Origin of the sequence: Bacillus sp. IBL03825 (assembly GCF_024712505.1) — a bacterium.
Lineage (GTDB): Bacteria > Bacillota > Bacilli > Bacillales > Bacillaceae_G > Bacillus_A > Bacillus_A wiedmannii.
Genome location: NZ_JAMXKE010000001.1, coordinates 550001 through 607671, shown reverse-complemented (window position 1 = coordinate 607671; position 57671 = coordinate 550001). Strand labels below are relative to the sequence as shown.

46 protein-coding genes, 16 tRNA genes, 2 rRNA genes and 1 pseudogene (2 of these 65 running past the window's edge) are annotated in these 57671 nt (G+C 36.5%); 4 read left to right on the top strand and 61 right to left on the bottom strand.

What is annotated here, in order from left to right; translation table 11 throughout:
• The 13 genes from NHG49_RS03230 to NHG49_RS03170 all read right to left on the bottom strand — a co-directional run.
• Positions 1-76, bottom strand: partial view of a transporter gene (locus tag NHG49_RS03230; RefSeq protein WP_078183464.1) — the 5' end (the start) only. Its footprint begins 746 nt before the window's first position; 76 of the gene's 822 nt are visible here — the first part of the coding sequence; the start codon lies at positions 74-76; its stop codon lies off the left edge, out of view.
• A gap of 206 nt (positions 77-282) precedes the next feature.
• Positions 283-1533 carry a sensor histidine kinase gene (locus tag NHG49_RS03225; RefSeq protein ID WP_078183463.1) on the bottom strand — a complete coding sequence of 417 codons (1251 nt, stop codon included), beginning with the start codon at positions 1531-1533 and terminating at the stop codon, positions 283-285.
• Entirely contained in the window at positions 1530-2201 is a 672-nt protein-coding gene (locus tag NHG49_RS03220; protein ID WP_001238626.1) for a response regulator transcription factor, read from the bottom strand. Before NHG49_RS03220 ends, NHG49_RS03225 begins: the two co-directional genes overlap by 4 nt.
• 150 nt (positions 2202-2351) lie before the next feature.
• A complete protein-coding gene (locus NHG49_RS03215) occupies positions 2352-3056 on the bottom strand; it encodes a metallophosphoesterase family protein (RefSeq protein ID WP_078183462.1) in 705 nt (234 codons plus the stop codon).
• 416 nt (positions 3057-3472) lie between these two features.
• The gene (locus NHG49_RS03210; protein WP_064477143.1) at positions 3473-4849 is read right to left on the bottom strand and encodes an ABC transporter substrate-binding protein; all 1377 of its coding nucleotides are present in this window, start codon (positions 4847-4849) and stop codon (positions 3473-3475) included.
• A gap of 21 nt (positions 4850-4870) precedes the next feature.
• A complete protein-coding gene (locus NHG49_RS03205) occupies positions 4871-5692 on the bottom strand; it encodes a carbohydrate ABC transporter permease (RefSeq protein WP_064477144.1) in 822 nt (273 codons plus the stop codon).
• The gene (locus NHG49_RS03200) at positions 5689-6621 is read right to left on the bottom strand and encodes a carbohydrate ABC transporter permease (protein WP_064477145.1); all 933 of its coding nucleotides are present in this window, start codon (positions 6619-6621) and stop codon (positions 5689-5691) included. Before NHG49_RS03200 ends, NHG49_RS03205 begins: the two co-directional genes overlap by 4 nt.
• Positions 6621-7718, bottom strand: coding sequence for an ABC transporter ATP-binding protein (locus NHG49_RS03195; RefSeq protein WP_064477146.1), 1098 nt, complete (start codon positions 7716-7718; stop codon positions 6621-6623). Before NHG49_RS03195 ends, NHG49_RS03200 begins: the two co-directional genes overlap by 1 nt.
• Positions 7715-8281 carry a glycerol-3-phosphate responsive antiterminator gene (locus tag NHG49_RS03190; RefSeq protein WP_258125550.1) on the bottom strand — a complete coding sequence of 189 codons (567 nt, stop codon included), beginning with the start codon at positions 8279-8281 and terminating at the stop codon, positions 7715-7717. Before NHG49_RS03190 ends, NHG49_RS03195 begins: the two co-directional genes overlap by 4 nt.
• 307 nt (positions 8282-8588) lie before the next feature.
• Entirely contained in the window at positions 8589-9269 is a 681-nt protein-coding gene (locus NHG49_RS03185; protein WP_064477148.1) for a GNAT family N-acetyltransferase, read from the bottom strand.
• A 163-nt stretch (positions 9270-9432) separates the two neighbouring features.
• Positions 9433-10305 carry an ankyrin repeat domain-containing protein gene (locus NHG49_RS03180; RefSeq protein ID WP_000287346.1) on the bottom strand — a complete coding sequence of 291 codons (873 nt, stop codon included), beginning with the start codon at positions 10303-10305 and terminating at the stop codon, positions 9433-9435.
• 291 nt (positions 10306-10596) lie between these two features.
• Positions 10597-11100: a nitrous oxide reductase accessory protein NosL gene (locus NHG49_RS03175; RefSeq protein WP_064477149.1), complete on the bottom strand. Its 504-nt coding sequence runs from the start codon at positions 11098-11100 to the stop codon at positions 10597-10599.
• Positions 11101-11231: 131 nt separating this feature from the next.
• A complete protein-coding gene (locus NHG49_RS03170; protein WP_064477150.1) occupies positions 11232-11486 on the bottom strand; it encodes a hypothetical protein in 255 nt (84 codons plus the stop codon).
• Between the two features lie 253 nt (positions 11487-11739).
• On the opposite strand from NHG49_RS03170, the gene NHG49_RS03165 reads away from it, so the two are divergent.
• On the top strand, positions 11740-13044 hold the full coding sequence (locus tag NHG49_RS03165; protein ID WP_064477151.1) for a CitMHS family transporter: 1305 nt from the start codon (positions 11740-11742) through the stop codon (positions 13042-13044).
• Between the two features lie 47 nt (positions 13045-13091).
• On the opposite strand, the gene NHG49_RS03160 is transcribed toward NHG49_RS03165, so the two are convergent.
• From NHG49_RS03160 to NHG49_RS03075, 19 genes and pseudogenes are all read right to left on the bottom strand, one after another.
• Positions 13092-13784, bottom strand: coding sequence for a response regulator (locus NHG49_RS03160; protein WP_048562839.1), 693 nt, complete (start codon positions 13782-13784; stop codon positions 13092-13094).
• Complete coding sequence (locus tag NHG49_RS03155; RefSeq protein ID WP_078183459.1) at positions 13784-15394, bottom strand: ATP-binding protein; 1611 nt, start codon at positions 15392-15394, stop codon at positions 13784-13786. The genes NHG49_RS03160 and NHG49_RS03155 overlap by 1 nt, the downstream gene beginning before the upstream one ends.
• Before the next feature lie 153 nt (positions 15395-15547).
• Complete coding sequence (locus NHG49_RS31640; RefSeq protein WP_392388213.1) at positions 15548-16408, bottom strand: methyl-accepting chemotaxis protein; 861 nt, start codon at positions 16406-16408, stop codon at positions 15548-15550.
• A gap of 81 nt (positions 16409-16489) precedes the next feature.
• A pseudogene (locus NHG49_RS31635) lies at positions 16490-17464 on the bottom strand (HAMP domain-containing protein); the annotation flags it as partial.
• A 307-nt stretch (positions 17465-17771) separates the two neighbouring features.
• Positions 17772-19346, bottom strand: a complete 1575-nt coding sequence (locus NHG49_RS03145) for a flotillin lipid rafts scaffold protein FloT (RefSeq protein ID WP_064477154.1) — start codon at positions 19344-19346, stop codon at positions 17772-17774.
• 12 nt (positions 19347-19358) lie between these two features.
• Positions 19359-19907, bottom strand: coding sequence for an NfeD family protein (locus NHG49_RS03140; protein WP_001173143.1), 549 nt, complete (start codon positions 19905-19907; stop codon positions 19359-19361).
• 246 nt (positions 19908-20153) lie between these two features.
• Positions 20154-23051 carry a collagenase ColA gene (gene colA / locus NHG49_RS03135; protein WP_078183458.1) on the bottom strand — a complete coding sequence of 966 codons (2898 nt, stop codon included), beginning with the start codon at positions 23049-23051 and terminating at the stop codon, positions 20154-20156.
• A 304-nt stretch (positions 23052-23355) separates the two neighbouring features.
• The gene (locus NHG49_RS03130) at positions 23356-26238 is read right to left on the bottom strand and encodes a leucine-rich repeat domain-containing protein (RefSeq protein WP_258125549.1); all 2883 of its coding nucleotides are present in this window, start codon (positions 26236-26238) and stop codon (positions 23356-23358) included.
• Between the two features lie 129 nt (positions 26239-26367).
• Positions 26368-27543 (bottom strand): sporulation protein YhbH, encoded by a 1176-nt coding sequence (yhbH, locus tag NHG49_RS03125; protein WP_064477157.1) that lies wholly within the window; start codon positions 27541-27543, stop codon positions 26368-26370.
• A gap of 446 nt (positions 27544-27989) precedes the next feature.
• Positions 27990-29885 carry a PrkA family serine protein kinase gene (locus NHG49_RS03120; protein ID WP_000353275.1) on the bottom strand — a complete coding sequence of 632 codons (1896 nt, stop codon included), beginning with the start codon at positions 29883-29885 and terminating at the stop codon, positions 27990-27992.
• A gap of 392 nt (positions 29886-30277) precedes the next feature.
• Positions 30278-32347, bottom strand: coding sequence for a sensor domain-containing protein (locus NHG49_RS03115; RefSeq protein WP_098103511.1), 2070 nt, complete (start codon positions 32345-32347; stop codon positions 30278-30280).
• Positions 32348-32474: 127 nt separating this feature from the next.
• Positions 32475-32963 carry a tRNA (uridine(34)/cytosine(34)/5-carboxymethylaminomethyluridine(34)-2'-O)-methyltransferase TrmL gene (trmL, locus tag NHG49_RS03110; RefSeq protein WP_000538149.1) on the bottom strand — a complete coding sequence of 163 codons (489 nt, stop codon included), beginning with the start codon at positions 32961-32963 and terminating at the stop codon, positions 32475-32477.
• Positions 32964-33021: 58 nt separating this feature from the next.
• Positions 33022-33909, bottom strand: a complete 888-nt coding sequence (locus tag NHG49_RS03105) for an amidase domain-containing protein (protein ID WP_064477159.1) — start codon at positions 33907-33909, stop codon at positions 33022-33024.
• A 44-nt stretch (positions 33910-33953) separates the two neighbouring features.
• Positions 33954-35096, bottom strand: coding sequence for a tRNA epoxyqueuosine(34) reductase QueG (gene queG, locus NHG49_RS03100; RefSeq protein WP_064477160.1), 1143 nt, complete (start codon positions 35094-35096; stop codon positions 33954-33956).
• A 199-nt stretch (positions 35097-35295) separates the two neighbouring features.
• A tRNA-Gly gene (locus NHG49_RS03095) sits at positions 35296-35369 on the bottom strand.
• 114 nt (positions 35370-35483) lie between these two features.
• The gene (locus tag NHG49_RS03090; RefSeq protein ID WP_064477161.1) at positions 35484-36134 is read right to left on the bottom strand and encodes a DsbA family protein; all 651 of its coding nucleotides are present in this window, start codon (positions 36132-36134) and stop codon (positions 35484-35486) included.
• Positions 36135-36322: 188 nt separating this feature from the next.
• Positions 36323-37099 carry a transglycosylase domain-containing protein gene (locus NHG49_RS03085; RefSeq protein ID WP_000664702.1) on the bottom strand — a complete coding sequence of 259 codons (777 nt, stop codon included), beginning with the start codon at positions 37097-37099 and terminating at the stop codon, positions 36323-36325.
• A gap of 427 nt (positions 37100-37526) precedes the next feature.
• The gene (locus tag NHG49_RS03080; protein ID WP_258125548.1) at positions 37527-37988 is read right to left on the bottom strand and encodes an NUDIX hydrolase; all 462 of its coding nucleotides are present in this window, start codon (positions 37986-37988) and stop codon (positions 37527-37529) included.
• A 146-nt stretch (positions 37989-38134) separates the two neighbouring features.
• A complete protein-coding gene (locus tag NHG49_RS03075; RefSeq protein WP_000532975.1) occupies positions 38135-38854 on the bottom strand; it encodes a YebC/PmpR family DNA-binding transcriptional regulator in 720 nt (239 codons plus the stop codon).
• A gap of 348 nt (positions 38855-39202) precedes the next feature.
• Here NHG49_RS03075 and NHG49_RS03070 point away from each other — a divergent pair, with 348 nt between their 5' ends.
• Positions 39203-39523 carry a DUF3884 family protein gene (locus NHG49_RS03070; RefSeq protein ID WP_064477163.1) on the top strand — a complete coding sequence of 107 codons (321 nt, stop codon included), beginning with the start codon at positions 39203-39205 and terminating at the stop codon, positions 39521-39523.
• Positions 39524-40158: 635 nt separating this feature from the next.
• Here the strand turns inward: NHG49_RS03070 and NHG49_RS03065 are convergent.
• The 7 genes from NHG49_RS03065 to NHG49_RS03035 form a co-directional block, all read right to left on the bottom strand.
• The gene (locus NHG49_RS03065; protein WP_258125547.1) at positions 40159-43497 is read right to left on the bottom strand and encodes a phage tail tape measure protein; all 3339 of its coding nucleotides are present in this window, start codon (positions 43495-43497) and stop codon (positions 40159-40161) included.
• 90 nt (positions 43498-43587) lie between these two features.
• Positions 43588-43794, bottom strand: a complete 207-nt coding sequence (locus NHG49_RS03060; protein ID WP_258125546.1) for a hypothetical protein — start codon at positions 43792-43794, stop codon at positions 43588-43590.
• Between the two features lie 81 nt (positions 43795-43875).
• The gene (locus tag NHG49_RS03055; protein ID WP_258125545.1) at positions 43876-44673 is read right to left on the bottom strand and encodes a hypothetical protein; all 798 of its coding nucleotides are present in this window, start codon (positions 44671-44673) and stop codon (positions 43876-43878) included.
• Positions 44674-44705: 32 nt separating this feature from the next.
• Positions 44706-44957, bottom strand: coding sequence for a hypothetical protein (locus NHG49_RS03050; RefSeq protein ID WP_258125544.1), 252 nt, complete (start codon positions 44955-44957; stop codon positions 44706-44708).
• Positions 44954-45505, bottom strand: coding sequence for a hypothetical protein (locus NHG49_RS03045; RefSeq protein ID WP_258125543.1), 552 nt, complete (start codon positions 45503-45505; stop codon positions 44954-44956). Before NHG49_RS03045 ends, NHG49_RS03050 begins: the two co-directional genes overlap by 4 nt.
• Positions 45505-45768 (bottom strand): helix-turn-helix domain-containing protein, encoded by a 264-nt coding sequence (locus NHG49_RS03040; protein WP_098977560.1) that lies wholly within the window; start codon positions 45766-45768, stop codon positions 45505-45507. The genes NHG49_RS03045 and NHG49_RS03040 overlap by 1 nt, the downstream gene beginning before the upstream one ends.
• An 866-nt stretch (positions 45769-46634) precedes the next feature.
• Positions 46635-46994 carry a helix-turn-helix domain-containing protein gene (locus NHG49_RS03035; RefSeq protein ID WP_258125541.1) on the bottom strand — a complete coding sequence of 120 codons (360 nt, stop codon included), beginning with the start codon at positions 46992-46994 and terminating at the stop codon, positions 46635-46637.
• Positions 46995-48664: 1670 nt separating this feature from the next.
• Here NHG49_RS03035 and NHG49_RS03030 point away from each other — a divergent pair.
• Positions 48665-49240, top strand: coding sequence for a recombinase family protein (locus tag NHG49_RS03030; RefSeq protein WP_258125540.1), 576 nt, complete (start codon positions 48665-48667; stop codon positions 49238-49240).
• A gap of 1056 nt (positions 49241-50296) precedes the next feature.
• Positions 50297-51370 carry an SEC-C domain-containing protein gene (locus NHG49_RS03025; protein WP_000779389.1) on the top strand — a complete coding sequence of 358 codons (1074 nt, stop codon included), beginning with the start codon at positions 50297-50299 and terminating at the stop codon, positions 51368-51370.
• A gap of 168 nt (positions 51371-51538) precedes the next feature.
• Here NHG49_RS03025 and NHG49_RS03020 read toward each other — a convergent pair whose 3' ends face one another.
• From NHG49_RS03020 to NHG49_RS02915, 22 genes are all read right to left on the bottom strand, one after another.
• Positions 51539-51757: a hypothetical protein gene (locus NHG49_RS03020; protein ID WP_258125539.1), complete on the bottom strand. Its 219-nt coding sequence runs from the start codon at positions 51755-51757 to the stop codon at positions 51539-51541.
• A 120-nt stretch (positions 51758-51877) separates the two neighbouring features.
• A complete protein-coding gene (locus NHG49_RS03015; protein ID WP_258125538.1) occupies positions 51878-52039 on the bottom strand; it encodes a hypothetical protein in 162 nt (53 codons plus the stop codon).
• Between the two features lie 42 nt (positions 52040-52081).
• Positions 52082-52270, bottom strand: a complete 189-nt coding sequence (locus NHG49_RS03010) for a hypothetical protein (RefSeq protein WP_258125537.1) — start codon at positions 52268-52270, stop codon at positions 52082-52084.
• Positions 52267-52953 (bottom strand): hypothetical protein, encoded by a 687-nt coding sequence (locus NHG49_RS03005; RefSeq protein ID WP_000445882.1) that lies wholly within the window; start codon positions 52951-52953, stop codon positions 52267-52269. Before NHG49_RS03005 ends, NHG49_RS03010 begins: the two co-directional genes overlap by 4 nt.
• A 699-nt stretch (positions 52954-53652) precedes the next feature.
• Positions 53653-54645 carry a tyrosine-type recombinase/integrase gene (locus tag NHG49_RS03000; protein WP_242325905.1) on the bottom strand — a complete coding sequence of 331 codons (993 nt, stop codon included), beginning with the start codon at positions 54643-54645 and terminating at the stop codon, positions 53653-53655.
• Between the two features lie 209 nt (positions 54646-54854).
• Positions 54855-54936: transfer RNA gene (locus NHG49_RS02995), tRNA-Leu, on the bottom strand.
• Positions 54937-54945: 9 nt separating this feature from the next.
• A tRNA-Cys gene (locus tag NHG49_RS02990) sits at positions 54946-55016 on the bottom strand.
• A 14-nt stretch (positions 55017-55030) separates the two neighbouring features.
• Positions 55031-55105: transfer RNA gene (locus NHG49_RS02985), tRNA-Gly, on the bottom strand.
• Between the two features lie 5 nt (positions 55106-55110).
• Positions 55111-55185 (bottom strand) — tRNA-Gln (locus NHG49_RS02980).
• Between the two features lie 63 nt (positions 55186-55248).
• Positions 55249-55324, bottom strand: a tRNA-His gene (locus tag NHG49_RS02975).
• Between the two features lie 19 nt (positions 55325-55343).
• Positions 55344-55417, bottom strand: a tRNA-Trp gene (locus tag NHG49_RS02970).
• Positions 55418-55424: 7 nt separating this feature from the next.
• Positions 55425-55508 (bottom strand) — tRNA-Tyr (locus NHG49_RS02965).
• Between the two features lie 10 nt (positions 55509-55518).
• Positions 55519-55594: transfer RNA gene (locus tag NHG49_RS02960), tRNA-Thr, on the bottom strand.
• 18 nt (positions 55595-55612) lie between these two features.
• Positions 55613-55688: transfer RNA gene (locus tag NHG49_RS02955), tRNA-Phe, on the bottom strand.
• Between the two features lie 9 nt (positions 55689-55697).
• Positions 55698-55773 (bottom strand) — tRNA-Asp (locus NHG49_RS02950).
• Between the two features lie 3 nt (positions 55774-55776).
• Positions 55777-55853 (bottom strand) — tRNA-Met (locus NHG49_RS02945).
• A gap of 24 nt (positions 55854-55877) precedes the next feature.
• Positions 55878-55953: transfer RNA gene (locus NHG49_RS02940), tRNA-Val, on the bottom strand.
• A 5-nt stretch (positions 55954-55958) separates the two neighbouring features.
• A tRNA-Glu gene (locus tag NHG49_RS02935) sits at positions 55959-56033 on the bottom strand.
• Between the two features lie 17 nt (positions 56034-56050).
• Positions 56051-56142 (bottom strand) — tRNA-Ser (locus NHG49_RS02930).
• A gap of 2 nt (positions 56143-56144) precedes the next feature.
• Positions 56145-56219: transfer RNA gene (locus tag NHG49_RS02925), tRNA-Asn, on the bottom strand.
• An 8-nt stretch (positions 56220-56227) separates the two neighbouring features.
• Positions 56228-56343, bottom strand: a 5S ribosomal RNA gene (gene rrf / locus NHG49_RS02920).
• 100 nt (positions 56344-56443) lie between these two features.
• Positions 56444-57671: ribosomal RNA gene (locus tag NHG49_RS02915) — 23S ribosomal RNA — on the bottom strand; it runs 1694 nt beyond the window's last position.

Below are 57671 nucleotides of genomic sequence, written 5' to 3'. Positions count from 1 at the left end.
CAGAAGGAGAGGCACCCCCTAATATGCTTAAGCTCATTACTCCAATAGTGAATACCGTCATCATTTTCTTTTTCAAAATTAATTCCTCCCTCTTACACTTTCTTTTCCATCATTCCCTATACATAATCGAAATAACATTATGATCGATATAATCTGCTCAAATACCTTTTTATAATCGCTTCTTCATAGGGCTAACTTTCTGTATATCATACATGTTATAAATAGTTTCTTAACTTTCCCTTAAAAAAAGACGACCTTGTAAAAACAAGATCGTCTTCTCACTTATATTCTTTGGTTTTTAGGGAAATTCACTTCAAAACAAGTACCCTCTCCCCATTTGCTCTCTACTAATATTTTCCCATAATGCTTTTCTACAATCCAATTTGCGATTGAAAGGCCTAATCCCGCTCCTTCTGACGCACTTCTCGCTTTATCACCTTGATAAAAACGATCAAATAATTTTGGGATGTCCTCATCTTTAACCCCTATCCCGTCATCTTTCACCCGTATACGAATTGAGCTGCTCGTTTGCGTACAATCGATTTGAATATGCCCGCCCCCATTTGTATACTTCATCGCATTATCTAACAATATGACCATCATTTGATGAATTCTCTCTCTATCACCCATAAATGATATGTCATGTTCTACTTTTAATATCATCTCTTTTTCTTGATATGAAGCAATTTCCTTATATGGATCTACTATTTCTTCTAACAATTTATCCATTTCAAATGTTTTCTTATCCATCTCAATTTGATTAGAATCCGAACGTGCTAACAATAATAAATTAGTTACAAGCTTAGATAACCGTCTACACTCCTTTGAAATCGTAGAAATATCCATCGCTTTTTCTTCTATTGTCGCAGATGGTGACTGAAATAACACATCCGTTTTTGATTGAATAACTGCAAGTGGTGTCCTTAATTCATGTGATGCATCCGAAACGAATTGCTGCTGTTTTTCCCATGAATTTTGAATGGGTATGAGTGCCCTGCCAGCTAAGAAAAAGCCAATTCCTATTGCACATAAACTTCCTACGCTACAACCTATAACAAGAATTAAAAATAAAGTATTTAGCATCTCTTCTTCAGCTGTTGTATCGCGTACAATTTGAACTATTTTCCCATCTTCTTTAAACGCAAAGGTTCTAAAATATCGTCCTTGCACTTCAATATCTTGCAAATCCCCTAACTTCTTTGGGAAAAACTGATCCAAATTCCCTTCAAAGCTAGAACGAAATTTATGGTTATCTCCCTCTATCTCTACTACTTTCCCATTCCAAGTTATTTTAGTTATCCGGGGATCTCCAATTTTAATGTTCTCCATACGTTTTCTTGGTAATATTTTAGCATCAAATTTTTTTCCAAACTGAGCCTTCATTTTTATAGATTGATCCACTTCATTATAAATACGATTATATGTGTATGAATAAATGATACTGCCTAATACACCTATCAAGATAATAAATACTAATGAATTCAATATAGTCAATCGAATGCGTGTTTTCTGAAACATGCTTCCCTTTTTCATTGTTCTTTTAATATATATCCAATACCTCGAACAGTTTGAATATCTTTCTGATAACCGAATGGCTCTAATTTTTTACGTAAATGATGTACATACACTTCTACAATTGCTACTGTCGTATCTGAATCAAATCCCCAAACACGATCAAAAATTTGTTCACGCATTAAAATCTTTCCGCTATTTTGAACAAGGTACTCTAGAAGCTCATATTGTTTTAATGTTAACTTCATGCTTTGTCCATCTACTTGAACGTCTTTATCTTTTCCGAACAGTTCAATCCCTTTATAACGAATAGTCTGCTTTGTTGTTAAACTACCGCTTCGTCGTAATAAAGCACGAATTCTCGCTTTTAACTCTGGAGCCTGAAATGGCTTAACGATATAGTCATCCCCACCAAAGTCCAAGCCTTTCACGCGATCTTCTAAAGAATCTCTCGCTGTCAAAAATAGGACTGGTGTTTCAATCTTTTCATCACGTATTTTTTGAATTACTTCAAAACCGTCCATTTCTGGCATCATCACATCAAGCAAAATGGCGTCATATATATTTTGTAATGCTAGAAATAATCCATCTTCTCCATTCAATGCTGTATCTACTTCAAATTCATCGCGTAATATTTGGACAATAGACTCTAATAAAGAAGCATTATCTTCTACTACGAGTAAGCGCATATTCTCACCTTCCACCATATCGTTCAATCCTATTTATAATTATATTTTAACGTTTTTCTCAATATAAAATTTGAAAGATTTATTATAAAAATTCTTCCTTAAATTTTTCTTAATAAAAAATTGAAAGAAATAAGATTCCCCTTATCTCTTTCAACTTTTTACTACGTACACCTTTTTACTCGGCAATTCTAAACAATTTAACTGGCCACCATATACAGCACCGCCATCAATCCCTATAATACGATTACTCCCAAAATACACGCCACAATTCTCACTACCATGAAACGTTTTTGTTTCCGTATGACCAAATACAACAACCTTTTCACCACTATACCCACTATGAAACTCATTACGTATCCACATTAACGTATATGGTTCACATTCCGAAACTCGCTTCAATGGCTCAACACCGGCATGTACAAATATATACTCTTCTGTTTCAATGTAATGATCTAATTCTTGAATAAATTTTACATGTTCCTCTAAAACATGCGATTGTAAAATTGGTTTTTGGAAGGCTTCTTCATTAACTACAATATCTTCATCTACAAAGCCATAGCTGTATAAAGTCTTATCTCCACCATTCCTTTTTACCCAATGGTTCCATGAACGTTCTTCATCAGTCGTTAACGCTTTAATCATCATATCTTCATGATTACCCTTTAGAACGAGGGCTCCCTCTTCTTTTAACGCTTTTACCTTTTCAATTACAGCACGCGCATTGGGACCACGATCTACATAATCCCCTAATAAAATCAATTGATCCTGTCTTGCATCATATTGAGCTTCTTCTAATAACTGTTCGAACTTTTCTATTTCTCCATGAATATCACTAATAACAAGAATTCTTTTCATATTATCCCCCTTCTTTCTAAACCACTCTCTTTCTAATTATAGTTCAAAACAACAGAAATTTCTGAATCCATATTCAAAATCACATTTATTACAAATAAAACGATTGTCCTTACAACAATGTAAGTCTCTTGTCATCCAATTCGATAGTTGCAAGTGCTATATTTCCTTATACTAAAAGTAAGAAATGAAACAAAAAACAAGGAGAGATGAGACATGAAAAAAGTGATGGAAGTTGTAGTAGCGGTGGCAGAGGTTTTCGTAAATGGCAAACAAGTTGCAATGGAGTTAAACAAATAATGAAAAGGACAAGATTCATTCTAGACCCTTTACTCATATAAAAGAGATAAGACTTCTTCATTTTTTTGATCCCTTATCTCCTTGAAAAAGCCGTATCCTTTTTCGGATACGGCTTTTTCTTATTTTTGACTCGTACGAGCTGAAATACTAATTGCTCTATCAGTTGCTTTGGCAGCTTCATCTAACGCTTCTTTACTATTCTTTCCGTCATACATTGCTTCTAATGCTTTTACAACTGCATCTCGTGATTCTGGGAATACACTAATTAAAGCCCCTTGAGTTGCTGGAGATTGCTTCGTCGCTTGTAATTGTTCCACTGTTACTTTTAGCTGTGGATATTTTTCATATTGCTCTTTTACTAATGGTTCATTGTATGCATCTGGATTAATAGAGAAATAGCCTGTTGCAGTATGCCATTTTGCTTGTACGTCTGGCTTCGTTAAATATTTCATAAAGTCCCAAGCACCTTGTTGTGTTTCTTCTGAAACCATATTCGTCATCCATAATGATGCTCCGCCAATAACAACACCATTTTGTTTCGAATCCTCTGGATATGGAATATATGACACGCCTACATTAAACTTAGATGCATCAATTAAGTCGCGAACACCAGCTGAAGAATCTAAATACATAGCAACTTGTCCAGACTGGAACGCGGCACGAATATCATCCCAACTTGCTCCATATTTTCCAAGTGCGCCAGCTTTATTTAAATCATCTAACATTCCAAATACTTTCTGTCCTTCTTTATCGTTAAATACCGCCTTCTTTGCAGCATCTTTGCGACCGTTTTCGTTATCTACATATAAAGCACCTTGTGTCGCTAACAATTCTTCAAAGAACCAACCATAATTCAGCATGGAGAATCCATATTGTTTTACATTTCCGCCTTCTTTAATCGTTAACTTTTTCGCTGCTTCTTGTAATTCCGCATACGTTTTCGGAGCTTTTTCTGGATCTAAGCCCGCCTTTGCGAAAGCATCTTTATTATAAATTAGTACTGGTGTAGATGAATTAAATGGCATAGAATACATTTTGCCATCAACTGAATAATAATTTGTAATTGCTTTTTCCAACTTTGAGGTGTCGTACTTATCTTTTTTTATCCAACTATCAATTGGCGTAATCTTTTTGCTATCAATCATATATTTTGTTGTAATTTCACTCGACTGAACAAGAGCTGGCGCTTCTTTCGTAGCAGACATCGTTCTAAATTTCGTTAAAGACTCTTCATATGTCCCTTGGAACTCTGCCTTTATCTCGTATTTATTCTGTGACTTATTATAGTCTGCAACAAGCCCATCTAGTACGCCTTGTGTTTTTCCACCCATCGCATGCCAAAAACGAATTACAGTCTTATCACCATTTTTTTCAACTGGTGCTACTTTTGCCTGCGCTTCAGATTTCCCCTCCGTTTTACTACTTGAACAAGCGGCACTAGATAATGCCATTGTTGCTGCCATTAATAGAGCAGCACCTTTTTTAACTAAACTCATTTTAATCTCACCTTCTCTTGGTTATTTAATTGCACCTTTTGTTAATCCTTGTTGTAATTGCTTTTGCCCTACAAATAGTAAAATCAGTGTTGGAATGACAATAACCGTAACACCGGCCATTACGCTTCCCCAATCAGTTGCAACTTCTTGAGACTGAAGCTGCTTTACACCAATTTGAACTGTTCTTACTTTTTCATCAGTGGTCACTAAAAGTGGCCATAAGTACATATTCCATGTTGTTAAAAAACTATATACTCCAAGCGTAATAAAACTCGTTTTACAATACGGAATTACGACGCTAAATAAAAACCTTACATTTCCAATCCCTTCAATAAAGGCTGCTTCTTTCAGTTCATTCGGAAGCGTCATAAAATGTTGACGTAACAAGAAAATACCGAAAGCTGTTGCAAAAAACGGCACTGTCATCCCAGCAAAGCTATTGATCCAACCGAAGTTTTGAATCGTTAAAAAGTTCGGTACCATCGTTGCTTCCCACGGAATAAGCATCGTTGAAATAAACAGGAAGAAAATAAGGTTTCTTCCTTTAAACTGTAGAAAGACAAAAGCATAAGCCGCTAAGCTTGATACGATAAGTTGTCCAATCATAACGACTGTCGATACAACTAAACTGTTATACAAGTATGTCAAAAGCGGTACTTTTTGAAAAATATTAATAAAATTATCAAAAGTAAATTGGGTCGGAAATAGCCTTCTCATTTGAATATCATCTGGTGTCATAAAGCTTATTAAAAACGCATACAGTACAGGAAAAAACACCATTACTGCACTAATAATGAGCAGCATATATAATAGGAAATTTTGTTTCCACTGTTTAACGATCATTTATAATGCACCTTTCTCTCAGCAAACTTAAATTGAAGTAATGTAGTAATGAAAATGAAAACAAATAATATCATCGCTTGTGCACTTGCTGTTCCAAATTGATGATTCACAAACGCCTCTTTATAAATCGAGTACACAATTAAATTTGTTGCATCATTTGGTCCACCGTGCGTTAAAATATCAATTTGTCCAAAGCTTTGGAACGCACTAATTAACGTTACTGTCACGATAAAGAATAAAGTTGGTGATAGCATCGGTAATGTAACACGGCGAAGCTTATATAAATAGCTAGCGCCATCTATAGATGCACTCTCATATAAAGACGTATCAATATTTTGTAAACCACCTAATATAACTAAAAATGCAAATCCTGTATTCACCCAAACCGTTGTAACCGATACAGAGAACAATGCCCAATCTGGACTCGTTAACCATGCGATTGCAGGTAGATTCATAGAGGCTAATATATTATTAAATAACCCGACACTTGGATGAAATAAAAATAGCCAAATCACCGCACTAGCAGCTACTGATATTCCCATAGTGGAAGAAAATAACACACGGAATAACCCAATACCTCTTACTTTTCCATTTGCAATCAATGCAAGAAATAAAGCGAATATAATACTCGTAGGCACTGTATATACAACAAATAATAAAGTTGACTTTATGCTTTTGTAGAAAGCAGGATCAGAAAATAAGTATTGATAATTTTCTAAGCCAACGAAAAGATTAGCTTCTCCGTGTATATCTGTTAAATAAAAGCTATAGTAAATCGTCCTAAATAATGGATAAAAAAGAAAAATCGAAAATAGTAAAATAGATGGCGCCAAAAATAATAATCCTATTCTTAAATCTTTCGTTTTACTCCATAAACTCTTCTTTTTTGACACTTTTGCTTGTGCTGGTAACTTGCCTACCTCAATCATTATTTCGCCACCACTTTCAACTCTTCTTCAGCTACCACTTTTAATCGTTCATTCGTATTTTGGTGAAAGAAGCATAACTTATCTTGCGAGAATAATAATTTTACTTTGTCACCTTTGTTCAGGAGTAGCTGTCCAATGACTTTTGCACTCCAAGTTATTCCATTTACCGCGAAATTTAATATAGATTCGTTCCCTAATACTTCTACAGATTGTAACGTGAATTCTTGCCCTTCCTCAGACAGTTCAATATGTTCAGGACGCATGCCTATTCGAATTGTTCCTTCTGGTAATTGCTTTAACAGTCCATTAGATAATGGAATTTGCAATTCCCCTATATGTAATACACCTTTTTCTTTGTCCATTTCTCCATCATTTATATTCATCGAAGGAGACCCTATAAAGCTTGCAACAAATTCATTCGCTGGTTCGTTATATATATCAAGCGGTGTTCCAACTTGCTGTATGCTCCCTTTATTTAAGACCATGATACGATCTCCCATAGTCATCGCTTCTATTTGATCGTGAGTAACGTAAATCATTGTAATTCCTAACCGTTGCTGAATTTCTCTAATTTCAATCCTCATTTGCGCACGTAATTTCGCATCTAAATTCGAAAGTGGTTCATCCATTAAACAAATTGGTGCTTGACTCACGATCGCCCTAGCAAGCGCAACACGCTGTCTTTGTCCCCCTGATAATTGTCCTGGCTTCATTTTTACATACTCTTTCAGTCCTACCATTTCAATTGCTTCCATTAATCGCTTTTGTCGCTCTTCTTTTTGTACTTTTCTTACCTTAAGTCCGAATAAAATGTTTTCTTCTACAGATAAGTGTGGATATAGCGCATAATTTTGAAATACCATTGATAGATTACGGTCTTTCGGCTCTAAATCATTTGCAACATGTTCATTAATAATTAAATCCCCCGAAGAAATCTCTTCTAAGCCAGCAATCATTCGTAATAGTGTACTTTTCCCGCATCCTGAAGGTCCAACTAAAACAAAAAACTCGCCCTTTTTAATGTGAACCGATACACCTTTAACCGCTGTCTCTTCCGCATTTTTATACACCTTTGAAACATTTTTCAATTCAATCACAAGATTGCACTCCTTTTTTCTTCTTGTATCCATACTTCATAATGACTCGTTGAAATTGCACTTGCTCCTGCACGAATAGCAATTTCCGCATCTTCTCGTGTTTGAATCAGTCCGCCTGCAATAATAGGAAATTCTATTTCCTCTGCTAACCGCTTAATAATGGAAGGCATAATCCCAGGCATAATCTCTACCGCATTCGGTTTAGTCGTTTTACAATTCTCAATTGATTTTGTAAGAGATAAAGTATCAACAATAAAAATGCGTTGAATCGTTTTTAATCCAATTTTATTAGCATTTCGAATTGTCGAACCTTTTGTTGAAATAATACCCTGCGCCCCGATAACATCTTGAATATACAAAAGAGCTTCCTCTGTATTTGTATTTAAACCTTGTATAAAATCACAATGAAGAAATACATCATGTCCATGCTTCTGTAATTCATATACACGCTCTGGTAACTCCAGCATTGAACCAGTCATAAGAAAAACTGTTTTCGGTAATTTTTTGTATGTTTTGTACCCTTTCCAATATTTTATTATCGCAATATAAGGTTCTTTGAACATTTGTTCCACCTAGCTTTTCTATTTTTATCCAAACTAAAAACACCTACTTACATAGAACACCTTTCTCCTTATTTGAACTCTAGGAAATAGAGCACACCTAAGAAAGTGGCACGTTATATGTAAGCGGGTGTTCTCAAATGTTCTCTACCCTAGTTATTCTGTTACCTTTACTATATTACTCATTTATTAAGTCAGTTTTGATAGATTGTTAATTAGGTGTTAATCGAATGTTAATATTCACCATATTTTTTTAACAATAATCTAAATATACGAATGAACCCCAACAGCAAACAACTACTTTTAAAATTTAAGTGATATGCAAATTCATTCCATAGTTAATCAATTTTAGTTTTCTCGCAACTGCTTGTGAAGCATAATTATCCCAAGAAGTACTATAAAGTGGAATGCGTTTTTCTTCTTGTATTGATATCGCCCAGGCTGTAACAACATCAGTACCATATCCATTCCCTTGAAACTCCGCTAAAGTTTCCACACTCGCCTCAGCAGCTACAGGCGTACTCCTAGCACTGCAACATATAGAAACTACCTTTTCATTTTTTACAATTGCAAAGTAAGGTTGCCTCCATTCCATCTGTTCTATTAGATTAGGAAAATTTTCTCGCAAAAGCTCTTTATTCTTCCCTGTTATCTGTATTGTTCTAGTTGGCTTATGTAAATTATTAGAGAACATGAAAGCAGGGCCCATCCAAATATTTTTCACTGTTCTTTCTTCATTTAATACATCAATGATCTTTGCTATCTCTATATGATTTGAAGGTTCTCGAATTAATTTCTCAATCTTACCTACCGTTCCATCATCCAGATCACAATGATATCTCGTTATACTCCCTTCACGAGTTCTGCCAAGAAAAAAGCGTGGTGCTTTCGGATTCCCTTGTTCATTTACATATTTCATTTTTCCTACTTGATTATGAACAAATAAAACCTCTACCTGAATTGCTATTAAATCAAGTTCTGAAAGCCTCATTTATATCCTCCTTAGTTACTCCATATACCATTCATAATCTATTTTTCATGCCCAAAACAAAAATCCCATTCAAATACACATTACTGAATCCATCATACTAAATGACTTCTTCATTCTGTCTATCTAAATGAGATTATTTCGTACTTTTTATTTCTTTATCTTGTTATTCCACTGGTTGTGGTTGTGGCTGTACGACTTCATTCGCTCCAGCTAACCTCAACATATTTGCAATATCTTTAAAACCTCTTTTTTCAGCATATTGCAGTGGCGTAATATTTTCCTTATTGGCCATATTTACATCTGCCCCGTGGTCAATAAGCATTTGAATTACTTTCTTATGATTTTCACTACCGTTTCCTAATACGATTGCTTCTACTAAAGCCGTTCCACCACGAGCATTTCTATAATTCACATCAATATCTGTATGCTCTAACAATTCTTTTACAACCTCTATATGGCCACGTTCAGATGCAGAAATGAGTGCTGTTCCACCTGATTTAGTAATTTCTTTCGTATTAACCCCTGCATTAATTAGTAGCTTTACAATGTCTGTATATCCTTCTCTACTTGCATAAAGAAATGGATTACTTTGTTTCTCATCTTTACTTTCAATATTAGCACCTGCACCAATTAATGCTTTAACTGTCTCTACATGATTTTGATACGTTGCTGCAAGGATAGGAGTTTCTCCGTTGTCACCTTCTACGTTTATATTAGCTCCATCTTGAATCAACTTCATAGCTGTTTCCGTGTCACCAAGAGTCGCAGAAAGTAGCAACTGTTTGTCCATTAAATTTATACTTTTTTCTTCTTTAGGTTCTTCCTGTTCTTTATGCTTTTCTTTTTTCTTTTCGTTTTTCACATGAACCGGTTTCGATTCTGGCTCCTCTTGCTTATCGCAAGCCACTACCGTCATTAAAAGTCCTAATAACATACATAATAAAATTTTTTGTTTTCTCACAACTACAGCTCCTATGAAAGATAATGTTTTCTTAACCATTCCTCCATCACATACAATAACTCTTCTTGAGTACATTTATCCATAAGCCCTTTATATTCCTTCTTTAATCGGATTATCTTAAAACCTATACTATGTTTCTCAACCTATTGGAATGATGTGCCTGATGGCCTCATCATTAACATTATGAAGCAATTAGTTTAGCACGATTTTACCGCATTTGTATACATTTCTAAAAAGTACATAAATAATTGCTTTAGGTTACTATATTCCATTGTAACCGTTCTTCTAAAAATTTTACACCTTTTCTATATTTGCACCTGAGTAATACTAAAAAAAGACAACTTATGTAGTTGTCTTTTTTTAGTATTAATGATGACCACCGTGATTTCCCTTTTTCGGGTTCCCCATCATCTCTTTATTCATTTCCCATTTATGCTCTGCTAGCTCTTTATATGAAAGAACTTTCCCTTTATAGTTAGACACAAAACTCTCTGCATCCTTTTTATTTTCAAATGAAATGACATTATAAGCCATCGGTGTCGTTATTGTTTTATCATATACGTAAGTCGCATCTTCTAATGAAATCCACTCTTTCGAATCATAATCTCGAACAAATTTTTCTTTCGTCTTTTCTCCTGGATTAATCTCCATCCATTTATACATACAACCGATATCATCAAACTTTAACGCTTTTCCATTTTCTAAAATGACTTCTGTTGCAAATTGATTATCCATTACCCCAATTTGGCAAATATCACACTTATCATGTTTCTCATCAATTGCTACAGCCTCTACTTGTTTCTTACCACATCCTACTATTGTAAAGACAAAGAATAAGCATATAGCAAGTGTCACATACTTTGTTCTCATTTTACTTCCTCCCTAACCGTATCTTCCACAAGGAGCATATCAAAAAGTTGTGTGAGATTTGTGAAAAAATAATGTACTTTTTGTAATATAAAGACCAAAAAAGATGTGTAGCCATTTCTACACATCTCTCATCATTCACAACCTGTAATTAATAAATCATCTTCTAACTTAACTAATAATGTATCTGTATTAATTTGCTGCCCAGCAACTACATTTACTAATCTTATATTTCCACTAATACCAACCGCAACTTTTTCAAGCTCACCGTTATTTTTTCGAATCATCATTAAATTTTCCCACTCATATACGTAAGAAGATTCATTAACAAAAATCTCTTCTACTTTTCCTTCATAAGAACTATAAATCTTTTCAATTCTCGTTTTCATATAAAATCTACTCCCTATTTCACACTTCAATATTTTCATCTTATTCTACCATTCTTACGGAGAGCAGCTTACTTTTTAAAAATTCAAATTAACTACCGTGAACAAAATGACCAAAATAAAAATTATGCTTCTAATGATGTTATTTTTCAAATTATTTACCATTTGAATGAATACTTTTATGATAAATAAAAAACACTTTTTCTGAATTTTCATTACATTTTGAAAGCGCAATCATTTTTGAGGGGGAGATTACATGTTAGCACTACTTGGATTTGCGATGGTATGTGTCTTTATGTTTTTAATTATGACGAAACGTATGTCAGCACTAGTAGCATTAATATTAATTCCAATTACTTTCGCATTAATCGGCGGTTTTTATGCAGATATGGGACCTATGATGTTAGAAGGAATTCAAAAACTAGCACCTACTGGTATTATGCTTATGTTTGCTATTTTGTATTTTGGAATTATGATTGATAGCGGTTTATTCGATCCCGTCATTAGTAGGATTTTGAAATTTGTAAAAGGAGATCCTTTAAAAATAGTTGTTGGTACAGCGATTCTTACGATTATCGTTTCATTAGATGGGGATGGAACAACAACGTATATGATTACTGTTTCCGCAATGTACCCACTATATAAACGCCTTGGAATGAATCCACTTATATTAGCTGGGGTTGTTATGTTAGGAGCAGGAGTGACAAATCTTACACCTTGGGGCGGACCGACAGCTCGGGTTATGAGTGCTCTTGGACTAGACGCATCAGAGCTCTTTACACCACTTATACCAGGGATGATCGCTGGTGCAATTTGGGTCGTTTTCGTTGCTTACTATCTTGGCAAAAAAGAAAGAAAACGATTAGGAATTATGGATGTACAATATTTAAAACAAATGCAAACGATGGATGAGCAAGCTGCCACAGTAGAAGCTGCCGTTCATAAACGCCCTAAACTTCTATGGATTAACTTTTTATTAACTGTTACCTTACTTGTCTGTCTCATACTAGAAGTTATGCCGTTACCTGTTTTATTTACAATCGCTTTCGCCATTGCTGTTATGCTTAACTATCCGAACTTAGAACAACAGAAAGAACGTATTGCTTCTCACGCTGGAAACGTATTAGCGGTTGTTTCTCTCGTATTCGCCGCTGGAATTTTCACTGGTATTTTATCAGGAACAAAAATGGTAGATGCAATGGCTCAAAGTGTAGTTACTCTTATACCTGACGCTCTTGGACCACAACTACCGATTATTACAGCTCTTCTTAGTATGCCGTTCACATTTTTCATGTCCAATGATGCATTTTACTTCGGGGTACTACCTATTTTAACGAAAGCTGCCGCTGCTTACGGAATTAGTGCAGCTGAAATGGGACGCGCTTCATTACTCGGGCAACCTGTTCACTTATTAAGTCCTCTTGTCGCCTCCACGTATTTATTAGTCGGAATGGCCAAAGTTGATTTTGGTGAACATCAACGCTTTACGTTACTTTGGGCTGTTGGAACGACAATGGTGATGTTAATTACGGGAATTGTAATCGGAATTATTCCGATATAAGACGTGAAAAAACAGTAGAAGAAATGTAATTCTCTACTGTTTTTTTGTTATGAAGAAACAAGAAAATACCTTCTTTCTGGTCTCCCTACACTCCCATATATAAGCTCCGCATGAACTTTCTTTCCAGATATTAAATACTCTAAATAGCGCCTCGCTGTTGATCGGCTTACCCCAACCATTGAGCTTAACACTTCTGCCGTAATACCTTCTTCATCAACTGTTAACATATGCTTTTTTATTTTTGCTAAAGTTAAAGGATCTATCCCTTTCGGGGCATATTCTATTTCATTTCCCTTTACGCCTCTTTGAGACCATAAATGTTCAATTTGCTCTATAGATAATTGATTAGTTTTCTTTAACTGCAAAATCTTTTTTTGGTAACTTTCCAAACTCGCCCTAAATCGATCAAACATAAGTGGCTTTACGATATAATCTGTTACTCCGCCTCGTAGAGCGTGCCTCACTACATCTGTTTCCGATGCAGCTGTAATCATAATAATATCTGTATCATGCAAATTATGCCTAATATATGTGACAAGTTCCGTTCCTTGCATATCAGGTAAGTACACGTCTAATAAAACGAGCTGTGGCTTCACAAGCTCTAGCCATTCTTTCGCTTGTTCTCCAGTCGTTGCTGTTCCAATTACTTTAAATCCCTCAATCTTTTCAGTAAAACGACGATGAATGTCCGCAATTCGAATATCATCTTCTACAATCAATACTTCAATCTCCTCACCCATTACAATTCGCCTCTCTCTTTTGGTAATGCAATAATAAATAATGCACCACCTAAATCCCCTTTTTCGATTGCAATACTTCCATTTAACTCTTCTACTAACTCTTTCACTTTTGCTAATCCATATCCTCGTTTCCCGCCTTCTTTCGTCGAGAAGCCTTTATAAAATATGCTAGTAATGACTTCATCATGAATCCCTTGTCCTGAATCTTCCACTTCAATTACTATCTCTTCTCCAATATCAGTTACAAACATCCTTACCTTCTTATCATTCTCTTCATTTCTTTCAATTGCTTCAAATGCATTTGTAATTAAATTTCCTAAAATAGAAACGACGTAATTACTCTCAATGTGCGGGCTTAATTTATCTAAGCTACTTTCTCGATCTAGCATAAAATCAATCTTTAACTCTCGTGCTCTATTATAGAATCCAATTAAAATTCCACCTAACCATGGATTTTGAATTCGCTTCATAATAAATTGAACAAAATCTTGATATACCGCTGTTTCCTTATGAATAAGCTCTAAAGCATCTTCATATGATTCTAACTGGATAAGACCTGAAAGCGTATACAACAAATTATTATATTCATGCGTTTGCGCTCGTAATGCCTCTGTATATTGCTTCGTCTGAGATAACTCTGCCGTTAACTGATCCATTTCAGATTTCAAACGTAAACTCGATACAACGCCAGTTACTTTATTCTTTACTTTAATAGGTAGACGGTTCGCAATAACAGCCTGCCCTTTTATATTTAATTGACGATCAAACTGTTCTTCACCAGTTTGAAGTACATCTAGTATCGTTGAATTAGGAATTACATTTAAAATAAATTCTCCAATAATATTACGCTGTTCATCTAACGAAAGAATATCATAAGCCGCTTGATTGACTAAACTAATCATGCCATTGTGATCAATGACAATAATCCCTTCACGTACAGATTGAATCACTGTACTATGCTCTTCATATAAAGATGAAATTTCTTCTGGCTCCATCCCAAACATCATTCTTTTTATACTTCCGGCTAAATATATAGAACCAATTATCCCGATTAAAAGACCTATTACTGTAATCCAAAATACACGCTTTCCATATACTTCTACCGCTCCATGAATATCATTCATTGAAAATCCAACAGACACCACGCCAATAATTTCATTTTCCTGATTACGGATTGGAACTTTGCCACGTAATGAAGGGCCTAATGATCCAGTTGCTTTCGAAACATAAGACTTCCCTTCTAATAGAACGCCTTTATTATCTCCACCAACCATTGCTTCTCCTATTTTATCTCGCTCAGGATGCGCATACCGAATCCCCTCTTTATTTCCAACTACAATAAAGTCAGCATCTGTATCAATTCGAATTTTTTCTGCAATTGGCTGAATAATAGAAGCTGGGTTTTCTTTTTGAAAAGCTTCCTGGATTTCAGGTATAGCGGCAACTGTTTTCGCAACATGCAAAGCCCGTTTCCCAATTTGCTCTTCTACCGTTTCAGACAATATGTAATAAAATAAATAACTTGTTAATAGAAGTACGACTAGAATAAGTGTACTAATTGTTATTGTAATTCTCGGTTGCAGTTTTAACTTTTTAAATTTCAAAACCATTCCCCTAACATAATTAAAGATAGAATTTAACGAATTTACAGTCTTTTATAATTACACCTAATCATAACACGGTTACTCTATATTTCTTTATTTTTATCTTCACAAAAAAAAGAAACGAGATACAATTACTACCTCGTTTCTTAACATTTTTTATTACACTTTAAATTTCCCAATCATCTCTTGTAATTCTTCTGCCATTTGCGATAAATGAACTGCTGCTGCATTGATTTCATCTACTGAAGCTAATTGTTCCTCTGAAGAACCAGCAATATTTTGAACGCTTGCTGCATTTTCTTCAATCGTAGCTGCAATTTCATTAATAGATGCACTAACTTGTTTTGCATCTACTGTCATTTGTTTCGCTACTTCTACCATACTATCAATTTGTACAACTGTATCATCTGTAGACTTCAATATTTCAGTAAAGCTTTGCTTCGTTTCATTTGCAACTACAAGTCCTGATTGTACTTCTGTTCCAACTTGCTTCATAGAGCTTACTGTTTCTTTTATGTCAAATTGTATCTCTTTTACTAATTTTCCAATTTCCGTAGAAGACTGTCCTGATTGTTCTGCTAACTTTCGCACTTCATCTGCTACAATTGCAAATCCTCTTCCTTGTTCTCCAGCTCTCGCAGCCTCAATTGCAGCATTTAATGCTAATAAATTTGTCTGCTCTGCAATATGTTGAATTACCTCAAGGATTGCTCCAATTTGCTTCGATTTATCATCTAACAACACAATCACTTTATCTGATTGTGAAACAGACTCATGGATTAATTGCATTTGATTCACCGTTTGTTCAACTAACTTCCCACCATCTTCAGCCTTTTTCTTCGTATACATAGATGCTGTGGATACTAATGAAGAACTGTCTGCCACACGTTGAATTCCTTCTGTAACTTCTTCTAATAATGTCGCGCCTTCTTCGACTTCTTTCGTTTGTATTTCCGCTCCACTCGACACTTGCTCTATCGCTTGTGTAATTTGTTCCGTCGCTTCACTCGTCTGCTTCATACTAGCTGTTAATTCTTCTGAAGATGCCGCTACATGACCTGCTGAAGTATTTATATTGGAAATGACATTCTGTAATGATGCTGCCATCTCGTTAAAGCTTTCTCCTAGCTGTCCAATTTCATCTTTAGAATGAACTGCAATAGATTCTGTTAAATCGCCTTCACTAATCTTTTTCGATGATATAACAAGTTGTTTTAACGGATTAATAATAGAAGCAATTATGAAGTAAATTAAAATCCCGCCAATTATTAATGAAATACCAATAACAGTTATCGTTTTATAGAAAATAGGTTCAGCTGCTTCAATAATTTCTTTTGAAGGCATAATTCCTGCTATTTTCCATCCAGTTTTCTTATTCGTTTTAAAAGTAATATTACGGTCTTCACCCTCTAATGAATAATGAAAATCACCAGATTCCTGTTTATAAAATTCCTTACTAAGTTTCTCTTCTAATTTCTCTCCCGGCTTCATTTTCGGGTGTGCTACTACATTTTTATCTTGATCAAATATTGCTACATACCCTTCCTTACCGATATTAACCATCTTGGAAGTAGTAACAATATCATTAATTATTAAGTCAATCCCAAGAACGCCACTTTTATCCTCATTTTGTTTCGCTAGTGTAATAACAATATTCCCTGTCGTTTGTGACTTATATGGAGCAGTTACAATTACCTCTCCGCTTTTCTTCACTGCCTCTTTATACCAATCTCTTTCTGTAGGATTATATCCGTCTGGCATCTGAATAGCTGGTGATTGAATAAACTGTCCATTACTAGATCCTGTATAGATTGCTTCCATTTCTGGATGTAATTTGTTGTATTCTTCTAGTTTATTTTGGATGTTTTGAATTTGGTCTGCTTGGTAACTTGAGTGTGTGAATAATTTCGTAAAATAAGTTGCATCTACTTTTTTACTATCTAATTCCTTGTTAATTACATTATCCAAAATTTTTATATTATCTTTCGCCGAGTTTACAATCGTTTCATTAAAATTCGTCTTGGCCTGCTGATAAGACGTCCAACCAATTACAATACTTGGAAGAATTAAAATCATAACAAATGATACAAGTAACTTTGCTTTTAAACTACTACTCCTTAATTTCCCTTGAAACATATTTCTACCCCTCCATACCGTTTTAAATGTAATTGTTTTACATTTAATTTCTTTATATAAATCATACGATTCAAATGTATCAATGCGACTCTCTATCTCTTTCTCTATTGAAGAGTTGATACATACCTTTTTCATTCTATATAAATTAAATAATTAAAACAATATATAAAAATGTATATTATTCGAAATATTATAATTCACTGAAGAACCTCTAGTATCTCACTTACTAGAGGTTCCTCCCGCTTTACTATTCTTTATCTTTTTCTACTTCTTTTTTCGCATCTTCTACTACAGATACAACAGGTTTATCGTTTGATAATTGTTGTACTGCTCCTTTTCCAGCAAATCCTTCTAATAACTCTTTTAAATCAATGCCAGAAGAAGCTTTTAATGTTTCTTGCATCGTTGCCATTAAATCAGTCGCATAACCTGCAACTTTTCCGGCGCCGCTATTTTTACCACCACCGCCTGTATCGACAACTGTAATTTTATCAATGTTGCTAAGCGGGCTTGCAATTTCCTTCGCATAACTTGGAAGCATGTTAAGAACCATATCCATAATTGCCGCTTGACCATATAACTCAAATGCCTCTGCAATTTTTTGTTTCGCTTCCGCTTCTGCTAAACCTTTTAATCTGATAACATCTGCTTCCGCTGTACCTTGTGCTTTTTGTACTTCTGCTTTTGCTTGACCTTGCGCTTTTTCGATTTCCGCCTTCGCTAAACCTTCTACACGAACTTCTTCTGCACGTGCTCTTGCTTCCGCTTCAATTTTATATTGATCTGCATCTGCTTTTTTCATTTGTTTTACTTTTTCCGCTTCTGCTGATTGTTCAACAGCATAGCGATCTGCATCTGCCTTTTTCTTTACTTCTGCATCATATTGCTTTTCACGACGCGCAATCTCTTTTTCTTCTAATTCAATTTGCTTTTCACGCTCAATGATTTTAACGCGCATTTGCTCTTCTGTAACACCTTGTTGCGCTTTTGCTTGTTGTAATTCATAGGAAAGATCTGCATCTGCGCGAGCTTGTTCTTGGTCTCTCTTATAAGATTGTACTTTTAACTCTTTATGTTTTTCAGCTTCAGCGATTTGTGCATCACGTTGATACTCAGCTTCTTTCGCTTCTTTCTCAGCACGAGCTTTTTCAATTCGTGCCTCTTTTTCACGCTCTGCATTTGCAACTGTTGCATCACGCTTAACCATCGCAATTTGTGGCTGACCAAGTGCATCTAAGTAACCGTTCTTATCCATGATTTCTTTAATTGTAAAGGAAACGATGCGAAGTCCCATCTTCTTTAAATCTGTAGAAGCTACTTCATGTACCTTTTGAGCGAATTGCTCTCTATTACTATAGGCATCTTCTACTGTCATAGAAGATAAAATAGCACGTAGATGACCTTCTAAAACTTCTTTTGCTTCTATTTTCAACTCTTCTGTTTCTTTTCCTAAATATTGTTCAGCTGCTGTAGAAACTTCTTCAATAGTAGATCCTACTTTAATAATAGAAACACCATTTACTGTAATCGGTACACCTTGTTTCGTATACGTATCACGTGTTCCCACTTCTAATTTGTAGTTTAATAGACTTAAAGGCTCTGCTCTTTGCATAATCGGAACTACGAAAGTACCGCCACCACGAATAATCTTAATCTTCTTTCCATCATCAGTGGTAACTACATTTTTCCCGCCACCAAGCCAGTTTCCAGTAACAATTAATGCTTCATCTGGTCCAACTGTTCGATACTTTGTAATGAATACTAAAATGAGTAGAATTAAAATTGCGAGTAATACTCCACCGATAATTAATGGAATCGTCATGTAAATTCCCCCTTATAATTTTGGTTTCTTTAAAGAATAAGCGATGTTCTGTACAAGTAAAACACCATCTTGGACTCCCTCGATAATAACTTCCGTTCCTTGTGAAATATCTTTCTTTCCAACTGTTTTAGCTAGGATTGCATTGTTTCCAAATTGGGAGGAAATTAATACTTCACCAAACCCTTCTGTAGGAATAGTCGTAATGACCTCTCCCTTACAACCAATGAATTCATCCATACGCTGCACAGTGTTTTGTTCTGCTTCTGCAATCGGCTTTAAAATTAATATTTTCATTATGAAGACACCAATAAAGGATATAGCAAATGCAGCCCCAAAAATAAGAATGCTATTAAAGGAAAATAAATATTCTCCTATATAACTAAGTCCACATAACATGGCGAAAAAACTAAGTAATAAAGTAACAACGGATACCGATCCGCCTCCAAAACTAAATATGGATTCAAATATATCTCCAAAAAAGATATAAATAACAGTAAGTATAGTAGCAATAATAAATCCGTATAAATAAATTGTTTCAAGTGGATAACCAAACAAAGCCATTTCTTATCCCCCTTTCTTAAACAATCCCTTTTTTGTTATGTGTATGCCCCACCTCTTTCAAAGATTATAGTTCTTAATTTTCAGTTATTTACCCTTTAAAGAAAAGCCTGTAAGACAGGCCCCTAAAAAAGAACAGGAGAAACCTATTGTGACAGGCTCCTCCTAGTAAATAACCGATATATTATATATCTATATAATATACTATTTTCCACAAAAAGTAAAGTTAAACATACATTGGAAAAGCGTTTATTTTAGTGATAATGAGTACGTTCCATCGCCATTATCATATTTATATACATACAAATAATACTTACCTGGTTTTGCATTAAATTTTGCCTCTATATGATTTCCATTAGCTTGACCGTAAGCGGCATAATTTTGCATATCTGATTCATGGTGAAGCACCCATGTCATCCCAATTCCATACTCATTTAAAACGGAAATATCGATATTTTTCGTTGATGCTACATTAAATGTATAAACATCGGTGTGATCTCCGCCGATAAGGCTACCTTTTATAGTAGTGTTTAGCCCAATACGATTCGCTTCCTCTGGACGATTATTTGGTTCTAATTCTGTTAAACTTCCATCTTTAATCGTAACAGTGGTTTCGTTTCTGCTCTCTTTACCTTTATCATCTTTTACTCTTAACGCTACTTTATAAATTCCTTCTCTTTCATATGCATGTATTGGATTAACTTCTGCACTTGTGCTGCCATCTCCAAATTCCCATAAATAAGAAACAATTTTTCCATCTTCATCATTTGAGCCATCACTTTTAAATTGAATTCCTTCTTTTACAAGCCCATTATAAGGTCCATTTATATTAACCGTTGGAGCTTTATTTTCTCCATCATCTTTTGCGATACCGTGGAAGACTACATCATATTCAAATTCATTTGAACTATTCACACGATAATTGACGAAGTATGCTGTAACAGTTTTGTAGCCACTCCATTCTTTTTGCGCCAGTTGTTCTAGTGCTTCATTTACTCGTTTACTCATTTCGTTCCAGTCTTCTGATTCACCTTTTGTTACACTACCTGTAAATGTGCCTTCTAATGTAAATGTATTAAAGAATTGGGAGCTATGTTTTGTCATTTTTGCCTCTTTCATCGGCAACGTATCACTAATTTCTTTCTCTACTGCTGTTAACGATTTTGGTGCATGTTCAGCTAAATAATCATCTGCTACTTCCGGTACATTATATTTATCTTGATTATCAATTAGCTGTTGCATATACTCTTGATACTCTTTATTTAGTTTAGAATCTTTACTTAAATTCTCACGATAGGCATCATAATTTTTCACGTCATTTGCACGAATTAAATCTTGAATTTTATCAAATGTTTCAAATTGATGTGTATATAAATAAGATTGCAATGCGAACGAGTAATTATAGAAATCCCAAGAACCATATTTAGCAAATAATGTGCGCTCTGCTGTATAACGGCTTGCAGGATCAGATGATAATCCACTAATGATGCTCTTTCTCGGTACTACATTATTTGTACGAGTAGATCCTGCGAAAAATTCTGCATTTCCTTCTTGGAACCAAGTTAATCTCTCATTTTGATACATATCTCCTCTTCCAAATAAACCTGGCACTTCAAATCTACCTTGAAGATAATGAGTAAACTCATGACGGAATAACTCTTCTAAACTATAAATACTTTGTTCTGGCGTACGCTCATATGTAAAGAATGTACCTGTTTCTTCTATATAAATGCCACCGTTGTTTGTTTCATATCCATACAGTTGTCTGTTTAACTGATATTCGTCTGGAGTATTATAGATTACTATCGTTAATACGTCGTCTGCATTACCTGGCTCTAATGCTTTGTCATTCCCAATTACACGATGATACTGTGCTTTTACTTCCTTTGCAGCCCAGTATAGTCTCTTAATTTTTTCTTCTGATACTTTATCTCCTGTTTTAAATACGATAGATCCATCGTCGAATGTATACGTTTTTGGTAAGTACTGTTCTTTTCCTTCTTTACGTATCGTCTCTAAATCTACCGTATTACCGCTATAATCTTTTCCGTTATAATTTGTTGTAATTTGTTCTACTGCAACAAAATACGGCTCACTTAAACGCGGATACATATGCATTGCTTGTGTAACAACCTCTAAACCTTTATTTGGATTACTATGAAACTTCCCTAAACGACTAGCAAAATAAATTCCATTATTAACGAGCCACTTATTTTCTGGTGTTACTTCATTTAAAAGAGCAATACGATTTATTTCACTAATAAATCCATCTATTTTCCCGTACCACATTGTATCTTTTGCCTCTTTACGAGTTTCAAATAAATAAGATTGCATATCATAATCAATACCTTGCATCATATCGTATACAGCTTGTCCTTTCATACGATCGTCTGCATAAGTATGAAGATTATCATTGTATTGTTTTAAAATATTCGATGCGTATTGAACCGTTTCCACATCACTTGAAGCATTACTAATTAATTTACCGTATGCAGATACGACTGCATCTTGCTCATATGTACCAAGCTTAAAGTTTGGATTGGTTGCAATTGCTTTTAAAGCAGGTAAACATTTATCCTGGAAGCTTCTCTCATTTAAATCGCTTAATTCATTATTGTAAAATGCGAGGTAAAAAGCTGAACGTAACACTTCCGTAAACGTTTGAATTCCTTTTGAATCATCTTTCGTAAATGTACTACCTCTATGAGCTAATTCATCTATAACTGCTTGCATTTTCCCTTTGTCTTTATAAAAGGCCTTTGCATCTTCATTGAACTGGAATAAGTCTGTAATTTGATTCCATTTAATACTTCCTATCGTTTCAACTAATTCTTGATTATTCATTTTGTTTAAATCAGCCATTGAATAGCTTTCTTTCATTTGCTTTACTTCTGAGCTCTTCATACTAGACGCTGGTCGCTGTGAAAAGTCTCCTACTTTTAAACGTTCTTGAAACGATAATGTTTCCTCTGCTTTAGAAACATGTCCAATCTCATCTACTGGTTTTTCTATTCCAACTGGTTTCGAATGCAATACATTATATGGTACCTTTTCTTCTGCTGATACATTCGTTTGAATTGCTCCTAATGATAGCGCCATTGTACTAATACTAAGCATCACTTTATTAATCTTTGATTTCTTGTTCATATCATTGCCCCCTATTTATATATTCCCTTGAAGAATTTAACATAAAATCTAGATAAAACAATATAAAATGCAATATTTCATATTATTTCTTCCTACAATTTGTATATATCGTGAACAAATCAACCTTTATCTCCCGCCAATAATCTGCTTTCTTCCATTTCTAATACACTTAGAAATGCCCAGCAATATCCTTCTCTCATAAAAAAAGACATCATCATATGCATGTTTCTAATGAAACTGCCATGATAATGTCCTCTCGAAAAAGCAAAAATTAGTTATATCTAATAATAAGATTAAACGTTATTTATTTCTTAAATAATCTCTTTCTAAATACGAACATACTTAGGGTGGAAAGAACAAGTGTTATTCCAGAAAGTAAAGTCGATGTGCTAGCTTCACCGCCTGTTGATGGTAAAGATTTCTTGCCTTCCTCTGACTTATTAGTATGTTGTTTATTTAATGTGTCTGCTTTTCTTCCCTCTTTTTCAACAACTTGATTATTCTCTTTTGGCTCTTGATCCAATCCTGTTGCTGATTCTTTTACTTCTTCAACTTCTTTCGTTGGCTCTTTTACTTCTTCTTTTGTTTCTTCAACTTCTTTTACCGGCTCTTTCACTTCTTCTTTTGTTTCTTCAACTTCTTTTACCGGTTCTTTCACTTCTTCTTTTGTTTCTTCAACTTCTTTTACCGGTTCTTTCACTTCTTCTTTTGTTTCTTCAACTTCTTTTACCGGTTCTTTCACTTCTTCTTTTGTTTCTTCAACTTCTTTTGTTGGTTCTTTTACTTCTTCTTTCGCTTCTTCAACTTCTTTCGTTGGTTCTTTTACTTCTTCTTTCGCTTCTTCAACTTCTTTCGTTGGTTCTTTTACTTCTTCTTTCGGTATTAATTTTTCTACTATATTCTGCATGACAATGCCACTATATAATATGCCAGTCTCATAATGATCTGCATCTAAATCAAATTCATATATTTTTTCTCCTAAAGTATTCCAAATGATTCCCTCATCAGTAAGCGTTCCACCTTCACTCTTTAGTGTAATCTTTTCAATTGGCTCTCCTTCTAAATTATATACAGGAATTGTCACTTCTTTATTTATTTCTGCAGCATCCAAAATGACCTTTTGCCTTCTAACATCAATTGTTCCCCACTGACCTAATTGTATTAACGGCCTTACATCACGAATCTCATTTTCAGCTAATTTTAAACTAAGTAAGTCTAACATTGAGCCAAGAACCGTTACATCTTTAATACGATTATCTGTAAGATTTAACCATTGTAAATTTTTCAATGAAGATAACGGTGTTACATCTTCAATTTGATTATGAGATACATTTACATCGTTCAATTGTTTCAAGTTTGAGATGAACTCAATATTTTTCAGGCCTACTCCTTCTAAAGTGAGGTTTTCTAAGTTCGTCATGTACTCTAAACCGGTTATATCTTTTATCTCTTTTTCTTTTTCTTTAAGTATCTCTAATTTTTTAATCTGTAATAAATCTTCTTTTGTGATAGGAGTGTTTAAATTCTCTCTACCTAAATTCTCTTTATTAATATGTTGTTGTAAAGTTTTATCAAGAATCAAATTTTCACTTTCTTTTTGTTTTTCAACTATATTCTGTACGACCATCCCATTAAACCTTATTTTACTTTCAGCAGGATTCGTATCTAGTTTAAATTCATATATTTTTTCTCCAGGACTATTCCATTTTATAAATCCGTTACTCAGCGTAGCCCCTTCATTTTTCAATTTAATATTTTGAAGTGGCTCTCCTTTAAAATTGTATACTGGAATTTTTATTTCTTCATCTACGCTTGCTTCATCTAAAAAGATTTTTTGTCTTTGAATATCTATTGAAGTTCGCTTACCCAATTCCTCAACAGACTTTATGTCAGAAATTTCATTCGCTCCAAGATTTACCTCATGTAAATTTGTTAAATTACTCAGTGGCGATATATCAGAGATATAATTCTCTTCTAAATTCAATACTTGTATTTTTACTAATTTAGATAATGATGATATATCTTTTATTTCACTATCAGCAATTTCTAGTTCAATAAGATTACTCATTTTACTAATAGGCTCAACATCACTAATTTTATTATTTCCTATCCATAGTAGTTTCACATTCTTTAACTTCTCAATACCCGAAAGATTACTAATTTGATTATTTGCTAAGTATACTTCTTCTAACGATAACACTGTAAATAATGGTGTAAGATCCTTTATATTATTACCAATTAAATCTAATATTTTAATCTTTTTCATTTGACTTAACGGTGTAAGATCTGCAATTTTGTTATCTCTTAAAAAGAGCATGTCAAGATTCTCTAGCTTAGAAACGGGTTGAATACTTTCAATTGGATTAGAGGATAAATCTAAATATTTCAAATGTCTCAATCCCGAGATAACAGATATGTCTGTTACATTAGACTCTCTTAATGTCAACTTCTCTAAGTTTGTCATATATTCTAAACCAGCTATTTCATTTATCCCCTCACCTGAGTATATGGATAATATTTTAATTTGTAATAAATCTTCCTTCGTTATAGGTTCATTTATATTTTTTCTCTCTAAATTATATTTATTAATATGCTGTTGTAATTTCTTATCAACTATTACATTTGCATTTTCATCTTGTTGATCCACTTTATCCTCTTTATTTTCTTTTTGCTTTTCTGGAACATTATTTTCTAAATTTAAAGCATTTACTTCAAACTGCACTTGATATTTATTATCATAGGCCATTGTCGGAATATAAATATGCATTTGCATATTATATCTTTTTCCTAATTCTCCTACTTCAAACTGAATCACTTTCGTTCCATTTTTCTTTTTATCTTCTGATATTACTTTTACATCATGAAACACACCAGGAGTATGAATATCTTCTGTTTTCAAGTATTTGAAGAAATCACTATCACTTAACGTTGCCGTTACAATTTTCTTTCCATTCTCAATCGTTAATTTAGGATTCTTTATATAAACAGTTGCCATAGACTCCTCATTCGTTTTATCTTTATATGCTTTCATAACAGCATCATATGTACCATCTTCTAAAGAATATCCCTTTTTATTAGCCTCAATTGCTACCGCTGCTAAAGCAGGTGTTGAATACGCAGCAAACGGTAGCGCTAAAGCTGCCGCCACTAACATCGCATTTATATGTTTTCTTTTATTTTTTTTCAACTTTACATCTCCTCCGAAATATATAAATCTAAATGTAATCATATCTCGAATAAATGATAATGATTTTCATTATCATTGTCAACTAAAAAAATAAAAAGTTAACAAAAAAATAACCCCTTTTTAAGGGGGTTATGCCATTTTTTCTCCGGATTCTTCTTTAAAAAAGCTCTTCATCGCATGGAATACGTCTGCTTTTTGCTTTAAAATATAATATCTAAAATTCTCATCTTTAATATTTTTATAGGCTGACATGAGGGTACTATGGCGGTTGTACTGGTTCACTTCCCCATATCCAAACATATTACACTTCTTCATTAACTCTTCAACAAGTTTTACACATCTAGCATTATCTGATGTTAAATTATCACCGTCTGAAAAATGGAATGGATAAATATTATAGCGGTCTGGTGAGTATTTATTATCAATTAGCTCGAGTGCTTTTTTGTATACAGAAGAACAGATCGTTCCGCCACTTTCTCCTTTTGAGAAAAACTCTTCCTCTGTAACGACTTTCGCCTCCGTATGATGAGCAATAAACTCAATATCTACCGTTTCATACTTCGTTCGTAGAAATCTTGTCATCCAGAAAAAGAAGCTACGTGCCATATATTTCTCCCATATTCCCATCGATCCACTCGTATCCATCATCGCTAATACAACAGCTTTTGAATCTGGCTTTAATACTTCATTCCAAGTACGGAACTTTAAATCTTCTTGGTGAATCGGATGAAAAGAGGCTTTACCACGCATCGCATTTCGTTTATATGCGGATATCATCGTTCGTTTCTTATCGATATTTCCCCATAATCCAGTCTTTCTAATGTCATTAAATTCAACATGTTCAATCCGGTTTTCATCTATTTCTTTTCTCTTTAAATTAGGCAGCTCTAATTCTTTGAAAAACGCTTGCTCTAATTCTAGAATAGAGACTTCAGCTTCATAATAATCTTCTCCAGCCGTATCCCCTGCTCCTTGCCCTTTTCCTGGTCCTTTTTGCTTTTGACCACCTGATCCATCTCTCGCAACGACATCACCAACTTTGCTGTCACCATTTCCTTGCCCAACGTGTTTGTTTTTATCATAATTGTACCTAATCTTATATTCATCTAAAGAACGAATCGGTATTTTTACAACATCCTTACCATTAGACATAACTATGCTTTCTTCTGTTACAAGATCGGGTAAATTATTCTTAATTGCCTCTTGTACTTTTTCTTGATGGCGTTGTTGGTCGTCATATCCTTTGCGATGGAGGGACCAGTTTTCCTGTGAAATCGTATAATTTGGTTGGTTTTCTTCACCCATTTCTTTCCCTCCTTACTGTAATTGTCTTCCCCTATGAACAGTAAGCTAGAAATTTTGTTTTATACTGTGCAAGCTAGAATGAAAGATAACTGCCCATCGAAATTCATCCCATAAACATATATAACGTTTTTCATATAATACTCCGAGCATCCTAAACAAAATTTTGCCACTCACATACTAGAAAGAAATATTCAGCCGTTGATAAGAAAGAAACACAATGCATAGTTGCACACATTTACACTTTGCAACATATTGTATTGTGTTGGCTTTTTTCGTATGAATGGTTGGTTACTCTATCATATGCATATTGTAAAAATAATTGACAATAAATTCATGAAATTGCATCTTAATTTATTACATTTGGACAAGGTATGACACTTTACACATATAAATGGATAATAAAACGCTGTCCCGCAAAATACAAGAGACAGCGTTTTGTTATCAAACTATCGGTTTAGCAGACTACCTACATAGCGTAATAATTCATTCGCAGATGAGGAATTATAGCCGTGCTCATCAATTAAGCGTGCAACAACATCATTGATTTTCTTAAGCTGATTTTCGTCTGGCGTTTTCGTTGATGTTGTAATTTTCACTATATCTTTTAAATCAGCAAATAGTTTTTTCTGAATCGCTTCACGAAGACGTTCATGTGAATTATAATCAAAGCGTTTTCCTTTACGCGCATAAGCAGAAATGCGAATTAAAATTTCTTCACGGAATGCTTTCTTAGCATTTTCTGAAATTCCAATTTGCTCTTCAATTGAGCGCATTAGCTTTTCATCTGGACTCATTTCTTCACCTGTTAATGGATCACGTAATTTCGATTTATTGCAATATGCTTCAACGTTATCTAAGTAATTATCCATAAGTGTCTTCGCTGATTCTTCATATGAATACACGAATGCTTTTTGTACTTCTTTCTTCGCAATTTCATCATATTCTTTTCTCGCTAATGAGATGAAATTCATATAACGCTCTCGATCTTCATTACTAATTGACGGATGCTGATCCAACCCGTCTTTGAGCGATCTAAGTACATCTAATGCGTTAATAGATGGTACCTCTTTTCGAATAATTGTAGAGGAAATTCGATTAATAACATAACGAGGATCAATACCTCTCATACCTTCATCTTGATATTCACGTTGCAGCTCCTCTACATCAATCGCATTATAACCTTCTACCGTTTCTCCATCATATAAACGCATCTTTTTAATTAAATCAATATCCGGACGCTTCGGATCTTTTAAACGCGTTAAAATCGTAAACATTGCTGCAACGCGAAGTGTGTGCGGTGCAATATGCACATTGGATACATCACTTTCACGAATCATTTTTTCATAAATATGTTCTTCTTCACTAACTCGTAAATTGTATGGAACTGGCATTACAATAATTCTTGAGTGCAATGCTTCATTTTTCTTGTTTGCTATGAAGGAACGATACTCCGTTTCATTCGTATGCGCTACAATTAATTCATCTGCTGAAATAAGCGCAAATCTTCCCGCTTTGAAATTCCCTTCTTGCGTAAGCGATAATAAATGCCATAAAAACTTCTCGTCGCATTTTAGCATCTCTTGGAATTCCATCATCCCACGGTTTGCCTTATTCAATTCTCCATCGAAGCGATACGCTCGTGGATCTGATTCTGAACCATATTCTGCGATTGTTGAAAAGTCCAGACTACCTGTTAAATCGGCGATATCTTGTGATTTAGGATCAGACGGGCTAAATGTACCAATCCCTGTACGGCGATCTTCCGAGAAGAAAATACGCTCTACAACTACATCCTCAATTCTTGAACCATATTCTTGCTCTAGACGCATTACGTTTAGTGGCGATAAATTCCCTTCAATTCTAACTCCATACTCACCAAAGAAATCATCCCGTAAATGATGCGGAATTAAATGAAGTGGATCTTCATGCATTGGGCAGCCTTTAATTGCAAAAATTGCTCCTCGATCTGTTCGTGAATATGTTTCTAATCCTCGTTTCAACATCGTAACTAATGTTGATTTCCCTCCACTAACAGGACCCATTAATAATAAAATACGTTTTCTAACATCTAATCGTTTTGCAGATGGATGAAAATATTCCTCCACAAGACGTTCTAAAGCATCCTCTAATCCAAATAGCTGATTACTAAAGAAGTTATACTTTCTTCTACCATCTACTTCTTCGATTCCAGCATCTTTTATCATATTGTAAATGCGAGAGTGTGCTGTTTGAGCCACCCATGGTCTTTCCTTCACAAGCTCCAAATACTCCGCAAACGTACCTTCCCATTGTAACCGTTCTTCTGCTGCTCGATGCTGTTCAATCTTTTTTAGAATATCCATTATAGCTCCTCCCCCATCTCCTTGTTCAATCGGATTATTATAAAAGGTATGCTAGGATGTCCTTAAACATTCTTTAAATCAAAATGAAATATACAGTATTGCTATAAAATTCTCTCCAAAATTCAAAGAAAATTCTGTATAATATAGGTATTAAAGTTTTTACACCTCTATTCATTTTAAATAAATTCTTTTCTTCCAAGAACCTTACATACATTTTGATTCATATTTAAGATTCGTAAACTGAAAAATAGGAGGGATATTAGTATGAAATTATTATTAATTTTAGGTGTATCACTCACATTTCTTACAGCTATTTTCACATCTGGTTACAATGATAAACCCGGTACACATAAAAAGTGATGTGCTTCTTAGCACATCACTTTTTTTATCAATCATTTATAATACACATTTTCCACATCATATTTTGATAAAGGTCGGCTATAATAATAACCTTGCACAAACTTCACATTCTTTTCCTTCAAAAATTGTATTTGTTCCGCTTTTTCTACACCTTCTGCAATTACATTCAATTCCAAAGTATGAGCCAAATGAATAATTGCAGCTGTAATATTCGTATCACGTTCATCCACATGTATACCTTCCATAAAAGAACGATCGATTTTCAACGTATCAATTGGATACGTTTTTAAATAACTTAAAGATGAATATCCCGTCCCAAAATCATCTAAATGAATCTTTAAATTTTGTTCTTTTAATTGTAGCAATACTCTTTTTGATATGTCTTTATGCATAAGGGCCCCTTCTGTAACCTCTATCGCTAATAGATGAGCTGGTACATTGTACTTATGTAAAGCCCGTGTAATCATCTCTATTAATGTAATCGAGCGAAAGTGCCTGGCTGAAATATTAACTGCAATCGGGACAACTTCATATCCTTTATTTAACCATTCACTTATTTGCCGACACACTTCATTTACTACCCATTCATCAAGCTTAATAATAAATCCTGTTCTTTCTGCTAGCGGAATAAATTGATTGGGAGAGACAAATCCCAATTCTTTATTCTCCCACCTTATTAAAGCTTCCATACTCGCTATTTTTTTCGTTTCAATATTCATTTGTGGCTGATAATACAAGCAGAATTCATTTTTTTCTATAGCCCGATGCAATTGGTTTTCTATTATAAATCTTTGTTCACGCTCACAATCTAATCCACTGCAATAAAACTGATAATGCCCTTTTCCTTTTTCTTTTGCTTTTTCCAAAGCAGCATCAACTCTTTGGAATAATATTTTTTCATCCTCTCCATCTGTTGGAGCCATTACAATTCCGATTGACGCACTTAAATAGACGTCCTCTTCTTCGATTACAAAATGTTCACTAATCTTTTTTAGTATTCTTTTTGCAACTATCTCTACACGTTCTTTCGTTATATTTTCTATTAACATAACAAATTGATCATCGTGTTCTCTAAATAAGTGCATACCGTCTATTTGAAAACTGCTTAAACATTCTGTAACTTTTTGTAATACTTTATCTCCTTCTTTATGACCAAAAGTATCATTAATAAGGTGAAATTCATCTAAATCTATAAAAACAAGCGCAAACTCTGTATTATCATTAAAAAAAACATTTAACTTATTTGCACATGAAATTCTATTCATTAATCCCGTTAATTGGTCATAATAAGCTAAATATTCTGTTCGCATTTCATTCAATACTTGTCTTGTAACATCCCTCGTAACAATATATACCCCAACAATTTCGGCGTTCACAATAATCGGAATAGTTCTCAAAGAAATATAGAGCTCGTACCCTTCTTTATGAACATATTTCTTTGAAACAATTTGTTTTGCCCTTCCTTGCAGGGCTCCTTTAAATATAATTTGAAAATCTTTTTCATATTCTTTATTAATAAATTCAAAAATAAATTTATTATGTAATTCTTCATATCGATATCCAAATATTTCATACGTTGCTGGATTTGCATATGTAATTCTACCTATAGAATCCATAGATATAATGGAGTCATTATTATATTCTAATAACGACTTAAACAACATTTGTTTTTCCTCTATCTCTGCCTTTTCCTCAATCTGAGCTGTGATATCCCTCGTAATACAAATAATAAACTGACATACTCCTTCTTCGTCGAATACAGGATTAAGTGAAGATTCATAATGTAACTCACCCTTTGGTAAACTAACTACATCACAAAAGGTATGTGCTTTCGCTTCGCTCGCTACTTTTGCATATTGCACTTGTAATATTTCCGCCGTATCTTCTGATAATACTTCAGCAAACGTTTTTCCATAACATTCTTCGCTTAGCTTCGCATAATCCATACCTATCTTATTTACATAAATATATTTAAAGGTTTCCTCATCCATAACTTTCACAATAAATACTAAATCTTGAATAGCATGTAATAGTCCTCTTCTTATTAAATCCATATCTATCATACTTAAAAAGGTATTTTGATTATTATATTGTTCCTTCATATTTATCTCAACCCGTCTAATCTATTTTTATTCATATATCCCATTCTATATGAATATGTACCCTTTTTTAAATGTATGATTACATATTATTTTTATTTTTAGAAAAAAAGTCGCCATATGGCGACTTTTAATAAACAATTTCTAAATCTAATCCCGGATAATTTTGTTGACGGAATGCTTCATAAATTAAAATAGCTGCTGTATTAGATAAATTTAATGAGCGCACTTTATCAGTCATTGGAATACGTAAACAATGATCGAAATTTTCTTCGATTACATTAGCTGGTAAGCCGTTTGTTTCTCTTCCAAATACAAAATAGTAATCCTTCTCACGTTTGCTATAATCAAACGCTGTATGAGCTTTCTCGCCATACTTTGTTAAATAGAAGAATTCACCGTCTTTATTTTTCTCATAAAATTCTTCAATTGAATCATAATACGTAACTTTCACGTGCTGCCAATAATCTAATCCTGCACGCTTTAACATTTTATCATCCGTTGAAAATCCAAGCGGTCTAATCAAATGTAATTCTGTTCCAGTTGCTGCACAAGTACGAGCAATATTCCCTGTATTTGCTGGAATTTCTGGTTGATATAAAACAACATGTACTCCCACGCGATATTCACCTCTGTTTTTTGTCTACTACGTATTATACCACTTGAGCGAAAAATCTCTACCCATTAATAATGTGAAAGAATTTATATTTCATTTGTGGTGTATATTTACTAGAATCTTCATAGTTCCAATAACGCCGACGGCTATTTGCTGAATGTGCATTCACAAGTGGCATACCATCTGCGTCTTTGGCTACTACAATCGTCGTATGATTCCACCTACCATCATCCTCGAAATCATAAGCAATGACATCACCAAGAATAAGGTCCTCTGGTCTTTCTACTGCTTCTGCTCGAAGCCCAGTTGTAGCACCTGACAAATACCAATAAAAAGAGTGTGCGACAGCCCAGCTCCAACTCCACTGATTCTCCCTTTGCCACCATCCTTTACGAATATTAGGATATCCATTCATTGGTACTTCTCCAGTATGAAGACATTGAGAAATAAAATTCGTACAATTATCAGGGAAATTACGATATACAGGATTTCGATCATCCCACCAACGCTCTGCATATTTAACTGCCTCTAAACGGTTGTACTGATAGGAACCGTACTTCTCTTTTGTAACTTCCCTTTCTAACGTCTCACTCATTCCAACTGCTTCTGGCACTTCAATAGCATAATCACCTATTACCCGGCTATTATTTAAACAAACTCTTCGTTTTAGTTGTTCCTCTTCGATATAAAATAATTCTTTATGCTTAATTAAATATTTAAAATGTATTTGATAATCAATTTCTTGATGATTGCTATTATTTAATTGTCTCATGAAAGAAACATCCGCAGTTGCTTTCACTATCTCTGCATTACGCTTTTGAAACAATTGTTTCTTTCTCTGTGCTACTTGTAATAAATCTTCAGCAATACCATCTACATTTGTTCGTTTCTCTGTTACATATGCTAAAAATTGTTGTACTTGCTTTTCAATATTTATTTTTACAACCATTTCGTCTCCCTCCCATATTACAATATGAAAAAGGGAGATATTATCTACTCTTTTTTCTGAGCTAACAATTCAAGGCCGCGATTCATTTCATGAAGAACCTCTTCATCTTTCTCACGTTGCATCGCTTTTTCAATAGCTTCGCCCACGCCATCTCCACCAATTTTCCCAAGTGCCCATGCTGCTGTTCCGCGAAGTACCGGTCTTGGATCGTCTTTCATAACACCAATTAAATCAGGAATTGCTGATGCCTCTTTAAAATGCGCAAGTGCCAAAATTGCATTTCGTTGCAACGGCTTTTTACCTCTCCATGAACCAGACATAATTCCATATTTCTCTTTAAAATCACGATTACTAATTGTTAAAAGTGGTGTTAATAAGGGCTTAACTAACTCAGGATCTGGTTCCATCTCAGGGTGGTTATGAAAATCCATTCCTTTATTTTTCGGACAAACAGTCTGACACGTATCACATCCATAAATACGATTACCTATTTTTTCGCGATATTCTTCCGGTAGGAACCCTTTCGTCTGTGTTAAAAATGCAATACATTTCTTCGAGTCTAACTGTCCTCCTTGTATTAAAGCACCTGTAGGACAAATATCAATACATTTTGTACAACTTCCACATTGATCTTCTATTGGCTGGTCTGGTGGGAACGGAACGTTTGTAATGATTTCTCCTAAATATACATACGAACCAAATTCAGGTGTAATAATAGCGCAATTCTTACCGCTCCATCCAATGCCGGCACGCTCCGAAACAGCTCGATCACTTAATTCACCCGTATCAACCATTGACTTAACTTCTATCTCGGGAAGTTTTTCGATTAAGTATGCTTCTAATTTTTGCAAACGATCTCGTAAAACAAGATGATAATCTTGTCCCCAAGAGGCACGACAAAAAATCCCCCGGCGTTCTCCACGCTTACTTAATGGTGCATTTTTTAATTTTGAAGGATACGCTAATGCAATCGCAATAATTGATTTTGCACCAGGTAGTAGAAGCTGTGGGTTCGTTCTTTTTTCTATATCAGACTCTTCAAATCCCGATTGATAATTTAATTGTTGTTGCTGGATTAACCTCTGCTTTAATTCCTCAAATGGTGAAGCACTAGCAAAGCCTATTTTATCTATACCAATTGTTTTACTATACGCAATGACATCTTGCTTTAATTGTTCAAAATCCATTCTTAATCGCCTCCTCAGATGAATCCATCTCTTATGTAACGACTATATTGGTTAGCAATTCACTTTTGGAATACTATTCTTTACTTTTATTTTCGCATACAATTATGCTTTTCAAACATTAAAAAACGCAATGCCTCGTTTATCTTAGAAACGAAACACTGCGTTGATAACAATTTATAGAAAAACATTTAATAAAATTTGGAGCGGGTGAAGAGAATCGAACTCTCGACCAGAGCTTGGAAGGCTCTTGTTTTACCACTAAACTACACCCGCAAATATGAAATAAATATAAGATATTAGAATAACTTATGTAAGGTAGTATAGCATGTAAAAAAAACGGAAGCAAGAATTTTATCGAAAAAAGTCGAAAAAGTGATGAGTAGCTCATCACTTTTTCAATTCTTTATCAATCGCCTTCTTCATACTATCGAAATCAGGGTTTGCAAGATTTCCGTTTATGTATACTGAAGGAGCACCTTGAACTTTTAATTTTTGAGCACGATCTGAATCTTTACGTACTTTTTCTTTTATTTCTTTACTGTGTAAATCTTTCTTAAATTGTTCTACATCAACTTTCGGAAGCTTCTCTTTCACAATGTTAAGAAGTAATTCTTCTGTAATCCATTCTTCCGTATCTTTCTTTTGACTTTGATAAATCTCATCATAGAAAGTCCAGAATGAATCTTGATCTTGTTTATAAATTGCCTCACCAGCTGCTGCGCCTAAATCAGAGTCTTTTCCGATGAACGGGAAGTTAATAAAATATAACTGCACTTTACCTTTATCAATATACTCTTCTTTTAATCGTGGTAATACTGTTACATCCCAAGTACGACACGCAGGACATTTGAAGTCTCCAAATTCAACTACCTTAACTGGTGCATCATCTTTCCCTAAAGATTGTTGTGTGGAATAAGCAAACATCTCATTCCCTTTATCTTTTTTGTCATTTATGATGCTATACGCAATTGTTCCGATTACAATCAATACTGCGATAGAAAAAACTACACCAAGAGCCATGAGTTTATTTGATTTCATATACATTCCTCTTTAAATTCATATTCTGTATACAGCATTGTACACACTACACATAATATCAACACTTATATACGTCACGCAATGAACACGCTCACATAAATTACAAAAATACAATAATTGTGACGATATTGTGTCACAATTTGTCACAATTTATTCAAAAAAAAGAAGCTCCTATGTAGGAACTTCACTTAGCTTACTGCTTTTTCACGTGCATTATTTAACATCGACTGCTCTGTTTTTATATCATGACGAATTACTAATTTCTCACTAACTGCTTGCACATACTCATCATGATTGATATAGCCTTCCTTCTCCATCAATCTCAAAACGACATTTCGTCTCTCTACGGCCTTATCATAATTTTGTGCAGGTGAGTAATAAGCAGGTGCTTTTACTACAGCAGCCATCATTGCACTTTCAGCCAGCGTTAATTGGTCCACCTTTTTACCGAAGTAAAGGTTTGCCGCTTTTTCAATTCCCCATGCTCCTTCTCCGTAATAAATATTACTTACATACAATTTTAAAATTTCATCCTTCGTAAATGTACGTTCAATTTTTTTCGTATAGAAAATCTCTTTCCACTTACGAGAAAATGTACGTTCATTCGTTAAAAAAGCATTTTTGGATAACTGCTGTGTAATTGTGCTTCCGCCTTGCACAACACCACCAGCCTTTATATTCTCAACAGACGCTCTGACAATCGCTATATAATCTAAACCGTTATGATGATAAAACCTTTTATCTTCTGTCGCAATAAATGCATGTGTTAATGATTCGGGCACCTCTAACTTAGCCGGTACATGTAATTTACTAATATCACTTTGCTCGATCATTACATTTCCAACGAATAATAATGTACAACTTAACAATAATAATAAAATAATGGCTTTATAAAAGAATTTAGTCATTGGATTTAATGCAACTTTTTGATGATAGTTCACCCTAGATAATACTCGTTCTTTCATCTTGAACACCTCTTTTCCACACAGCATATAACTCTTACTTTAAGAATACCTTGTTGTAAAAAAACATCCCATCGATTTCTCTTACACATACCTTACATCATTGTAAGGTATAAAAAAGTATTGTATCACAGTCTTTTTTTATCTACTATTCATCTGAAATATTGAATATAGATTATGCTAAACCAATAGCAGAGTATACCTTAAGCCTATACTCCCCTATTAAAACACCCTATTTTCATTATATCATCTACAAATATATATATTTGTAAGTATCTAGTAATCTAAATGTATACAATATATCATACATTATACAGAACAAACGTTCTAAAAATCAACACTAGCACTATTATTATTTTGACCTTTTTCTTAAACAGTATACAAAAAAGAGTAGTGATTTGATTGTATCTCAAACCGGCTACTCTTTTCTTTACAATCTACCTATTAAATTATACGGCTGCACTTCCCACGTTTCGTACGGAATACAATGTGTTGCTCTCATCGCATCAAGCGTTCTGGATTTCATATGAGGACGCGTTATATACTCATCTATGTTCTCTTCATTTAAAGCAACAAATTTAGCCTCGTGTATTTCTTCAGGTTGAATTTTTATTTCACCGCTCACATATGCCACTTTAAAAACAACAGCCAAAATATGCATAGAGGCATTATAATAAACCCCTGTAATTCCAATAGGCTTCACCGTTAAACCCGTTTCCTCAAACATTTCCCTACAAATTGCTTGATCGAGCGCTTCTCCTTCTTCCACCTGTCCTCCTGGCAACTCCCACGTATCCGATCGCCAATGTACTTTAGCTAATAACACTTCATCTTTTTCATTTGTTAAATAACCTGCTACAGCAACAATATGCTTTGGTGTTTTATGTTCCATATTAAACCTCCTAGAAATAATGATTATTTCATATATCCCTATAAGCATATTCCCTGTCTACAACAAAATACCTTTACTAATTCATCAACTTAATTAACTTCATAAAAAAAGCCCCTATCCGTTAAACGGGCAGGGCTTCTATCGTATTATTCTCCTAAGTCTACGTTGTGGTAAACTTGTTGCACATCTTCTAAATCTTCTAATGCATCAACCATTTTTTCAAATTGTACTTGAGCATCTTCAGGAAGTTCTACATCACTTTGTGCAAGCATTGTTAATTCTGCAACTGTGAATTCTTCAACACCAGCATCTTTAAGTGCAGATTGTACGGAATGGAATTGATCAGGTTCAGCATACACGATAACAGAATCTTCTTCTTCTAGAATGTCACGTGCATCAACATCTGCTTCCATTAAAATTTCAAGAACTTCATCTGATGTTTTACCTTCAAGACCGATAACAGCTGTCGCATCAAACATGTAAGCTACAGAACCGTTTACACCCATGTTACCACTGTTTTTGCTGAATGCAGCTCGTACATCTGCTGCAGTACGGTTTACGTTATTTGTAAGTGTATCTACAATTACCATAGATCCGTTTGGTCCGAATCCTTCATAACGAAGCTCGTCATAATTTTCTTCTGAACCGCCTTTTGCCTTTTCAACTGCACGATCAATAATTGTTCTTGGTACGTTGTATGTTTTCGCACGTTCTAATACAACTCTAAGCGCTTGGTTTGATTCTGGATCTGGCTCGCCTTGTTTTGCTGCCACATAAATCTCACGTCCAAATTTCGCGTATATACGGCTTGTATTTGCATCTTTTGATGCTTTTTTTTCTTTAATATTATTCCATTTACGACCCATACTTTCCACTCTCTTTCCCGTTTTAAATCTACATAAAAATATTAATATAAAATATAACGTGTATTCAACACATTTTTAAAAGAAATATAAAAAGTTCATTTTTGATTCATATTACAGACATAATATAAATTACTATCATTTTGTTCTATCCGCAAGTTATATTATACATGAATTCCTACGTTTATTACGAATTTTAGAATCAGGTAACATAATTTAACAAAAAAGACTCTAACATTTCTGTTAGAGTCTTTTTACATCACCGATTCCCATAATATTTCCTTAATTACTTTCTATTGCTGTATAATTAAAATAGGAAAAAATTTGAAGAAAACATAGGGGAGAGTAATTATGACACATTCAAATGAGAAAAAAGCACATGGTCTTAAAGGGATAGGAGAAAAGCTAAACCCAACTATCTATCAAGTGAGATTCATGAAATTAGATGAACCAATTCAATTTGAATCATTTCCTGAATTAAAGGAATTAGGAGATTGGTTGAGTACTTCAACGCACATGTGGGCGTGCCACTCAACTATGTACAAGTACAACAAAGAAGAGTTTAAAAAGAGGTTTTTAGAAATTACAAACTTAACCGTTGATAATGTACTAATATCTACTGGTGCTGTCGGATTTAACTTCATGTCACCCGGGTGGAGAAATTCTCTCTAGAGTGCTCGAAGGGAATATTGTATATACAATATTTTGCTGGAATTTTATAGAATATCACAATTAAAAGGATAAAAATGAATGTTTGTTTTTATCCTTTTAATGTTTCGCAGTCTACTCACCGTACACTTTTTGTACTTATTTTGTCATATAATGAAAAGAAAATACAAAAAAACTCTATACTAATTGTATAGAGTTTTTTTCGCCGTTCATGATACCGATGGTCGGGGTCGAACCGACACTCCCGAAGGAACACGATTTTGAGTCGTAGATAAGTATTTGTAAGCCGCTTTATATGCGGGATATTCTCGAAGTATTCAGCGCTAATTGTACCGCAGTTACTTTTCCGTTCAAATCGTTACACACGATTATTTATTATTAAATTCATTGTACTATATCACACTAAAGATCGCAATCAGAAAAAAAGCTTCCTTATTATATAGCGATATATTTTTGCATGCCTCGTTACTTTCTTACTCTACTTAAATCGAAATAGAACGCATATAGGCGCATAACTGTTCATCACATTAAATCTAATCGCCTAGAATCTCCAATCTCGGTATCGTATTTTTTGAATGTAATAGATAAAAAGAAGAGGCGACGCCATTTTTAAGCATCGCCAGTCCTTCCGATAGCTATTAATACCCTCGTGCTCGCTCCATTGATCGTTGTTTATGTCGAAGTCTAACGTCGATTTTGTCCACTAGTTGATCCGCTAACATATCGATGTCGCGATCATCGCGAATGCTAACGTCGCTTAAATTCACATTCACGGTGGTATTACCGCCAGTGCCTCCGTTACTTTTAGCGCCGAATAAATCATGACCGACGCTCGGGCGATTCGCCGTTTCTATCGCCTTGAATAAATTCGCTTGCTGCGCTTGTGTTAATACCATTTCATTTTTGAGTAGACGTGCATCTATTTCGTCGAATTTTGGTCTATGCGCTGCTAATCCGTATGGAGAACCGCCGTTATGATACTTCGGCTTTTTCGTAGTTTGCGACAATGTACCGCCGTTGTGTCGCTTTTCCGCATTCGAGAAGATATTTGATACTGTACGTTGTATCGACTCTTTGATGTTGATAATGACGTCTTTAAATTCGGTTTTTGTAGCCTTTTCCCTTACCCGATCTAATTCCGCGTCGGCTTGACTCGCGTTCATGTTGAGGTTTTTTGTAACCTCTTTTTTCATTTCCGTTTCAGCATCGGCGTTCTTCTTCTGTACGTCCGCTATATCGCCCTTCGTCTTCTTTGTGTTTTCCTTTTGTGCATCCTTATTCGCCTTTGCGTCCTTCTCGCTAAAGTCGGACGTATCGCCATTCGTCTTCTTCGTATTTTCTTTAGATCCTTTCTTGTCGGCTTCGGCGTTCTTTTTATCGTGATCCGATGTGTCACCATTCGTTTTCTTCGTATTTTCTTTAGATCCTTTCTTATTTGCTTCCGCATCTTTCTTATCGAAATCTGACGTATCGCCTTTCGTCTCCTTTGTTGCGGGCTTTTCTGCCTTCTCATGTAACTCGTCGGCGTTCTTTTTCTCTTCGTCGATATTCGTAGTTACTTTCTTATCCGCAGGTTTTTCTAGTGCGCCGTTCATTAATTCGATAGATTCCGTCGTCTCTTCGACACCTTGCTTATAGGACGCGTGATTCTCTTTAGCCTGATCGATTGCCGACTTCGATTCCTTTAGCTTATCGACTTGCTTCTTCGTTGCTTCGTACTGCTCTAGCTTCTCGCCTTTTAGTTCGCCGTCAACTTTCTTCTGTTTTTCTAATTCCGATAGTACCTTTTCTTCGGCGGATAGCTTCTCGTTTACTTTCTGCGACAATTCTCCGACCGCTCCCGTAATTCCTACGGCTGCCGCATGTTCTTCGATAACTGCGTTCGTAGTCTTTTCACTCATTTGTAAACGCTGCTGCGCTGCATTCATTTGACCTTTTAACTCTGTTCCCGCAGCTTTATTTACGGCTAATTCCGTATTTGCTGAAATTAACGTTTCTCGCTTACGATTTAGGTACTCGCTCGCATTATTAATCATGCGTTCGTCGCCTTTATCTACTGCGTCGTTATACTCGCGTCGCGCTTTATCGTAACCTCGTTGTGCTTCCGCTTGATTTTTAACTAAATCTTCACGATCTTTTATCGCTTCGTTATAATTCTTCGCAGATTCGATCATATCTTCTAAATCTTTTTTCTGATTAATCATAAGTTGAGTTTGCTGTAATTCTAACTCTATACGCTGCATTTCCTTATATGAATCGCCTAACTTCCTAGCCTCGTCAGAAGTTTTAGCGATCGCATTTCCTTTTTTGTCGAAGGCTTGTTCTGTCGCAGGTGCTTTTGCTATGATCTCCGCGTTAACTTCTAGGTATTCGTTTAATTCCTCTTTTGTAGCACCTGACTTTTTACCTAACTGCTCGTACTCGTCGATAAGTTTCTGTTTGTTTGCGCCTTCTTCCGCCTTGTGAATCTCGGTAGTTAGATCGCGATAGCGTAACATTTCATCCGTAGTTAGATTAATTTTCTTCTTTAATGCGTCGTGTCTGTCCGCTAATTGGTACATTCCGTCGGCTTGCTCACCTAACGATTTATACGCATCTAACGATACTTCTTTGTACTCTCTCGTAGATCCTGACGCCTTCATAAGTACAGTCGTTAATGCGCCAACTGCTAACGATACGCCCGCAATCCATGCCGTAGCAGGATTCGTTATAAGCGCAGCACCTAAAATTTTAACCGCTGCGGTGATCTTCGTAATGTTGTTCGCTACTAATATCGCACCCGCTGCGAATGCTGCTGCTGCTAATCCGCCCGCTAAAAATGCAGGATCTAGTTGTGATAGTCCGCCGATTAGTACCGCCGCTCCTTGCGCTAATGCAGTAAACGCAGGTAATAGCGATTGCCCTAAGTTAATTGCCAATCCTTCCGCCGCAGACTTAACTTGATTCCATGCGCCTAATAACGTCTCTTGTTGGATCTTCGCTACGCGTTCCGCAGTTCCGCCCGATTCTTCTAACGTTGTTTTATATTGCTGTAATGCGGGTTGTCCTTGTGCTAGTAATGCGAGGAAACCTGCGCTTGCTTCCGTACCTACTAATTGAGCCGCAGTTACGGTCTTCTGCGCATCTGTCATTCCGTCCATTTTTGAACTAATATGACCGATTAATTCGGGAAGTGGTTTAAATTGCCCGTTCGCATCTACTACGGAAATTCCTAGCTTCTCGAATGCCTTTTGCGTTTGTCCCGTTGGATTCGCTAATGATAATAGCGCAGCCCTTAACGATGTACCCGCTTGTGATCCTTGAATACCTGCGTCGGACATCTTCGCTACCGCCGTAGCTGCGTCCGTCATATCCCAACCTAATGCATTTGCTACTGGCGCAACGTACTTCATCGCCATTCCAAGTTGACCCATATCAGTATTCGCAGTCGTGAAGGTCTTCGCTAGCACGTCCGTCGCGTGTCCCGTATCTTGCGCGGAAAGTCCAAACCCAGTCATAATATTTGATGCAATATCTGCGGCAGTGCCTAAATCGATCGCACCTGCTGCGGCTAGGTTTAAAACTGATGGAATTGCTTCGATACTATCTTGTGCAGAAAATCCCGCTAACGATAGGAAGGAAAGCCCGTCCGCCGCTTGTGAGGCACTGAATTGCGTCGTAGCACCTAAATGCTTCGCCGTATTTTCTAGTTGTTTAAATTCGGAATCGGTCGCGCCGCTGATCGCTTTAACCTTCGCCATACTTTGTTCGAAGTTCGCCGCAGCCTTTACGGAAGCCCCCACACTTGCAACGATGGCTACGCCCGCTACTGCTGACGCTTTACCTAATGCCGACATTCCTTCCGAAGTTTGTTTTGATTTAGTTGATGTTTGTTGCATTTGTGTTTGTGCTTCTTGCATTCCCCGTTTAAATTGTGCATTATCGAGGGTTAATTTTGCTTTTATTTCACCCGCATTTGCCATCTTACATCGCTCCAATTCGTGTTAGTGCGGCATAGTAACCGCCAATTGACGATGTATATCGATCTCCTTTCTTTATGTTTAAAATACGGTATGTGAAATTATAGATTACCAAAAATTAGCGTCGTACCCTCGTTGCCTAGCGTCATACGCATAGATACCGCCGTCACCTTTTAACGTAGTACGTTCTCGTGCTTCCCATACACACGTAGTATGATTATACTCAATTATATAATTATCGTATCCGTAAACTTCCCGTGCTTGTGCGATTACATCTTGTAACGTCCCTTTTAAGGTATTGTTTTCCTTATTCATTCATACTACCTCCGATAATATAGAAATATGTAGGGCGTTATCGTACGCCCTTGACGTTTTATTATTGATATTTCCGCAGTACTATCGGATTAAGTGACCGAATTTATGCGCTTTTAGATATGCCTGATACTGATCGTTATATTTTTCCATATACGTTTTACGATCGTTGGCATATTCGAATGTATTTTTTGATACTTCACGAAGTCCGCGTTCTAGTGCGATCGTGTTAACGAAGTTAGCGCCTTTCATTCTCTTCGCCGAATCTAGTAATTTAGCGAATTCTTTTTGTTCGCCGCTAGTCGTTTGATTTTCTAACTTTGTATTAATATCACCTAACGCCTTTGTTAACATTAATTTGTCAGTCGGATTTGCTGCGCCTTGAATCGCTGCTGCCGCCATTTCCGTAAAGTTCGCGTGTATTTGCTGCGCGTATGCTTGTCCTCGTTCTGCTAACGCTGCATACTTTTGAATCGCTACTAACTTCGACTTTTCCGTAGGTGCAAACATAACTCCGTTTGCTGCTTTCTTCGCATCCATATCGAATAGTGCTTGTTCTCGTTCGCTAGGTGCTTCGACGCCTTTTAATAGAACGTCTTCCGCCGCCGTGATTACTTCGCCAAGAACCGCTGAATAGTTTTTATGCTCGTTCTCGATATGAGTTAATAGCGCCGCTTCTCGTTGTAACGTATGTTTCTCGCGCTTCTCATGCTTACCTTGTGTCGATAACGTCTTATCTTGGTTAATTCGTTCGCGTGACTCTCTTAATTGTGGAATAAAGTCACGTGCCATATATCCAGTTAAGTTATTTTTAATTTGGTGCGCCTCCATTAATTTTCCTTGCATTTCCTTTACGTTTGTTTGTGTGTTTTCTACTGTCATTTTCCATTACCTCCGATTAGTTTTAGTTTATTTTATTTGATGTTGCTTGCTTTTCTTTGCTCATTAATTTGGTGAATGTAATTCACTCGATATACGGCGTATAGTACGGCGTGATCTTTCCGTTTGCTGCGCCATGCTTGATGAAATAAGTTGTTTAAAACTTCGTATGATATAGCGCTATCGCCTTTACGAATTGGTGACGGCTCTACGGTGACTCCCGCACGCTCTAATAAAAACTCGTCGCCTTCTATATCGATACGTGCGCCATGATCTCGCAGAATCATACCTTTAAACCTCGCCATAACTTCGCGAACCAATAACACCCTTTACCGAATAGTGATCGTTCTTCCTTCGGTAGTTCTTCGGATTCTGCTACGATTTGTTCGGCTGCTTTCTTACGACTTGCTCGCGCTTCGGCTAACTCATGTAACTGTTCATTCTCGTCGTCTTCTAATAATCCCAAGATACCCTCTTGTACGTGTGGATTATCGATAGTGCGCTTCGTTTCCGTCGTCATTTTAGATTCGACTAGTTGACACAACATGTCAGGATGTTCTAATAGTTCGCCGTGAATTACTTTAGTGTTTGTCATAACATCGAATGATGCGGTCGGATTATTCGCATTTAATGCGACCATTTGACGCAGTTTGTTCGGAATATTACCGCCGTGTCTAAATAATCTATCTAGTGGTGTAACAACCTCCGCTACTACATATCCCTCTTCGTACATTACTGCGATAAGAAACCACTTGTCGGCGAATTCGTGCACATCTGCGACAACTAGCGGTCTTAACGTTTCTTTTTTGTTGTTCTCTTTTTCGTGAGTTCCCATTATTTACTCGCCGCCTTTTCTCTTAGTTTTCTAGATAGATCGTGTAGTGGTGTCGCATATACGACTGAATCTAGCATTCTGAATTCATCTTCTCCAACGAATTTGACTACCTTCTCTATACTAGATTTCGTTGGAATTGATCGTCCGACTTCCCATGCTGAAACGCTACGTTTATTCGCCCCTATGAGTTCGGCGAATTTCCGTTGTGATACGCCTGTTAGCGTTCTGATTAACTTTAATTTCTCGATCGTTATTTGTTGCATTTTATCGCTCCTTTTCTCGATAGTACGTTGACCTATCGTTTAATAGATTTTGTAACATCGTATAGTTAAATAAAAACAAGGTGTAGCGGGTGGGCAATTTCCGCCAACTATATGAAAGGCGACCTTTTCCGCATATTTCCTATATAGGTCTTTAATTTTGCCCTCAAGTGTTTTAAATCTGTAATAAGACAAGTCGTTACCGCGGTAAACGCAGGAGAATGCAAACCCGCGGTAACATATCATAAGGAACTTTAATGCAGGATAGGTGGGTAGCGAATCCACCTCAAGGGATGATCGACGGAACGGGGAAATAAACCGCCGATTGAATTGATCGTATCTAACGTGGGAGCTAATAGGATCTAGTCTTCCTATACTATATGTCCCGCCGATCAGTAGTTTATTGTACTCATTGACCTATTATTTAATAGATTTTGTAACATTGTTTATTTTTCCGACGTTAACGCCTGACGTATAGCCTTCGATCTCTCAATTCTCGCGTTATAACACATTTTGCATCGCGGGATGTGACCACCACGACCGTTCTTATGAAAACTATCTAGCGGTAGTGTTTCGCCACAGTCTGTACATTTGCGGTGGTCTATAATCTCTCCGTTAACTTCGATTTGAATAATTGGCGTCAATTTATTCGTTGTTTTTGAAGCTACATTACATGGTTTGCATCGTGTTTGTTTTCCGTCGGGCGTTCTCGCGTGATTGTGAAAATTATCTAAATTTTTAACTTTTTTACAATATGAACAGTGTTTCTTATTTTTCATTTAAAAAAACCTCCGATTATTTTTATTATTTAGTCGTCTACTATTCGCATATTCGACGATGGTCGATCTCCCTTTCTTCGTATGTTTCTATTAAAGCGACATTCCTTCGCCTTCTCTTCGTTCTCTATTCGCCTTCATATGATCGGGCATTCGCTTCATATCGCGTATATCGTGATCCTTTAATTCTGCGCATAACTTCGTATATCTCTCGTTTGCTAACGGGAATCGAGATAATAGGACGCTTTTTTCTAGCGGTTGTAACGGAAGGTAGCGATTAGAATAACCTTTTCCGCGTGATACGACTCTAATCAATCCGACGTCTTTTAGCGTTTTAATGTAACCCTTTATTGCGTTGGGCTTCTTATTCATTAGTAAGGCTAGTTGAGTTTGTGTAGGATATGCGCAGCCATCATCTTCGTTGAAATATTCGACTAGGATCATATAAAGCACTAGTGTCGCCTCCCTGACGCCGTAGTCCGATAAGAATAAGTAATTTCTTAGATCACTAGGAATACGAGTCCAACGAATACCGTCGTCAAAATTGCCCTTGTTGAATGTCGGCTGCGCTGCGTATTTCTTTAGTATTTCCGATGCTGATTCGATTTTCTTTTTCTTGTTGTCCTGCATTCTTAACCTCTCCTTATGATGTGGTATCTTTCCGAATACTAGTTAGTATCGTGCCGAATACTACTAAGTATCTTTTCGAATACTAGTTAGGTATCTTTCCGAATACGTAATATATCTTTAAATAAATCTTTAAAATAGAACTTTAAAATATATCTCTGCTTCGAATTCAAAAACCGAATTCTTACAGATACGCATATAATGTATTAAGTAATTAATAGCGAAGAGAATTTATATAATACATCCCCGCCGCCGTGTTATGCGTTTGTTGCTGACGCTTATATAAACGCTTGTGCTTTCTCGTTTTGGGTTAACGTCGATAATTTCTTTTTACCGTCTCGCTCGTTTTCCCCGACACTTATATAAACGCTAGCTTACGAGAACAAGGGCGATGTCTATTAAAATTAAGTTAATGCGCTAAATCGATAACAATACGCACTAGATTCACTTGTATGTCGTTTTAACGAAGAATAGGTACAAAACATTAGAAGGCGTTAGACGACGCACACGGGACAAATATAACGCCTTGAGTTTAAAAACTATGGGCGAATTTTTTACGAAGTGTGACCGCTGGGATTTTGGTAGCGTTGGTGAAATCGATAGACTTCGTGTAGTCTGCGTATAAACCCTATGGGATTTTTTGCGAGCGCGCTTTGTGAATACCGTTGCTGTCGACGACGTCATCAGCCTCATGGGGGTCACGGTATTTTTCGTTTGGATGGGCGGCGACGTGTCGTACCGTGCTCTCGACTCTTCCGACTCGCTGCGATGCGTTCACGACGATCGCTTCGACTCGTTCATTCGCTTGTTACAAGTCTTTGTTAATAGTTTTGTTAATTCGCTTGTTAATCGAAGAGAGAACGAAGAAAGAAGTTTAATTAAATTCTTTTATTCTTTTTAATAGAAGAAAGATGAACGAAGATACTCGAATCATTCCGAAGACAACGATCAAAGAAGAACGAAGACAAACGTTTTATAATTCTTCTCACGATTCTTTTAACGCAGCTTTAAGATGATTCGAATACAATTGCATACGATACCGCACCATTACACGCAGCGCTATGACCGTGTAATGGTGCGGTATCGTGACGTGGTGACGTGCGGTGTATTCGTGTAGACGTATCGATCTATTAGCGCATAGACTTATGACATTAATGTATGTAGGCGATTGGTAACGATAATATAGAACGAATGTGAGACGACATATGACGACTATGTGTGCGGACATATATATACGGCTTGTTATATCGGGGTATTATATAACGGGGTGTTGAGATACGTATGCGCCCTATTGGTAGATACATGCAGCATCTAGGAAAATCGAGAACATATAACAGGGTGTTTTTATATACAATGCGTCCCGTGGGTAATGTCATAATCATTTTATGTCATAACTCTTAAGTATTGACACAAGAAATAGAATGCTTTAATATAAGGGTATCAACTCATGTCATATCTTTATGTCAAAAGGTACGGCGCAGAAATGGAGAATTATAATGAAATATGGATATGCTCGTGTTAGTACAATGGCGCAGGAATTTGAGACACAATTACAAACGCTAAAAGATGAAGGCTGCGAAGTTATTTATTCTGAAAAGTTCACGGGAACAATGACAGATCGTCCCGAATTAACGAAGGTACTCGAAGTACTATGCGAAGGAGATACGCTTGTCGTAACGAAGCTAGACCGATTAGCGCGTAATACAAAAGAAGGTATCGCCATAATCGAAGATCTTTTTAATAGGGGCGTAAAGGTTCACGTTTTAAATGTTGGGTTACTAGAAAATACGACTATGGGACGCTTTTTTATGCAAACTATGTTAGCAGTAGCCGAAATGGAGCGTAATTTGATCGTAGAACGTACGCAGGAAGGAAAGGCGCTTGCTAAACAGAACCCGAATTTTACGGAAGGTCGCCCAAAAGTCCACAATAACAAGAAATTAGATGAAGCTATGCGATTAAAATCGGAAATGAAATATAGTTTCCGTCAATTATCGGATGTTACGAATATATCAATGAGCACATTACAACGACACGCACGTAAATTAAAAAACGAGGGCATCGATATTTAATCGGTGTCTTTTTGTGTGCGCAGAAATTACCGAACACATAAACCCCTTGAGGTCGGGAAGCCTCTTCCAATCCGCCGCCTTGCTGATGTATAATGATAACTACCGAAATGTAGCGACGTGTACCGATCCCTATGAGTTTCGTATATACGTAAATCATTGTAACTATTTACGTGACATGTAAACCACCGTAAACCTCACTCTCGCAAGGGATTCGCCGTTTCACCGAAAATATTACATGAGTTTACATTAAGGTAGCGCCAACAAAATGCCGACTCTACCTCGTTAAGTAAATTTATCCTATATCAAATTTTTTAGTTTCTAGGTTTATTTTTCTTCAATGCAACAATCGCTATTACTCCGCCTACAATCGTTACTATGTGTTCTGTCATTTCTAAAACATCTTTCACAAGGTCTACCAAATAGCTACACTCTCCTTTCTCGCATCACGTTGCGTGCGTGATTTAATAATTCAAGCGTAGCATAAAAAACAGTAATTGAATTTATCCAAAAACGACGGTAGCATTGATAAGTTTTTTCACAAAAGCCTTATATATCAAGGGATTCAATGAGTTACCATTTTCAACAGGAATTACACGTGAAACAATAATATCCGACAATTCTACACAGATATTAATTAACGTTATATTTAAATTAAATAATATTTTGTATAAATAAAAAAGGAGTTGCGCTATATCCAACGTAAGAGCGTCGGAGCACAACCCCATAGCCTACGCAGAATTTCCACAACTACGTAGACCGCTTCTGCCAGACGTACAAACGCTATTAGAAGTGTTAGAAAACTATTATATCACTTCGTACACTCCGAAGCATAGTAAGTCATGACACTGTCAAACGTTTCCCCGTTTTCTTCGCTAATCTTCTAGGTATTTCGCTTTTACTTCCCGCAGGATCATAAAGTGCGGTATCATATCCAAAAAGGTAATTGTACGTTAATGTGTTGTATAATAAAAGTATATATACCGATATGTATATAGTGTGAAAAGGATTTGCAGAAATTAAAGCCTATTTGAAATTTCAGAGTGGGGGGAATTACTATTGAAACTTACTAGTAATATGAAATGTCCTTGTGGGAGTGGAAAAAAGTATAAAAACTGTTGCAAAACTGTGGATGATGAAGAGAAAATTATTTATCTGAAGGCTGAACAAAAACTATTGTTTGAATTATGTATATCTGAAGACCTTGAGGATTTTTCATTTTCATATGGTGATATTAAAATAGAATTGGATGTTAACGAAGGTAAATTTATAGCAATTCAAAAAACAACGGTTTCTAACCGTGTAGTAAAGGCACTTTTAGAAGAACATGCGAATATTAAATGTATGGAAAAAACGATTTCAGATGATGTAATTATGATAATCAAAGATTTATGGTCGCCATTATCTTCAGCAATTGATGATTTAACAAATTGGATTCATCTAACATTGTTTATCAATCATAATGGCGGTTTAACAAATGCAGCGACAAATACATTCAGTATTGATCAAAAAACTTGGAGAAAAGGTCCTATTGATTTAGAAGCACATATTATATTTAAACGACCTTATAATCTAACCCAAGAAAGAAAGAATTATATACAGAGACAGTTAAATAATGAAAGATTACCTTTTATAGCTTTTAAGTATTTAAAAAAAGCTAAGAATGAAGAAGAAAAAGAAATTAAATGGATTAACGCTACGATTGCTGCTGAATTAGCTGTTAAAGAGTTCTATATGAATTACGATGGAAAATTAAACTTTATTGTGTTAGAAATGCCATCTCCACCACTGTATAAAATGTATGGTAAAATGTTGGAATCTATTACTGGGAAAAAATGTTCAAAACTCAAATCAATACAAAAAGGTGTAGAAATAAGGAATTCATTAGTACATAGACCGAGTGAGCAGAAACTATCGACACCTCAAGTTAATCAATATATATCTGATGTGGAGACTGCAATTTTCGAACTTTTAGATATATTAGGACAAGACAAGAAATTTGTGGATGATTTTAATGAATATGAACAAGACAGAATTAAGCTCTATGAGGAATTTAAAAAATATGAAGCACGTTTTGTAATATCTAAAGATGGAGAAAAGGATCTATTTGCAAATATAAAATATCCTAATTAAAAATTAATTTCGAATGAAGATACCTACTTATAATACTTAATAGCAATGTGGCGGGACTCCTAATAAAGATTTAACAAATAATCTGCTTATAAAAAGAGCTACTTATCGTCCTGCCACATATCGCTGATACCACCGCTAGGTGTATTCCATTTGATCGCACAATGTATATTACTTATTTTCATTGATTGAATACTCGCGTATCTCATCGATAAATCCCGCATTTCCCATCATGTGAAGGGCTTTCTGTAATTCGCCTTCTGTATAACTATCGCGTGCCGTACGCCCTACATTTACAAGTCGTAGCAACTTATGAAATTCTGTTCTTCCATTCGCCTTTAATGCGTCATGTATCGCATTAATTAGATCATTAACGTTATTACTCTGCATTAGCTTCTTGCCTCCTTTCCGCTAGTTTCGCGAGATTCATCGCTTTTAAGCGTTGTGAATGTTATTTTCTTCGTTCTTGTATCTGACGAAATGTGATCGGCTGAATGTAATCGCAGCTTGTCACCTTCTTCTAGATATGATTTCGGTTAAACACGCCAAGCCTACCGATAATCCAAACGCCACGCCGAACGCTGCTACGTATAGATTACCGAATGCCTTCGCTGCGGACATAAAGAAAAATGCGAATACGATTAGGTACGTTACTTTACGATTATTTTTCATAGTATAATTCCTCCGTCTTTTTCCGAACTTTTATATGTCCTCTTACTTCTTTCTCTTCCGTCTAACGTCTCCTATTCTCGCAGTAATAACCGATGCAACTACCGCCATTGCAAACACTACTGCCAGTCCCCCTATAATGACGTTCCCTATTATTTTCGTAACTATCAAAAGTACGAACGCAACTATTAACAGGTTAGTCCTAGCATTTTTCTCTTTCCACTTTCTCTTCACGCTATAATATCCTCCCTTCTGACGTTCCTTTTACGAAGTCTCTTCTTAAAACTTCTTATCGTACTTCTAGCGGAATCAAATGATCGCCCCGTCTTTTTTGATAATGCTCTAGAGATTTCAGCCTCCGTAATCTTATCGTAATCCTCCGCCGTATGTATCATAGTATCTAGTACAATAAAATCTATTTTCTTCACGCATATGTTCTCGTATAACCTTGCGTATGTCTCTTCATATGTACTTGCATTGCCGATCGCCTTTTCTTCCGTAGCATCTGTACAGTCCAACGCTTTAAATACGTTACTATCTTCTATAAGCGTTAACTTATCTCGTTTTTCTCCCCTTCTTCCACAATAGTCTCGTAATGATCGATAGATAAAGTACTTCACTCTTTTGTCGAAGTCTCCTCGCTCTACATCAAACGTTCTAATTGCATATCTTATTCTACGGAAACAATCGTCTATAAAGTGTACTTCGTTATTTATCTTATGCCAATTATCTTTGGCTAGTCGTTCGATCAGCGGTATGTAGTGCGCCTCGATCCTCGTTCTATATTTATTATTATCACATATTCTCATGTAATAATCTTCCACTTCTTTTTTAGCTAATATCGCTATTCTATTTAACGTTGCATTTATATCTTCGTCTCTATCGGCATACTGTCTTATAGTAAGTCTGCTTTCCATACGTAAGTCCTCCGCCTCTTGTAGCGCCCTGTGTCGACCTTCGATGTTTAACTCACTCCGCTAGTGGCGTTCAATATCGAATTTATGCTATTGACGAATGGTGACGCATCGACTAGCAGAGGCGAGGAAGTCGTAGGAAGCAGGGCGCAGTTTTCACCCCTATTCGCATAGATAAAAAATAACGAAGCGGTTAAAATTCGTCAGATTTCGTGTATATCAATGCAAATAGAGGTAAGGCGTTAACAACTAGCGTCGGCTCGTTGTGTGAGGTTTTCAGTAACGCATTCCCCGTCCTTTACGATTTCTCGTAATATCGACTTTCTACACTACAAAACGTCCCGTAGTGCGTAAATCTTTCGATACACCCTGTTACCGTAGTAACAACGTATTTCCACCCTTGCCGTACAATGCCCGCAATCGGCTAGTCCTATACGACGCACGGGGAATGATATGCGTTGAATTGTATAGCGCTAGTGGTTGCGGCGGTCTAGCTACCCTTTTACGTTTTTATAGCGGTACGGCTTCCGCTTTTTGACTTACCGCATCAGTACCTAAAAAAGACATTACTAAAGACGCCTTGCAATCTTCGAATTTTTTCGATAGAATGGAGGTACTAGATGACGGTGTCGTCGGTTATTTACTTATATGTGAAATTTTTGAGTCCCCGACGGCAATCGGAGACTTTTTTCGTTATCTTTTTTAAACGTACCGTTTTTCTAACACCTTTAACGGTGAAAACTTTTTATGCGCTTCTCTTACGTCATTACCGAATAAATTAACGTACGTTTTTACGATCTCCATACTCGTATGACCTAAGATCGCTTGTAACTCGAATATATTTGCTCCTTGTTGTACAGATAGCTTCGCAAATGTATGTCGGAAAGTATGCGGACTACATCTAACGCCCTTTATACCCGACATTTCTCCGTACTTTTGTAAACGATTCTGTAATGCTCGTTTAGATAAACGTGAATTATCCACTGTTACAAACAATGCATCCTCTTCTACGTAACCACGAATCGCAATATATTTCTTTAACTGATTCTTCATATTCGATTGAAACGGGACTAATCTCTCCCGATAACTCTTCGCATTACGTACGCATAGTAAATTGTCTTCCCATCGAATATCCGCTAAGGACAGACCTATTAATTCATTAGCCCTTACCCCTGTTTCCAGTAATAGCATCATCATTGTGTAATCTCTAACCCCTGTGAACGTTTTTAAGTCGGGTTGTCGAAATAGCTTGTCTAACTGTTCTTTTGTAAATGTTGCAATTACATGCTTACGATCTTTTAAAAGTTGTACTTTTTCAAATGGGTTCTTCGGTATATGTTTGTTCTTATATAGAAAATTAAAGAACGCACGTAAAGCCCTTAGCCGTGTATTAATCGTAACAATGCGCGCTCCCTTATAATTTCGAAGATACAAGATTACATTCTCTTTAATATGCTCTTCTGTTACATGGCTTGGTTTTAAGATGCTAGGATCTATGCCTTGTTCATTTAATTGATTAAGGAATGTATTTAATTCACTTCGATAAAATTTCATAGTGTATGGTCGAAGATTACGGATTTCGCAGTCTTTTAAAAATAACAATATCGCATCCTCAAACGTCTCTACATACGATTTTGTTGTCCGACGCAGAATAGCTAGTTCACTATCGTCTAATACGTTTTTACGTCTACTCATAAACGCCTATCCTCCTATCGTTGCGGGATAATCAGTGTACACGATTGGCGGAGAGGTATTAGCGCATAAATAGAGCGCTTAGGGCATAAAAAAAGCGTCTCCCACCGCAGTAGGAAACGCTTGATATTTCGTAGTATTCTCGCATATTGTCCGCTTACAAACGCAAAAAAAGAGATGATTACTCATCTCTTCTCTTAATCCGTTCATGATACCGATGGTCGGGGTCGAACCGACACTCCCGAAGGAACACGATTTTGAGTCGTGCGCGTCTGCCAATTCCGCCACATCGGCACAAAAGAAAGGCGGCAACCGGATTTGAACCGGTGGTAAAGGTTTTGCAGACCTCTGCCTTACCACTTGGCTATGCCGCCATGTTAAATTTTATTGGAGCGGAAGACGGGATTCGAACCCGCGACCCCAACCTTGGCAAGGTTGTATTCTACCACTGAACTACTTCCGCAAAAATGGCTGGGCTAGCTGGATTCGAACCAGCGCATGACGGAGTCAAAGTCCGTTGCCTTACCGCTTGGCTATAGCCCATCGAATTCTTACTTAATTATATGTAAGTATCAATTAAATTATTTGTAATTTTAAAAATAAAAATGGGGCGACTGATGGGAATCGAACCCACGAATGCCGGAGCCACAATCCGGTGCGTTAACCACTTCGCCACAACCGCCATGTTGTGTAAATATATTTGGCAGGGGCAGTAGGAATCGAACCCACACTGGAGGTTTTGGAGACCTCAGTTCTACCTTTAAACTATGCCCCTATGTAAATGGTGGAGGGGGGCAGATTCGAACTGCCGAACCCGAAGGAGCGGATTTACAGTCCGCCGCGTTTAGCCACTTCGCTACCCCTCCGAAACTTACATGGTGCCGGCTAGAGGACTTGAACCCCCAACCTACTGATTACAAGTCAGTTGCTCTACCAATTGAGCTAAGCCGGCGTATATTATTAAGATAAATGGTGGCTCGGGACGGAATCGAACCGCCGACACGAGGATTTTCAGTCCTCTGCTCTACCGACTGAGCTACCGAGCCTTATTAAAATGGCGGTCCCGACCGGGGTCGAACCGGCGATCTCCTGCGTGACAGGCAGGCATGTTAACCACTACACCACGGGACCATTTGGTTGCGGGGACAGGATTTGAACCTGCGACCTTCGGGTTATGAGCCCGACGAGCTACCGTGCTGCTCCACCCCGCGATAATACTATTCATATAATTTATATGGTGGAGGATGACGGGATCGAACCGCCGACCCCCTGCTTGTAAGGCAGGTGCTCTCCCAGCTGAGCTAATCCTCCAAAAGTGGTGACCCGTACGGGATTCGAACCCGTGTTACCGCCGTGAAAGGGCGGTGTCTTAACCACTTGACCAACGGGCCAAATATTATAAATCCTATGGCGGAGAGCAAGGGATTCGAACCCTTGATACGCTTGTGACGTATACACGATTTCCAATCGTGCTCCTTCGGCCAACTCGGACAGCTCTCCAATGGCTCCGCAGGTAGGAATCGAACCTACGACCGATCGGTTAACAGCCGATAGCTCTACCGCTGAGCTACTGCGGAATAATATTGCCTGGCAACGTCCTACTCTCACAGGGACAAGGTCCCAACTACCATCGGCGCTAGAGAGCTTAACTTCCGTGTTCGGTATGGGAACGGGTGTGACCTCTCTGCCATCATTACCAGACATTATTCTTTTGAGACAATCATTATTATAACTTATTTTCTTTAAAAGTCAACAAGTTTTTTATGTTCTCTCAAAACTAGATAACATTGCTACATATTATATGGTTAAGTCCTCGATCTATTAGTATTCGTCAGCTCCACATGTCACCATGCTTCCACCTCGAACCTATCAACCTGATCATCTTTCAGGGATCTTACTAGCTTACGCTATGGGAAATCTCATCTTGAGGGGGGCTTCATGCTTAGATGCTTTCAGCACTTATCCCTTCCGCACATAGCTACCCAGCTATGCCCTTGGCAGAACAACTGGTACACCAGCGGTGCGTCCATCCCGGTCCTCTCGTACTAAGGACAGCTCCTCTCAAATTTCCTACGCCCACGACGGATAGGGACCGAACTGTCTCACGACGTTCTGAACCCAGCTCGCGTACCGCTTTAATGGGCGAACAGCCCAACCCTTGGGACCGACTACAGCCCCAGGATGCGATGAGCCGACATCGAGGTGCCAAACCTCCCCGTCGATGTGGACTCTTGGGGGAGATAAGCCTGTTATCCCCGGGGTAGCTTTTATCCGTTGAGCGATGGCCCTTCCATGCGGAACCACCGGATCACTAAGCCCGACTTTCGTCCCTGCTCGACTTGTAGGTCTCGCAGTCAAGCTCCCTTATGCCTTTGCACTCTACGAATGATTTCCAACCATTCTGAGGGAACCTTTGGGCGCCTCCGTTACACTTTAGGAGGCGACCGCCCCAGTCAAACTGCCCACCTGACACTGTCTCCCGGGTCGATAAGACCCGTAGGTTAGAATTTCAATACATTCAGGGCGGTATCCCACCAGCGCCTCCACCGAAGCTAGCGCTCCGGTTTCAATGGCTCCCGCCTATCCTGTACAAAATGTACCAAAATTCAATATCAGGCTACAGTAAAGCTCCACGGGGTCTTTCCGTCCTGTCGCGGGTAACCTGCATCTTCACAGGTACTATAATTTCACCGAGTCTCTGGTTGAGACAGTGCCCAAATCGTTACACCTTTCGTGCGGGTCGGAACTTACCCGACAAGGAATTTCGCTACCTTAGGACCGTTATAGTTACGGCCGCCGTTTACTGGGGCTTCAGTTCAGAGCTTCGCTTACGCTAACCCCTCTCCTTAACCTTCCAGCACCGGGCAGGTGTCAGCCCCTATACTTCGCCTTACGGCTTCGCAGAGACCTGTGTTTTTGCTAAACAGTCGCTTGGGCCTATTCACTGCGGCTTTCCGTTAAGAAAGCACCCCTTCTCCCGAAGTTACGGGGTCATTTTGCCGAGTTCCTTAACCAGAGTTCTCTCGCAC

Coding starts and splice junctions, on each gene's coding strand:
- NHG49_RS03080 (WP_258125548.1), bottom strand. CDS start 37,988: ATGGAACATAAAACACCAAAGCATATTGTTGCTGTAGCAGGTTATTTA.
- yhbH (WP_064477157.1), bottom strand. CDS start 27,543: ATGGGTGAAGAAAACCAACCAAATTATACGATTTCACAGGAAAACTGG.
- NHG49_RS03160 (WP_048562839.1), bottom strand. CDS start 13,784: ATGGGTGAGGAGATTGAAGTATTGATTGTAGAAGATGATATTCGAATT.
- NHG49_RS03005 (WP_000445882.1), bottom strand. CDS start 52,953: ATGGAAAGCAGACTTACTATAAGACAGTATGCCGATAGAGACGAAGAT.
- NHG49_RS03215 (WP_078183462.1), bottom strand. CDS start 3,056: ATGAAAAGAATTCTTGTTATTAGTGATATTCATGGAGAAATAGAAAAG.
- NHG49_RS03170 (WP_064477150.1), bottom strand. CDS start 11,486: ATGAAAACGAGAATTGAAAAGATTTATAGTTCTTATGAAGGAAAAGTA.
- NHG49_RS03225 (WP_078183463.1), bottom strand. CDS start 1,533: ATGAAAAAGGGAAGCATGTTTCAGAAAACACGCATTCGATTGACTATA.
- NHG49_RS03165 (WP_064477151.1), top strand. CDS start 11,740: ATGTTAGCACTACTTGGATTTGCGATGGTATGTGTCTTTATGTTTTTA.
- NHG49_RS03190 (WP_258125550.1), bottom strand. CDS start 8,281: ATGTTCAAAGAACCTTATATTGCGATAATAAAATATTGGAAAGGGTAC.
- NHG49_RS03050 (WP_258125544.1), bottom strand. CDS start 44,957: ATGATTCTGCGAGATCATGGCGCACGTATCGATATAGAAGGCGACGAG.
- NHG49_RS03175 (WP_064477149.1), bottom strand. CDS start 11,100: ATGAGAACAAAGTATGTGACACTTGCTATATGCTTATTCTTTGTCTTT.
- NHG49_RS03140 (WP_001173143.1), bottom strand. CDS start 19,907: ATGGCTTTGTTTGGTTATCCACTTGAAACAATTTATTTATACGGATTT.
- NHG49_RS03145 (WP_064477154.1), bottom strand. CDS start 19,346: ATGACGATTCCATTAATTATCGGTGGAGTATTACTCGCAATTTTAATT.
- NHG49_RS03060 (WP_258125546.1), bottom strand. CDS start 43,794: ATGAATAAGGAAAACAATACCTTAAAAGGGACGTTACAAGATGTAATC.
- NHG49_RS03205 (WP_064477144.1), bottom strand. CDS start 5,692: ATGATCGTTAAACAGTGGAAACAAAATTTCCTATTATATATGCTGCTC.
- colA (WP_078183458.1), bottom strand. CDS start 23,051: ATGAACAAGAAATCAAAGATTAATAAAGTGATGCTTAGTATTAGTACA.
- NHG49_RS31640 (WP_392388213.1), bottom strand. CDS start 16,408: ATGAAGCAGACGAGTGAAGCGACGGAACAAATTACACAAGCGATAGAG.
- NHG49_RS03185 (WP_064477148.1), bottom strand. CDS start 9,269: ATGAGGCTTTCAGAACTTGATTTAATAGCAATTCAGGTAGAGGTTTTA.
- NHG49_RS03105 (WP_064477159.1), bottom strand. CDS start 33,909: ATGGTTGTAAAAATAAATATTGAAAAGCAAGTACAACAATTTTTAGCA.
- NHG49_RS03180 (WP_000287346.1), bottom strand. CDS start 10,305: ATGTACTCAAGAAGAGTTATTGTATGTGATGGAGGAATGGTTAAGAAA.
- NHG49_RS03040 (WP_098977560.1), bottom strand. CDS start 45,768: ATGCAACAAATAACGATCGAGAAATTAAAGTTAATCAGAACGCTAACA.
- NHG49_RS03020 (WP_258125539.1), bottom strand. CDS start 51,757: ATGCAGAGTAATAACGTTAATGATCTAATTAATGCGATACATGACGCA.
- NHG49_RS03030 (WP_258125540.1), top strand. CDS start 48,665: ATGAAATATGGATATGCTCGTGTTAGTACAATGGCGCAGGAATTTGAG.
- NHG49_RS03070 (WP_064477163.1), top strand. CDS start 39,203: ATGACACATTCAAATGAGAAAAAAGCACATGGTCTTAAAGGGATAGGA.
- NHG49_RS03055 (WP_258125545.1), bottom strand. CDS start 44,673: ATGACAGTAGAAAACACACAAACAAACGTAAAGGAAATGCAAGGAAAA.
- NHG49_RS03155 (WP_078183459.1), bottom strand. CDS start 15,394: ATGGTTTTGAAATTTAAAAAGTTAAAACTGCAACCGAGAATTACAATA.
- NHG49_RS03120 (WP_000353275.1), bottom strand. CDS start 29,885: ATGGATATTCTAAAAAAGATTGAACAGCATCGAGCAGCAGAAGAACGG.
- NHG49_RS03115 (WP_098103511.1), bottom strand. CDS start 32,347: ATGAAGGAACAATATAATAATCAAAATACCTTTTTAAGTATGATAGAT.
- NHG49_RS03085 (WP_000664702.1), bottom strand. CDS start 37,099: ATGAAAGAACGAGTATTATCTAGGGTGAACTATCATCAAAAAGTTGCA.
- NHG49_RS03045 (WP_258125543.1), bottom strand. CDS start 45,505: ATGGGAACTCACGAAAAAGAGAACAACAAAAAAGAAACGTTAAGACCG.
- queG (WP_064477160.1), bottom strand. CDS start 35,096: ATGGATTTTGAACAATTAAAGCAAGATGTCATTGCGTATAGTAAAACA.
- NHG49_RS03200 (WP_064477145.1), bottom strand. CDS start 6,621: ATGATTGAGGTAGGCAAGTTACCAGCACAAGCAAAAGTGTCAAAAAAG.
- NHG49_RS03015 (WP_258125538.1), bottom strand. CDS start 52,039: ATGAAAAATAATCGTAAAGTAACGTACCTAATCGTATTCGCATTTTTC.
- NHG49_RS03220 (WP_001238626.1), bottom strand. CDS start 2,201: ATGCGCTTACTCGTAGTAGAAGATAATGCTTCTTTATTAGAGTCTATT.
- NHG49_RS03090 (WP_064477161.1), bottom strand. CDS start 36,134: ATGAAATCAAATAAACTCATGGCTCTTGGTGTAGTTTTTTCTATCGCA.
- NHG49_RS03210 (WP_064477143.1), bottom strand. CDS start 4,849: ATGAGTTTAGTTAAAAAAGGTGCTGCTCTATTAATGGCAGCAACAATG.
- NHG49_RS03000 (WP_242325905.1), bottom strand. CDS start 54,645: ATGAGTAGACGTAAAAACGTATTAGACGATAGTGAACTAGCTATTCTG.
- NHG49_RS03075 (WP_000532975.1), bottom strand. CDS start 38,854: ATGGGTCGTAAATGGAATAATATTAAAGAAAAAAAAGCATCAAAAGAT.